General features: G+C 60.2%; 53 protein-coding genes and 2 pseudogenes (1 of these 55 only partly in view). 27 read left to right on the forward strand and 28 right to left on the reverse strand.

Features of this window, described 5'->3' with window-relative positions; translation table 11 throughout:
- The 5 genes from V5E99_RS26340 to V5E99_RS26360 all read left to right on the forward strand — a co-directional run.
- Positions 1-342 (forward strand): hypothetical protein (locus V5E99_RS26340; protein WP_499805224.1); only part of this gene is annotated, 342 nt, incomplete at its 5' end.
- Between the two features lie 48 nt (positions 343-390).
- Positions 391-813 (forward strand): hypothetical protein, encoded by a 423-nt coding sequence (locus tag V5E99_RS26345; RefSeq protein ID WP_499805225.1) that lies wholly within the window; start codon positions 391-393, stop codon positions 811-813.
- The gene (locus tag V5E99_RS26350; RefSeq protein WP_499805227.1) at positions 810-2,537 is read left to right on the forward strand and encodes a tetratricopeptide repeat protein; all 1,728 of its coding nucleotides are present in this window, start codon (positions 810-812) and stop codon (positions 2,535-2,537) included. The genes V5E99_RS26345 and V5E99_RS26350 overlap by 4 nt, the downstream gene beginning before the upstream one ends.
- Positions 2,534-3,133 carry a lysozyme inhibitor LprI family protein gene (locus tag V5E99_RS26355; protein WP_499805228.1) on the forward strand — a complete coding sequence of 200 codons (600 nt, stop codon included), beginning with the start codon at positions 2,534-2,536 and terminating at the stop codon, positions 3,131-3,133. The genes V5E99_RS26350 and V5E99_RS26355 overlap by 4 nt, the downstream gene beginning before the upstream one ends.
- A 162-nt stretch (positions 3,134-3,295) precedes the next feature.
- Entirely contained in the window at positions 3,296-3,679 is a 384-nt protein-coding gene (locus V5E99_RS26360; protein ID WP_499805230.1) for a helicase, read from the forward strand.
- Between the two features lie 166 nt (positions 3,680-3,845).
- Here V5E99_RS26360 and V5E99_RS26365 read toward each other — a convergent pair whose 3' ends face one another.
- From V5E99_RS26365 to exbB, 6 genes are all read right to left on the reverse strand, one after another.
- Positions 3,846-5,246 carry an aminoacyl-tRNA deacylase and HDOD domain-containing protein gene (locus V5E99_RS26365; protein ID WP_499805231.1) on the reverse strand — a complete coding sequence of 467 codons (1,401 nt, stop codon included), beginning with the start codon at positions 5,244-5,246 and terminating at the stop codon, positions 3,846-3,848.
- 78 nt (positions 5,247-5,324) lie between these two features.
- The gene (gene recG / locus V5E99_RS26370) at positions 5,325-7,400 is read right to left on the reverse strand and encodes an ATP-dependent DNA helicase RecG (RefSeq protein ID WP_499805232.1); all 2,076 of its coding nucleotides are present in this window, start codon (positions 7,398-7,400) and stop codon (positions 5,325-5,327) included.
- Positions 7,401-7,409: 9 nt separating this feature from the next.
- Entirely contained in the window at positions 7,410-8,339 is a 930-nt protein-coding gene (locus V5E99_RS26375) for a hydrogen peroxide-inducible genes activator (RefSeq protein WP_499805234.1), read from the reverse strand.
- Positions 8,340-8,573: 234 nt separating this feature from the next.
- Positions 8,574-9,323 carry an energy transducer TonB family protein gene (locus V5E99_RS26380; protein WP_499805236.1) on the reverse strand — a complete coding sequence of 250 codons (750 nt, stop codon included), beginning with the start codon at positions 9,321-9,323 and terminating at the stop codon, positions 8,574-8,576.
- Positions 9,320-9,745 carry a TonB system transport protein ExbD gene (gene exbD / locus V5E99_RS26385; RefSeq protein ID WP_475265151.1) on the reverse strand — a complete coding sequence of 142 codons (426 nt, stop codon included), beginning with the start codon at positions 9,743-9,745 and terminating at the stop codon, positions 9,320-9,322. The genes V5E99_RS26380 and exbD overlap by 4 nt, the downstream gene beginning before the upstream one ends.
- 6 nt (positions 9,746-9,751) lie before the next feature.
- Positions 9,752-10,723, reverse strand: a complete 972-nt coding sequence (exbB, locus tag V5E99_RS26390; RefSeq protein WP_499805237.1) for a tonB-system energizer ExbB — start codon at positions 10,721-10,723, stop codon at positions 9,752-9,754.
- A 189-nt stretch (positions 10,724-10,912) separates the two neighbouring features.
- Between exbB and V5E99_RS26395 the strand changes: the two genes are divergently transcribed.
- Positions 10,913-11,770, forward strand: a complete 858-nt coding sequence (locus V5E99_RS26395) for an SDR family oxidoreductase (RefSeq protein WP_499805239.1) — start codon at positions 10,913-10,915, stop codon at positions 11,768-11,770.
- 87 nt (positions 11,771-11,857) lie between these two features.
- Here V5E99_RS26395 and V5E99_RS26400 read toward each other — a convergent pair whose 3' ends face one another.
- From V5E99_RS26400 to V5E99_RS26425, 6 genes and pseudogenes are all read right to left on the reverse strand, one after another.
- Positions 11,858-12,598, reverse strand: coding sequence for a hypothetical protein (locus tag V5E99_RS26400; RefSeq protein WP_499805240.1), 741 nt, complete (start codon positions 12,596-12,598; stop codon positions 11,858-11,860).
- Positions 12,599-12,653: 55 nt separating this feature from the next.
- The gene (locus tag V5E99_RS26405) at positions 12,654-13,034 is read right to left on the reverse strand and encodes a RidA family protein (protein ID WP_003229509.1); all 381 of its coding nucleotides are present in this window, start codon (positions 13,032-13,034) and stop codon (positions 12,654-12,656) included.
- 24 nt (positions 13,035-13,058) lie between these two features.
- On the reverse strand, positions 13,059-15,164 hold the full coding sequence (spoT, locus tag V5E99_RS26410) for a bifunctional GTP diphosphokinase/guanosine-3',5'-bis pyrophosphate 3'-pyrophosphohydrolase (protein WP_499805243.1): 2,106 nt from the start codon (positions 15,162-15,164) through the stop codon (positions 13,059-13,061).
- Between the two features lie 129 nt (positions 15,165-15,293).
- A pseudogene (rpoZ, locus tag V5E99_RS26415) lies at positions 15,294-15,485 on the reverse strand (DNA-directed RNA polymerase subunit omega); the annotation flags it as partial.
- 167 nt (positions 15,486-15,652) lie between these two features.
- Positions 15,653-16,273 carry a guanylate kinase gene (gene gmk / locus V5E99_RS26420; RefSeq protein WP_499805244.1) on the reverse strand — a complete coding sequence of 207 codons (621 nt, stop codon included), beginning with the start codon at positions 16,271-16,273 and terminating at the stop codon, positions 15,653-15,655.
- A gap of 12 nt (positions 16,274-16,285) precedes the next feature.
- A complete protein-coding gene (locus tag V5E99_RS26425; protein WP_499805246.1) occupies positions 16,286-17,137 on the reverse strand; it encodes a YicC/YloC family endoribonuclease in 852 nt (283 codons plus the stop codon).
- Between the two features lie 281 nt (positions 17,138-17,418).
- Between V5E99_RS26425 and rph the strand changes: the two genes are divergently transcribed.
- On the forward strand, positions 17,419-18,141 hold the full coding sequence (gene rph / locus V5E99_RS26430) for a ribonuclease PH (protein WP_499805248.1): 723 nt from the start codon (positions 17,419-17,421) through the stop codon (positions 18,139-18,141).
- 28 nt (positions 18,142-18,169) lie between these two features.
- Positions 18,170-18,538 (forward strand): DUF4870 domain-containing protein, encoded by a 369-nt coding sequence (locus V5E99_RS26435; protein WP_499805249.1) that lies wholly within the window; start codon positions 18,170-18,172, stop codon positions 18,536-18,538.
- A gap of 200 nt (positions 18,539-18,738) precedes the next feature.
- Here V5E99_RS26435 and crc read toward each other — a convergent pair whose 3' ends face one another.
- The gene (crc, locus tag V5E99_RS26440; RefSeq protein ID WP_003176915.1) at positions 18,739-19,518 is read right to left on the reverse strand and encodes a catabolite repression control protein Crc; all 780 of its coding nucleotides are present in this window, start codon (positions 19,516-19,518) and stop codon (positions 18,739-18,741) included.
- 82 nt (positions 19,519-19,600) lie between these two features.
- Here crc and pyrE point away from each other — a divergent pair, with 82 nt between their 5' ends.
- A complete protein-coding gene (gene pyrE / locus V5E99_RS26445; protein WP_499805251.1) occupies positions 19,601-20,245 on the forward strand; it encodes an orotate phosphoribosyltransferase in 645 nt (214 codons plus the stop codon).
- A 156-nt stretch (positions 20,246-20,401) separates the two neighbouring features.
- Here the strand turns inward: pyrE and argB are convergent, their stop codons facing one another.
- The 4 genes from argB to coaBC form a co-directional block, all read right to left on the reverse strand.
- Positions 20,402-21,307 (reverse strand): acetylglutamate kinase, encoded by a 906-nt coding sequence (argB, locus tag V5E99_RS26450; RefSeq protein WP_499805253.1) that lies wholly within the window; start codon positions 21,305-21,307, stop codon positions 20,402-20,404.
- 25 nt (positions 21,308-21,332) lie between these two features.
- Positions 21,333-22,730: a phosphomannomutase/phosphoglucomutase gene (locus tag V5E99_RS26455; protein WP_499805254.1), complete on the reverse strand. Its 1,398-nt coding sequence runs from the start codon at positions 22,728-22,730 to the stop codon at positions 21,333-21,335.
- Positions 22,731-23,076: 346 nt separating this feature from the next.
- Positions 23,077-23,532 (reverse strand): dUTP diphosphatase, encoded by a 456-nt coding sequence (gene dut, locus V5E99_RS26460; protein ID WP_499805255.1) that lies wholly within the window; start codon positions 23,530-23,532, stop codon positions 23,077-23,079.
- Between the two features lie 5 nt (positions 23,533-23,537).
- Positions 23,538-24,761, reverse strand: coding sequence for a bifunctional phosphopantothenoylcysteine decarboxylase/phosphopantothenate--cysteine ligase CoaBC (gene coaBC, locus V5E99_RS26465; protein ID WP_499805256.1), 1,224 nt, complete (start codon positions 24,759-24,761; stop codon positions 23,538-23,540).
- Positions 24,762-24,881: 120 nt separating this feature from the next.
- Here coaBC and radC point away from each other — a divergent pair, with 120 nt between their 5' ends.
- A complete protein-coding gene (gene radC / locus V5E99_RS26470; protein ID WP_499805258.1) occupies positions 24,882-25,556 on the forward strand; it encodes a RadC family protein in 675 nt (224 codons plus the stop codon).
- A gap of 124 nt (positions 25,557-25,680) precedes the next feature.
- On the opposite strand, the gene V5E99_RS26475 is transcribed toward radC, so the two are convergent.
- The gene (locus tag V5E99_RS26475) at positions 25,681-27,267 is read right to left on the reverse strand and encodes an ABC transporter substrate-binding protein (protein WP_499805259.1); all 1,587 of its coding nucleotides are present in this window, start codon (positions 27,265-27,267) and stop codon (positions 25,681-25,683) included.
- A gap of 445 nt (positions 27,268-27,712) precedes the next feature.
- On the opposite strand from V5E99_RS26475, the gene rpmB reads away from it, so the two are divergent.
- A complete protein-coding gene (gene rpmB / locus V5E99_RS26480) occupies positions 27,713-27,946 on the forward strand; it encodes a 50S ribosomal protein L28 (protein WP_007894701.1) in 234 nt (77 codons plus the stop codon).
- A gap of 11 nt (positions 27,947-27,957) precedes the next feature.
- Positions 27,958-28,113 carry a 50S ribosomal protein L33 gene (gene rpmG / locus V5E99_RS26485; RefSeq protein WP_007894709.1) on the forward strand — a complete coding sequence of 52 codons (156 nt, stop codon included), beginning with the start codon at positions 27,958-27,960 and terminating at the stop codon, positions 28,111-28,113.
- Positions 28,114-28,291: 178 nt separating this feature from the next.
- Here the strand turns inward: rpmG and V5E99_RS26490 are convergent, their stop codons facing one another.
- Positions 28,292-28,654 carry a cupin domain-containing protein gene (locus V5E99_RS26490; RefSeq protein ID WP_499805260.1) on the reverse strand — a complete coding sequence of 121 codons (363 nt, stop codon included), beginning with the start codon at positions 28,652-28,654 and terminating at the stop codon, positions 28,292-28,294.
- A gap of 236 nt (positions 28,655-28,890) precedes the next feature.
- Between V5E99_RS26490 and V5E99_RS26495 the strand changes: the two genes are divergently transcribed.
- Both V5E99_RS26495 and V5E99_RS26500 read left to right on the forward strand, forming a co-directional pair.
- The gene (locus V5E99_RS26495) at positions 28,891-30,384 is read left to right on the forward strand and encodes an aldehyde dehydrogenase (protein ID WP_499805261.1); all 1,494 of its coding nucleotides are present in this window, start codon (positions 28,891-28,893) and stop codon (positions 30,382-30,384) included.
- A 181-nt stretch (positions 30,385-30,565) separates the two neighbouring features.
- Positions 30,566-31,711 (forward strand): MFS transporter, encoded by a 1,146-nt coding sequence (locus tag V5E99_RS26500; RefSeq protein WP_499805263.1) that lies wholly within the window; start codon positions 30,566-30,568, stop codon positions 31,709-31,711.
- A gap of 90 nt (positions 31,712-31,801) precedes the next feature.
- Here V5E99_RS26500 and V5E99_RS26505 read toward each other — a convergent pair whose 3' ends face one another.
- Complete coding sequence (locus tag V5E99_RS26505) at positions 31,802-33,373, reverse strand: phospholipase D family protein (protein ID WP_499805265.1); 1,572 nt, start codon at positions 33,371-33,373, stop codon at positions 31,802-31,804.
- Positions 33,374-33,433: 60 nt separating this feature from the next.
- Complete coding sequence (locus V5E99_RS26510) at positions 33,434-34,867, reverse strand: aminotransferase-like domain-containing protein (protein WP_499805266.1); 1,434 nt, start codon at positions 34,865-34,867, stop codon at positions 33,434-33,436.
- Positions 34,868-35,046: 179 nt separating this feature from the next.
- Here V5E99_RS26510 and V5E99_RS26515 point away from each other — a divergent pair, with 179 nt between their 5' ends.
- Positions 35,047-35,292 carry a DUF1127 domain-containing protein gene (locus V5E99_RS26515; RefSeq protein ID WP_499805268.1) on the forward strand — a complete coding sequence of 82 codons (246 nt, stop codon included), beginning with the start codon at positions 35,047-35,049 and terminating at the stop codon, positions 35,290-35,292.
- 120 nt (positions 35,293-35,412) lie between these two features.
- On the opposite strand, the gene V5E99_RS26520 is transcribed toward V5E99_RS26515, so the two are convergent.
- A complete protein-coding gene (locus V5E99_RS26520; RefSeq protein ID WP_499805270.1) occupies positions 35,413-36,705 on the reverse strand; it encodes an NAD(P)/FAD-dependent oxidoreductase in 1,293 nt (430 codons plus the stop codon).
- Between the two features lie 147 nt (positions 36,706-36,852).
- Between V5E99_RS26520 and V5E99_RS26525 the strand changes: the two genes are divergently transcribed.
- Positions 36,853-37,206 (forward strand): YkgJ family cysteine cluster protein, encoded by a 354-nt coding sequence (locus V5E99_RS26525; RefSeq protein ID WP_007947437.1) that lies wholly within the window; start codon positions 36,853-36,855, stop codon positions 37,204-37,206.
- A gap of 79 nt (positions 37,207-37,285) precedes the next feature.
- Here the strand turns inward: V5E99_RS26525 and V5E99_RS26530 are convergent, their stop codons facing one another.
- Positions 37,286-37,774, reverse strand: a complete 489-nt coding sequence (locus tag V5E99_RS26530; RefSeq protein ID WP_010465173.1) for an Lrp/AsnC ligand binding domain-containing protein — start codon at positions 37,772-37,774, stop codon at positions 37,286-37,288.
- Between the two features lie 156 nt (positions 37,775-37,930).
- On the opposite strand from V5E99_RS26530, the gene dadA reads away from it, so the two are divergent.
- From dadA to V5E99_RS26560, 6 genes are all read left to right on the forward strand, one after another.
- Positions 37,931-39,235, forward strand: a complete 1,305-nt coding sequence (dadA, locus tag V5E99_RS26535) for a D-amino acid dehydrogenase (protein WP_499805272.1) — start codon at positions 37,931-37,933, stop codon at positions 39,233-39,235.
- Positions 39,207-39,560, forward strand: coding sequence for a RidA family protein (locus V5E99_RS26540; RefSeq protein WP_475265126.1), 354 nt, complete (start codon positions 39,207-39,209; stop codon positions 39,558-39,560). The genes dadA and V5E99_RS26540 overlap by 29 nt, the downstream gene beginning before the upstream one ends.
- Positions 39,561-39,669: 109 nt before the next feature.
- Positions 39,670-40,743 (forward strand): alanine racemase, encoded by a 1,074-nt coding sequence (alr, locus tag V5E99_RS26545; RefSeq protein WP_499805273.1) that lies wholly within the window; start codon positions 39,670-39,672, stop codon positions 40,741-40,743.
- Positions 40,744-40,872: 129 nt separating this feature from the next.
- A complete protein-coding gene (locus tag V5E99_RS26550; protein ID WP_047226150.1) occupies positions 40,873-41,421 on the forward strand; it encodes a cupin domain-containing protein in 549 nt (182 codons plus the stop codon).
- A 316-nt stretch (positions 41,422-41,737) separates the two neighbouring features.
- On the forward strand, positions 41,738-42,019 hold the full coding sequence (locus V5E99_RS26555; protein ID WP_499805274.1) for a c-type cytochrome: 282 nt from the start codon (positions 41,738-41,740) through the stop codon (positions 42,017-42,019).
- A 241-nt stretch (positions 42,020-42,260) separates the two neighbouring features.
- Positions 42,261-44,186: an acetyl-CoA hydrolase/transferase C-terminal domain-containing protein gene (locus tag V5E99_RS26560; protein ID WP_499805275.1), complete on the forward strand. Its 1,926-nt coding sequence runs from the start codon at positions 42,261-42,263 to the stop codon at positions 44,184-44,186.
- 166 nt (positions 44,187-44,352) lie between these two features.
- On the opposite strand, the gene V5E99_RS26565 is transcribed toward V5E99_RS26560, so the two are convergent.
- Positions 44,353-44,925, reverse strand: a complete 573-nt coding sequence (locus V5E99_RS26565; protein ID WP_130211024.1) for a xanthine phosphoribosyltransferase — start codon at positions 44,923-44,925, stop codon at positions 44,353-44,355.
- A 56-nt stretch (positions 44,926-44,981) separates the two neighbouring features.
- Positions 44,982-46,991, reverse strand: a complete 2,010-nt coding sequence (gene rep, locus V5E99_RS26570) for a DNA helicase Rep (protein WP_499805276.1) — start codon at positions 46,989-46,991, stop codon at positions 44,982-44,984.
- Positions 46,992-47,254: 263 nt separating this feature from the next.
- Here rep and V5E99_RS26575 point away from each other — a divergent pair, with 263 nt between their 5' ends.
- Entirely contained in the window at positions 47,255-48,925 is a 1,671-nt protein-coding gene (locus tag V5E99_RS26575) for a putative bifunctional diguanylate cyclase/phosphodiesterase (RefSeq protein WP_499805277.1), read from the forward strand.
- 78 nt (positions 48,926-49,003) lie between these two features.
- Here V5E99_RS26575 and V5E99_RS26580 read toward each other — a convergent pair whose 3' ends face one another.
- Positions 49,004-50,401, reverse strand: a complete 1,398-nt coding sequence (locus tag V5E99_RS26580) for a NorM family multidrug efflux MATE transporter (RefSeq protein ID WP_499805278.1) — start codon at positions 50,399-50,401, stop codon at positions 49,004-49,006.
- A 157-nt stretch (positions 50,402-50,558) separates the two neighbouring features.
- Between V5E99_RS26580 and V5E99_RS26585 the strand changes: the two genes are divergently transcribed.
- From V5E99_RS26585 to V5E99_RS26600, 4 genes and pseudogenes are all read left to right on the forward strand, one after another.
- A complete protein-coding gene (locus tag V5E99_RS26585; RefSeq protein ID WP_499805279.1) occupies positions 50,559-51,479 on the forward strand; it encodes a LysR substrate-binding domain-containing protein in 921 nt (306 codons plus the stop codon).
- Between the two features lie 174 nt (positions 51,480-51,653).
- Positions 51,654-52,774, forward strand: a pseudogene (locus V5E99_RS26590) (Cache 3/Cache 2 fusion domain-containing protein); the annotation flags it as partial.
- 132 nt (positions 52,775-52,906) lie between these two features.
- Positions 52,907-53,629, forward strand: coding sequence for a methyl-accepting chemotaxis protein (locus tag V5E99_RS26595; RefSeq protein ID WP_499805292.1), 723 nt, complete (start codon positions 52,907-52,909; stop codon positions 53,627-53,629).
- A gap of 201 nt (positions 53,630-53,830) precedes the next feature.
- Complete coding sequence (locus tag V5E99_RS26600; protein ID WP_499805280.1) at positions 53,831-55,045, forward strand: aldose 1-epimerase family protein; 1,215 nt, start codon at positions 53,831-53,833, stop codon at positions 55,043-55,045.
- Between the two features lie 6 nt (positions 55,046-55,051).
- On the opposite strand, the gene V5E99_RS26605 is transcribed toward V5E99_RS26600, so the two are convergent.
- Together V5E99_RS26605 and copD are read right to left on the reverse strand one after the other, a co-directional pair.
- Positions 55,052-55,663 (reverse strand): ATP-binding protein, encoded by a 612-nt coding sequence (locus V5E99_RS26605; protein ID WP_499805282.1) that lies wholly within the window; start codon positions 55,661-55,663, stop codon positions 55,052-55,054.
- A 118-nt stretch (positions 55,664-55,781) separates the two neighbouring features.
- Positions 55,782-56,280, reverse strand: partial view of a copper homeostasis membrane protein CopD gene (gene copD, locus V5E99_RS26610; RefSeq protein WP_499805283.1) — the 3' portion only. It continues 440 nt past the right edge of the window; the window shows 499 of its 939 coding nt (coding positions 441-939); its start codon lies off the right edge, out of view — the gene reads right to left on this strand; the stop codon is at positions 55,782-55,784.

Here is a 56,280-nt window from a genome sequence, read left to right on the forward strand (position 1 = left end):
CTAAAGCGCGAACTTAAGCGGGTTTCCCAATTGACCATGGACGGCGCAAGCACACCGATGGTGGTCACTCTTGTAAGTGCGATGGGTTGCCTCAAAGGGACAAAGGGCAGTCTGGTCGCCATTGGTGGCCATTCTGGTTGTGACGTTTGCAAGCAATGGTTTGGCTATTACTCAACGGCCGGCGAATTGGAGATGTTTACCTATGGCGATTCTTACCAGTCGTTTGGCGCGAAGGGCTCTAAAGGCTCATCTGAAGCGTTGATCAAAGCCTACGGCGTGACCGCGAAAGATCTTCGCGGGGAAAGCCCGGAGATAAAAAAGATTACTTATGGGCCGCCTTGATCTGGCTGGGCGCTAGGGTATGGGTTAGTCAAAACAAGGGAGTTGTCTTTGAAAAAGTTATTGATGCTGATGTTGCTGGCCCTCCCCGCATTCGCTCACAGCGAAGTGGAAACGGAAATTGACTGTTTTCAATCTCTGGAGGGTAAAAACATAAAGCTTGAGTTCAGGATCTACCGTGATGAAGCCGCGAAGTGGAGCGGGGCGGGGGCCAAGTATGGGGCGTCCAAAGAGTCGATCCCGCTGGTGTTCAAAAGTACCGAGCAAGAAGAAATGGCCGAGGGCCGGCCTTTTCAATTCACCACCACCTGGGTCGAAGTCGTGGGCGGCGCCGTCACCGGTGAATACGTCATGGTGCGCCAGGGTGCGTTGATTTACGGCATGTCCTACACCAATGCCAAAACCAAGAAACGGTTTGAGTTTGATCATCACCCGTTGACTGAGTCTTCTGCCGAGAAGGGGTGTCAGTGGTGAAGCTGTTTACCTTGAAGATTTCAATGTTCTTGATGGCGCTATTGAGCTTTGGCGCGAGTGCTGCTGAGTCGGTTTTCCCCCACGCAACGATCTGTGGGTATTACGGCAAGGCGACCGGCAGTTGTTCAGTGGCCCTGGATGAAGAGGGCTATGTTTTAGATGCCAGCTCAGGAAAGCGACTGTTCGACGACGCGGAATATACCGGCGCGATGTTTACCAACGCGCTGTATCGATCCGGCAATCAGTACATTCTGGACAGTGAGAATTACTCTTCCGCTAAATCTCGCCGTTGGGTGGTCTTCAGTTATGACGGCAAAGAAGTCGTCCTGAACCATCTCTATATTTTTTCCCAGAATATCTCGATGCAAGTGGGCCCTTACTGGCATGGCTATGACTGCCGTCCGGTCAGTGCGAAGTTGGGCGCGCATACGGGGAAGTCACTCTTGGAGTCGGCAGCCGATACCCTTTGCAAGGACGCTGAAGCAAACGTGGTAACGGTTGTTGAACCAGCTCCGGCCTCTTCGGCCGCCGCTTCGCTGGCGGTCAGTGTGCCGGTGTACAGCGACGGGCAACGCAATGGCGCGGCAACTTATGTGTTCGAGGGGACGGACGCGCCTGAGCTTTTGAAGTTGGCGTGTGATTCCGGCTGCGCGCTGCCCTTGAAAGAAACGGCTTCGCAAAGTACGGGCAAGGTCGCGCAACCAAGTTCCGGTGCCAATCCGCCAACGGTGATCAAACAGCAACAGGCCAGTTTATTGGGTGACGCATCCCGTCAAAACGTGTCTGTGCTGTCCGGTGACGCCGGCGCAGACTACCGCCGCCTGCAGATCACACCTGAACACGGCACCGGCAACGACATCTTGCTGGATACGGCCAAGGCATTGCCGTTGATCAAGAGCCAATACTCGTCGGCCATGAGCGATATCTTCAGCGTCCACATCATCAGCAACCCGGCAGGCGTGCTGAAGGTCATCGATCCGCAAAGTGACACCGTGTCGGTCAAGCAGCCTTCTGCCGAAGCCGGGAGCGCCCTTGTACTGGCCAGTAGCGAAGAAGATAACGCCGTTTATAACTTCAACCTGGTGTTTCGCTACAACAAAAGCTCCAGGCAGTTCGAGCTGAAACATGTATTGCAAGTGGTCAACAACGAATCCTGCGATCACTCGCTTGTCAGTGTTCAAGAAGTACCCAAAAGCCTGATCGGTGAAATGTCCTTGGCGTCTTTCGATGGTCGCAAGATGTTTGAGCAGTTGTCTGACTTGCGCATTAAAGCTGCCGGCGATTACAAAAAATTGATGATGACGGACGTCGCGGAACAGCTCGACAAGGCGTTGGCGCTATATCGAAAAGGGCAGACCGAGGCCGTCGCGGAGTTGATGGGAAGCTTCCTGATGTACAACAGCGCAGGCCAATGCGATCCACACGGCTACATCGCTTCAAAGTACGACTTCCCTCAGTTAGCCGGCTGGTCTAACGACTTGGGTTTTCTATTCGGTGAGACTGGTTATTACGAAGAATCTGTCGAATTGCTGGACGCGGTAATTGCCCGAAATCCCACCCGCACCGTGGCCTATCTGAACCTCGCCGACAGTTACTGGGGCCTGAAGAATAAAGCGTTGGCGGCGCAGGCTTACAAACAGTACGCCTCGTTGATGACCGACGCGGGCAAGGCGTCGAAGATTCCTGCGCGAGTGGCTGAGCGTAGCAGTGGAGTGGTGGAATGAACGGATGCAAGAGGGTGTTTCTGAATTTCGCAGGCGTGGTCCTGGCGGCGTCCATGTCTCCGGTTTTCGCCCAGTCCAACTGCAATCGTGACAGTTTCGAAACACCTGATTGGCTGGTGTGCAGCCAGCAAACCTTCGATTCTCTCGACGCGGCATTGAACGATCAATACAAAAAAGCGCTGGCCAGCTTGACCCCTGGCAACAGGAAGTTGTTGGTTGATGTGCAGCGCAGTTGGGTGAAGTTCAAGGAAGAATACTGCGAGACGCTTTATCAAAAGGCTGAGGCTGGTGAGGAGGCGGCACTCAAAAAGTGGTCCTGTCTGCTGCACACCACTAATGGCCGGCTGAGCGAATTGATGTATTTGCAGACAGGTATGACCAATGATGGTTTCTACAACGCGACGCTGGCGATGGTGGGTAAAGACAACGCCATGACGAGGGAGGCGGCGGCGCAGCGGTTGGGAGGCGAGGCGTTGGTTGACCCGGTTTGGCAGCACTACGTGGCTGGCCATTGTGAGATGGCTTTCGGCCTGTTCCGAGAAGACCTGGATCTCTGCGGGCAGCGGATGCGTTTTCAGTTGCCTATCAATCGTTGATCTTGGGCGGTGGAGGCGTTTGTATCGTCAGTTGAAACGTGACTTGGCAGTCATTGGCGCCAAAAACTGCACCATCTTCTGTAAACACAAGCCAATAGTGTCGTTATCGTCTGAAGCCGCTACACTCCGCCAGCCGTTCATTTTCCTTTTGAGGCTGTGCGCATGAAATTTCGTTTTCTTCTGTGGATGCTGGGTTTGTTGATGGGTAAGGCCAGTCGGACTAATCCTGCGTTTCAACAGCAGTTGGGTGACAAGGAATTGGTGTTTCAACTACAGACCCTGGACGGGAAAGTGGCGCGGCATTTCTTTGTGAAGAACCAGCGCATCACCAGTAAGTCCGGTGTGTACGCCGAGCCGGCGTTTGCGATTGCTTTTAAAGATGCGGCGTATGGCTTTGCCACGATGCAGGCGAAGAACAAGCAGTTGGCGTTTATGACGGGGATTCAGGACAAGTCGATTCAGATCAAGGGCAACCCGGCGCTGGTGATCTGGTTTCAGGGGTTGACCAAGTATTTGAAGCCGAGGAAGGCCAAGCCTAAGGCTTGAGTTCGGTGTTGGGGCTGTGACGCGGAGCGTCACGGGATGCGTTACCACGCGGAGCGTGGGAACGATCGGGGTCTGTCAGGTAGACACCGTTGTATTCATCGCGGGCAAGCCTTGCTCCTACAGGGACCGCATAATCCCGTAGGAGCGAGGCTTGCCCGCGAAGCTTTCAGGCCTGGCTAAACTGCGAAGCCAGTTCGCGCAGCAGCACTTCGGCTTCAAGCACTTTGCTGACCACATCATTGGCTTTGTCACGAGTCAGCCCCACCCGCTCCAGCAACGCATCCGGGATGTCTTCATCCGGCCCGGAGCCAATTCCGCGGCTTCGCAGCAAACGCACCGCCAGGCACACAAGATTCGGGTACTCGGCATACGCGCCGTCATAGCTCGGATCGTGCTGGAAGCGCAGCGCCGTGGCGAGTTCGTCCGGCATGTCCCAATAACGCATCAGCCATGAGCCGATCTGTTCGCGGCTGATGCCGAGCAGGTGTTGCTCGACGTAGCTGTGGCACAGGTGCGGGTTGACCTCCAGGTGGCGGCAGATCAGCGAGAAGTGCGGCGGGAAGACGTGGGCCAGCAGCAGATAGCCGAAGTTGTGCAGCAGGCCGGCCAGGTAGGTCAGGCCGGCTTCCGGGCGCTGGGCGCGGGGCATGGCGCGGGTCAGGCCTTCGATGACGGCGGCGGTGTAGATCGATTGCTGCCAGTACGGCGTGGTGTGTTGCGGGTGGTCTTTGGGCAGGCTCAGGGTCTTGCCGAGGGCCAGGCCCAGGGCCAGGTTGATCACCAGATCAAAGCCCAGCACCCGGACGATCGCGTCTTCCACCGAACGAATCTTGCCCGGCGAGGCGTAGTACGGCGACGCCGCCCAGCTCACCACTTGGGCGGCCAGGGCCGGGTCGGTTTCGACGACGCCGGTGATGTCGTCGATGGTGGCGTTCGGGTCCACGCGCAGTTTGATGATTTTCTGCGCGGTTTCGGCCAGCGGCGGAATCTCAATGGTCGCTTCCAGGCGTTGCTGGATGCGCCGCGCGGTGAACGCCTGGACGGCCTGGGTGATTTCCTCGCGGTCATCGTCCGGGCGGTCGAGGTTCGGGCGGATGCTGGTCAGGGCTTCGCCGAAGTTGGCGGCGCTGGCCTTGGTCAGCATGGTCTTGAAGTCTTCGCTGGTGATTTCCAGCAGCACATTCGGCTCGCCCGAGTTGATCAGCAACTTCGGTTCGCGCAGCAGGCTTTCTTCGTACAGGCACGGCGAGCTGGTCAGCGCCGGCAGGCCGGGCAACAGGCTCAGGTTGTGTTTGCCGAGCATTTTCACCAGGCGCTCGGTCGACACGGCCGTCAGTCGGCGGCCGGTGAGTTCGGCGAGGCGATTGAGGTCCAGCAACTGGCTCTGCGGGAACAGCACCATCAGCGCACCCACGGCGTCATCCAGCAAAACGGCCTGCACTTTGCGCGCGGCGTTCAGGCCGTGATGGTCGAGGACTTCTTCGTAGGCGATGCCCAGTTTGGCGAGCAGCAGCCGAATAACAGACGGAGCGTGCGGGGTTTCGGGGACGAGGGCAGCTTCAGTCATGGTCTGTATCCGTATTCAAACAATTGCAGGAGTATAACCAGCTTGTTTAAAGGCAGGGTCCGGAAACTGCGACGGTGCTCACACTTGGCCGTATTGCTGCCCGTGACGCAGCCAGCGGTCGAGCAACGGGCTGACGTGATCCGGCCAGCGCTCCAGCAAGGCTTGGGCGGCGTCGCGCACGGCGGGCAACAGGTCGGCGTCGCGCATCAGGTCGGCAACCTTGAATTGCAGCAGACCGGTCTGGCGGGTGCCGAGCATTTCGCCGGGGCCGCGCAGTTCGAGGTCTTTTTCGGCGATGACAAAACCGTCGTTGGTTTCGCGCATGATGCCCAGGCGCTGACGGCCGATCTGTGACAGCGGCGGATGGTAGAGCAGCACGCAGTGACTGGCGGCGCTGCCTCGACCAACGCGACCGCGCAACTGGTGCAGTTGCGCGAGGCCGAGGCGTTCGGGGTTTTCGATGATCATCAGGCTGGCGTTGGGCACGTCCACGCCGACTTCGATCACCGTGGTGGCGACCAGCAGTTGCAGGTTGCCAGCCTTGAACTCGGCCATGACCGCAGCTTTCTCGGCAGGCTTCATGCGCCCGTGGATCAGCCCGACCTTCAACTCGCCGAGGGCGGCGGTGAGGTCTTCATAGGTGGTTTCGGCGGCCTGACAGGTCAGCTCTTCCGACTCTTCGATCAGCGTGCACACCCAATACGCCTGCCGCCCTTCGGCACAGGCACCGCGCACCCGTTCGATCACTTCAACGCGGCGTGTATCGGTGACCAATACAGTGTTGACCGGGGTTCGGCCGGGGGGCAGTTCGTCGAGGATCGAGGTGTCGAGGTCGGCGTAGGCGCTCATGGCCAGCGTCCGTGGAATCGGCGTGGCGGTCATGATCAGTTGATGCGGGCACATCCGTCCGCCAACGCCTTTCTGCCGCAGGGCCAGACGCTGCTGGACGCCGAAGCGGTGCTGTTCGTCGATGATCGCCAGCGCCAGGTTCTTGAACTTCACTTCTTCCTGGAACAGCGCGTGGGTGCCGACCACCATCGGTGCACCGTTGGCGATCTGCTCCAGGGCGGCCACGCGGTTCTTGCCCTTGAGCTTGCCGGCCAGCCACGCGACTTCGATGCCCAGTGGTTCGAGCCAGCGCTTGAAGGTGATGAAGTGCTGTTCGGCAAGGATCTCGGTGGGCGCCATCAGCGCGACTTGATAGCCGGCCTCCAACGCCTGCAACGCGGCGAGGGCGGCGACCACGGTTTTACCGGCGCCAACGTCGCCCTGGATCAGCCGCAGCATCGGTTCGTGCTGACTGAGGTCGTAGGCGATTTCGTTGCCGACCCGTTGCTGGGCGCCGGTCGGCGTGAAGCCGAGGTTAGCCAGGTACTTGGCCGGCAGCTTGGTGGCTTTGGGCATCGCCGGCGCGCGCAGGGAACGCATGCTTTCGCGCAGGCGCTGCTGGGACAGTTGATGGGTCAGCAGTTCTTCAAACGCCAAGCGGTGTTGGGCCCAGTGGTGACCGAGGGCGAGTTCATCGACGTCGGCATCAGCGGGCGGGTGATGCAGGTAGCGGATCGCATCGGCCAGCGGCGCCAGTTGATAGTCCCGGGCCAGTTCGGTGGGGAGCCAGTCGGGCAGGCTGCTGGGGCCGAGCAAGGTCAGGGTTTGCATGCACAGTTGGCGCAGACGCTGTTGGGTCAGGCCTTCGGTGAGCGGGTAAACCGGCGTCAGGGTTTCATCCACGGGCGGCGGTTCGTCGCCGGTGATGGCGCGGTATTCCGGGTGGTAGATCTCCAGCCCCGACGCGCCGGGCCGCGCTTCGCCGTAGCAGCGAATCCGAGTGCCACGCTTGAGGCCTTCTTTCTGCGCATTGCTGAAATGGTAAAAGCGCAGGCTCAGGCCGCCGGTACCGTCCTGGATTCGCACCACGAGGCTGCGGCGACGGCCCATGACCACATCGGCGCCGCTGACGGTGCCTTCGATCACGGCGTCTTGCCCGGGTCGCAAATGGCCGATCGGGACCACGCGGGTGCGGTCCTGATAACGCAACGGCAGGTGAAACAGCACGTCCTGGAGATTCTCCAGGCCGACCTTGGCCAATTTCTCGGCCATGGCTTCACCGACACCTTTGAGTGCCGTCACCGACACTTGCGACAACTCGGTCATGGCAGCGACTTAACCCGCAACCACCGGCGCAGCGGGCTTGGCCACCGAGCACAGGCGAATGGAGTCGGCGAGGATTTCAATCGCCTTCGGCCGTGGGAAGCTTGCGCGCCAGGCGATGGCCACGGTGCGGAACGGCACGGGCGGCGTCAGTGGGCGCACGGCGATCACGCCGGGGGCGTAGTGATGGCTATCGACCGCCGAGAGCGGCAGGATCGAGATGCCCAGGCCGGAAGCAACCATGTGACGGATGGTTTCCAGGGAGCTGGATTCCACGGTGGTGTGTTTGGCGCCGTCGTTGCCTTTGGCCAGGGTCGGGCAGGCTTCCAGGACTTGATCGCGGAAGCAGTGGCCTTCGCCGAGCAGCAGCAGGCTCTTGTCGTTGAGCAGGCTGGCGTCGATGGTTTCTTTCTGGGTCCACGGGTGCTGGGCCGGCATCAGGACGTAGAACGGCTCGTCGTAGAGTTGCAGGGTCAGCACGTCGGCTTCGTTGAACGGCAGGGCGATGATGATCGCGTCGAGCTCGCCGTTGCGCAGTTTGTCGCGCAGCACGTGGGTGAAGTTTTCTTCGATGTACAACGGCATCTGCGGGGCGACCCGGTGCAGTTGCGGAATCAGGTGCGGAAACAGATACGGGCCGACGGTGTAGATCGCGCCGACTTTCAGCGGGGCGGTCAGCTGGTTCTTGCCGGCCTGGGCCAGTTCGCGGATGCCTTGGGCCTGTTCCAGGACTTTTTGCGCCTGGGCCACGATGCCTTCGCCGACCGGGGTCAGGCGCACGGCGCTCTTGCTGCGCTCGAAAATCAGCACACCGAGTTCGTCTTCAAGCTTTTTCACGCCTACCGACAGGGTCGGCTGGCTGACGTGGCAACGCTCGGCCGCGTGGCCGAAGTGCTGCTCTTGGGCGAGGGTAACGATGTAGCGTAATTCTGTAAGAGTCATAGCGAGCGTCCATGAAGTTGCGGGCCAAGCATACCGGCTGCAATCGATAGACGCACGTTATCAGACTGAGTGTGCTGAGTGACACAGGGCAATGTAGGTTTGCCGCTGGTGGATAGGTAAAAGGCACCTTTCGGGTAGCTTTGCAAAAAAGATCGCAGCCTTCGGCAGCTCCTACATGGGATTGTGTACACCCTGTAGGAGCTGCCGAAGGCTGCGATCTTTTGATTTGCTGGTTTAGCGTCGGCGTTTTTCCAGCGAGTAAACAAACGGAGCCACAATTTCGATGGAGCCGTTGTTCAGCATGTCGGCCGGTGGCTTGGGCAGTGGTTGGGCGCGTTTGATCATTTCCAGGGTGGCCCGGTCCAGATCAGCGTTACCAGAGCCGCTCACCAGTTCAAACGACAACACATTACCTTCGGCATCGACCACGAAACGCAGGCGGTTCAGCCCTTCCTTGTTCCGCGCCTGGGCGCTGGCCGGGTACTTTTTATACTTGGCCAAGTGCGCCAGCAACGTACCTTGCCAACTGGCCTTGGCGGCCTGCTGGGCGGGCGACGGGCCTGGCGCCGGTTGGGCGGATTTCTCGGTCGGTGCCTGAGTCGGTTGTGCGTCGCTCGGTTTTTCCTCGGACGGTTTCTCCTTCGGCGGCTCCGGCTTTTTCTCCACAGGCTTGGGCGGTTGCGGCTTGGGCTTGGGTTTCACCTGCTTGGGCACGGTAATCTCGGCCTTCGGCACTTCAGCCAGCTTCGGAATCGGCAGCTCTTCCACCGGGGCCGGTGGTTGCGGCGGCGTGATGACCTTAGGCGGCGCGGGTGGTGGCGGAGCCGGAACCGGCGCCAATTCGACCATCATCGCCTGCGGCGGCAGCTCGATCGGCGGGTGTGCCGTCCAGTTCACCGCCAACGCAATGGCCAGCGCATGGACGCCCAGCACCACGGCCAGGCTCCCGCTGTAACGCGTCAGCTTATGGCGCGTCGTGATCATTTCTTGACGGTCTCGAGTCCGACCAGGCCCACCTTCAGGTAACCGGCGGAGCGCAGGTTGTCCATCACGCTCATCAGGTCGCCATAGTCCACGCCTTTATCGGCCTGGAAGAAGATCGTTGTGTCTTTCTTGCCCTTGGTCCTGGCGTCGAGTGTGGCGCCGAGTGCTTCGGCTTTCACTTCGTCTTCGCCGAGGAACAGGCGTTGGTCAGCTTTTACGCTGAGGAACACCGGTTTCTCCGGCCGTGGCGCCGGTTTGGCGCTGGAGGCGGGCAGGTCGACCTTGATGTCCACGGTAGCCAGCGGCGCGGCCACCATGAAGATGATCAACAGCACCAGCATCACGTCGATAAACGGCGTGACGTTGATTTCGTGGTTCTCGGCCAGATCGTCGTCTGCGCCTTCTTTCAAATGCAAGCCCATGGCTGATTACCCTACTTTGACCACGTGGGGTTGCGCAGAGCGCTCGGCGGTCGGCAGGTGATCGAGGTCACGGCTGACCAGCAGCAGGACTTCAGCCGAAGCATCGGACACTTGTGCCTTGTAACCGGCGATGGAGCGGGCGAAGACGTTGTAGATCACAACGGCTGGAATCGCCGCCACCAGACCCAGCGCGGTAGCCAGCAAGGCTTCGGCGATGCCGGGTGCCACGACGGCGAGGTTGGTGGTCTGGGTTTTGGCGATGCCGATGAAGCTGTTCATGATGCCCCACACGGTGCCGAACAGACCCACGAACGGCGCGGTGGAGCCGATGGTAGCGAGTACGCCGGTGCCGCTGCTCATGTTGCGACCGCAGGCCGCAACCAGGCGCTCCAGACGGAAGGCAACACGTTCCTTGATGCCTTCTTTCTCGCGGCTGTTGGCCGACAGGCGCATTTCTTCCAGGGCGTCGTGGACCAGCAGATGGGCAAGGGTGCCTTGCTTGGTCGCGGTGGCGCTGGCTTCTTTAAGAGTGGTGGCTTTCTTGAGGTGGACGATTTCGGTCCGCAGACGACGCTTGGCGCCAATCAGCTCGAAGCCCTTGGCGATCCAGATGGTCCAGGTGATGATCGAGGCGATGGCCAGGCCGATCATGACGATTTTCACGATAATATCGGCGTTCTGGTACATGCCCCATGGCGACAGGTCATGGGCCATGCCTAGGGTGTTGTCGGGCTCGAGGACTTCAGGTGCGTCTTCGGCGCTGGCGTCCACGGCCTGCGCCGGGTCGGTTGCGGCCGGTGCAACTACCGGAGCAGCGTGATCAGTAGCCGGAGCCGTCGCGGCGGCCGGAGTGGCTGGCGCTTGTGCATCAGCGAACGCGGCGGTTGGCGCCAGCATCAAACTGAGCAGCAGGGCGGCCACAGCGCTCCAGGCGCGAGGTCGTTTGGTTGGCGAAGCGGGGAATTGATTGCGTGTCATGCTGGCCGGACCTGAGAGAAAAATGCGGTAAATGTTCTTCCAGGCCTCGTAGGGCCGAGAACAAAAGTGGCGTGCATTATTGCAATTAATTCTTGTTAACAAAAGGAATGGCTTCTATTTTTTTCTCCCATTGCTAGCCGCTCGTCCTTTGTCGGCGCTAGTCTGTACCTTTCCCGAGGGAGTTTTCTGATGTCCGCGCCTTCTGTTTTGATTGCCGGTTGTGGTGATGTCGGCAGTCGTCTGGCCACGCAATTGTTGGATTTTGGGTGGGAGGTTCACGGCTTGCGGCGTGACATCTCGCGCCTGCCAAAAGGGGTGATTGGCGTTGCCGGTGACTTGTTCAATAAAGAGTGTCCAGAGACTTGGCCAATCGGCGCGGTGGATTACCTGGTGTATTGCGCGGCGGCGACCGATCACGATGAGGCCGGGTACCGTGCCGCTTATGTTCAGGGCTTGCAGTACGTGCTTGAGTGGCTGAACGACTACGGCCAGGTACCTAAACGTCTATTGTTCGTTTCCAGCAGCAGTGTGTACGGCCAACAAGAAGGTGAGTGGGTCGATGAGACGTCGCCGACCATCGCCGGTAGCGGGTATTCCGGTCGATTGATGCTAGAGGCCGAGCAAGTCGCGCTGAATAGCGGCATCCCGGCGAGTATCGTGCGCTTGACCGGCATTTACGGTCCGGGCCGCGAATGGCTGCTGACTCAAGTTCGTCGTGGTTATCGCGTGGCTGTCGATCCGCCGCTGTATGGCAACCGCATTCATGCCGATGATGCCGCCGGGTTGATGGCGTATCTGCTCGACGCGGATCACCGAGACGTGGCGCTGGATGACATCTACATCGGCGTCGACGATGCGCCAGCGCCGCTGGCCGAAGTGGTGGGCTGGTTGCGTGAGTACTTGGGCGTGACCGAATGGGCCGATGACGCGAGCGTGCGTCGGGCGGGCAGCAAGCGTTGCAGCAATGCCCGGGCGAAGGCGTTGGGCTGGGTGCCGAAGTATCCGAGTTATCGCGAAGGGTATGCGGCGATTCTTGAAGGCCGCTGAAAATCAAAAGATCGCAGCCTTCGGCAGCGCCTACGGGTTTACACATAACCTGTAGGCGCTGCCGATGGCTGCGATCTTTTCAAACGGTTACTGCTTTTCGAGCAACCACTGCCGCTGGCCCGGCGTAAACGAAGGCATCTCGTCTGCCTGTGCCGTGTTCACAGCCTGGAAGATTTCCAGCTCTTTACCCTTGCGCGCAAAGATCCAGGTATTGCCCTGGCCGTTCTGTTGCAACCACATGTTGTCGTTGCCGCCGCTCATCGACGCGCAATCGCCCGCCAGGCACAGGGCATAACGATCCGCACCCGGCAGGCCGGCCACTTGGCCATCCGCCTGGAATTGCACGGTGCTGCCTTCGCCCTGACCGTTGACGATTGTCCAGCTGCCGCCCATGTAGGCGGAATACAACGCCCGCTCGAAACTGGCACCAATCGGCGCGCCTTCCGGCACCGGGATCAGCGCGCGGTCGAAGACTTGTGCCGGTTCGTTGTCGTTCGCGACCTGGCTCAATTGCTTGCCGTCACGTCGCAACTCGCTGGCGGAGCTGCCATAGAAGTCGACTTTCCAGGCGCCGGACTCATCAGCCAGCAGCTTGCCTTCGACGTTCTCAAAGCCGTTGGTGTAGCGGGCCTGGCCGGCCTTGGTGTTGACGTCCCATTCCAGGTTCGGACCGTAAGCCTGGAGCGCTTCACGCAGGGGGCCGCCCTTGGAGGCAGCATCGATGGCCACCTGGTTGATCCAGGTGCCGCTGATGTCGCGGTCGGCAGGATTGCTGGCGCAGCCGCCGAGGAAAACGGCGAGCAAGGAGAGGGCAAGCGCTTGGCGCATGGTGGAATCCTTTCAAAGCGAAGTCGGCGCAACCCGAAAGGCTGCGCCGGGTGTATTACTCGATGACCAGAATGGCGTCCATTTCTACCTGCGAACCCTTTGGCAGGGCGGCTACGCCGATGGCGGCGCGGGCAGGGTAGGGTTGGTCAAAGTACTTGCCCATGATCTCGTTGACCTTGGCGAAGTGGCTCAGGTCGGTGAGGAAGATGTTCAGTTTGACGATGTCCTTGAACGAACCGCCGGCAGCTTCGGCCACGGCTTTCAGATTTTCGAACACCTGGACGGTCTGGGCTTCGAAGCCTTCGACCAGTTCCATGGTTTTTGGGTCCAGAGGAATTTGACCCGACATGTAAACGGTGTTGCCAGCCTTGATCGCCTGGGAATAAGTGCCGATGGCGGCCGGGGCTTTGTCGCTGGTGATAACAGTCTTGGTCATGAATGACTCCTGGTAATGGGTGGGCTACGCGCGCATGCGGGTGATGCGGATCACCCCGGTCAAGGCACGCAGTTTCTTGATCACGCGGGCCAGGTGCACGCGGTCGTGCACGCTGACCACCAGTTGGACCACGCTGATGCGACCATCGCGCTCGTCCATGCTGATTTTTTCGATATTGCCGTCGGCCGCGTTGACGCTGCTGGCCAGCAGGGCGATCAAGCCGCGCTGATGTTCCAGTTCGACGCGCAGCTCGACGTTGAATTCGCCGGTGACATCCTTGGCCCACGAGAGCTGGATGCATTTTTCCGGGTTGTGGCGGATTTCACTGATGTTGCGGCAGTTATCCAGGTGCACGACCATGCCTTTACCGGCAGACAGGTGCCCGACAATCGGGTCGCCCGGGATCGGCGTGCAGCATTTGGCGTAGCTCAGCACTAAACCTTCGGTGCCGCGAATTGCCAGCGGGCCTTCCGCGCTCGGCAGTTGTTCGCCTTCGCCCAGCAGGCGGCGGGCGACCACGTAGGCCATGCGGTTGCCCAAGCCGATGTCTTCGAGCAGGTCTTCGATCAGTTCCAGGCGATATTCGGTAAGCATCGCCTTGATGCGCTCGGCCGGGACTTTTTCCAGGGTGCTGTCGAAACCGTTTAGCACCTTGTTCAGCAGGCGTTCGCCAAGGCTGATGGATTCGGAACGGCGTTGCAGTTTCAGTGCATGGCGGATGTGGGTCCGCGCCTTGCCGGTGACCACGAAGTTGAGCCACGCCGGGTTCGGCCGTGCGCCCGGAGCGCTGACGATCTCGACCGTGGAGCCGCTTTGCAGCGGTTCGGACAGCGGCGCGAGACGACGATTGATCCGGCAGGCAATGCAGCTGTTGCCGACGTCGGTGTGCACCGCATAGGCAAAGTCGACCGCCGTGGAGCCTTTGGGCAGCTCCATGATCCGGCCTTTGGGCGTGAACACGTAGACCTCGTCCGGGAACAGGTCGATCTTCACGCTTTCGATGAATTCCAGCGAGTTGCCGGCCCGTTGCTGCATTTCCAGCACGCCTTTGACCCACTGGCGGGCGCGGGCATGAGTGCCTTTTGGCTGCTCGTCGCCGCTGGATTTGTACAGCCAATGGGCGGCGATGCCGTTGTTGGCCATCTCTTCCATTTCACGGGTGCGGATCTGGATCTCGATCGGTACGCCGTGCATGCCGAACAACGTGGTGTGCAGCGACTGATAGCCGTTGGCTTTGGGGATCGCGATGTAATCCTTGAAGCGCCCCGGCAACGGTTTGTACAAATTATGTACAGCACCCAGCGCGCGGTAGCAGGTATCGACCTTGTCGACGATGATCCGGAACGCGTAGACGTCCATGATCTCGTTGAAGGCCCGACGCTTGCCGCGCATCTTTTTGTAGATGCCGTAGAGGTGTTTCTGGCGGCCGCTGACTTCGCCCTGGATTTCATCAATCGCCAGGCAGTGGCTCAGGGACTCTTCGATCTTGTTGACGATTTCCTTGCGGTTGCCCCTGGCGCGCTTGACCGCCTGGTTGATACGCGCGGAACGCATCGGGTGCATGGCCTTGAAGCCGAGGTCTTCGAACTCTATGCGGATGGCGTGCATGCCCAGCCGGTTGGCGATGGGCGCATAGATTTCCAGGGTTTCCTTGGCGATGCGCCGGCGTTTTTCACCGGACAGCACTTCCAGCGTGCGCATGTTGTGCAGGCGGTCGGCGAGCTTGACCAGGATCACGCGAATGTCGCGCGCCATGGCCATGGCCATTTTCTGGAAGTTTTCGGCTTGGGCTTCGGCTTTGGTTTCGAAGTTCATCTGGGTCAGTTTGCTGACCCCGTCGACCAGTTCGGCCACGGTTTCGCCGAACTGCGCTTGCAGCGCTTCCTTGGCAATCCCGGTGTCTTCGATCACGTCATGCAGCATGGCCGCCATCAGGCTCTGATGGTCCATATGCATGTCGGCAAGAATATTCGCCACCGCAAGAGGATGGGTGACGTACGCCTCGCCACTGCGGCGGCGCTGGCCGTCGTGGGCTTGTTCGGCGTAGAAATACGCTCGGCGGACCAGGTTGACCTGGTCATTGCCGAGGTAGGTCGATAAGCGATCGGCGAGGGCGTCTATGCTCGGCATGATGACTCCTGCCGTTCGCTGTGATCCCGCGCCGTGCTACGTCGACCAGGCATAGGCTTAGACGGCCTCGTTGGACTCGTCCTCGAACGCTGCGAACAGCGGTTCGTCTTCAACGATTTCAGCATTGGCGATGAACTCATAGCTCATCAGGCCTTCAGCGATTTCACGCAGCGCTACAACGGTAGGCTTGTCGTTTTCCCACTGAACCAGTGGCTCTTTGCCGCCGGTGGCCAGTTGACGGGCACGTTTGGTGGACAGCATGACCAGCTCAAAACGGTTTTCCACGTGGTTCAGGCAGTCTTCAACGGTTACGCGGGCCATGGTATTCCTCGGAGCGAATGCAATATGCGCGCTGCCCGGTTGGGCGAGCGGACTCAACAGTTTAAAAAATCACCAGCGATTAGGGAAGCGCTGATTTTTTGACCAAGCCCTTCAACGCGCTGCAAGTGCCAATGTAAAGCCCTTGCAGCGGTTTTGGGAAGAGCTGTTTAGCCGAGCAATTCGGCCAAAAGTTTTCCGTTACGTTGCTGCTGGCGCTTCTGATGCAACTGATTGGCACGGAAAATCGCCTTCAGATCGTGCAGTGCGTGGGAGAAATCGTCGTTGATGATCAGGTAGTCGTAGTCGACGTAGTGGCTCATCTCGCTGACCGCCTCACGCATCCGGCCATCGATGATTTCGTCGCTGTCCTGGCCGCGATTGGTCAGGCGCTGGTGCAACGCTTCCAGGGACGGCGGCAGAATAAAGATCGAGCGGGCTTGCGGCATCAACTTGCGCACTTGTTCGGCGCCTTGCCAGTCGATTTCCAGGATCAGGTCGTGGCCCGCGTCCAGGGTCTGCTGCAGGTGGCTTTGCGAGGTGCCATAGAGATTGCCGAACACTTCGGCGCGCTCCAGGAAATCCCCATGCTCGCCCATCTTCACAAACGCTTCGCGGGAGACGAAGTGATAGTTCACGCCGTCCACCTCGCCGGGGCGCATGGCGCGGGTGGTGTGGGAGACCGAGACGCGAATCTCCGAGTCGGAGTCGGTCAGGGCCTTGACCAGGCTGCTCTTGCCCGCGCCGGATGGGGCGGAAATGATGTAAAGGGTGCCGGTGCTGTGGGTCATGTCGGGGTTGCCTTACTCAATATTCTGCACTTGTTCGCGCATTTGCTCGATCAACACCTTGAGGTTGACCGCCGCTGTGGTGCTGCGCGGGTCGAAGGCTTTGGAGCCCAGTGTGTTGGCTTCGCGGTTGAGCTCCTGCATCAGGAAGTCGAGGCGCCGCCCGGCCGCGCCGCCGGATTTGAGGACCCGGCGTACTTCGATGATGTGAGTGCTCAGGCGATCCAGTTCTTCGGCGACGTCGCTCTTTTGAGCGAGCATGACCATTTCCTGTTCCAGGCGTTGCGGGTCCATCTCGGCTTTCATGTCGGCAAAGCGGTCGAGGACTTTCTGGCGCTGGGTGGCGAGCATCTGCGGGACCAGTTCACGCAGGGTCACGACGTCTTCTTCAATGGACGTCAGACGCTCGTTGATCAGGCGTGCCAGCTCCGCGCCTTCGCGCTCGCGGCCGGCCTTCAGTTCTTTCAAGCCTTGGTTGAACAGCGCCAGTGCCTCGGCGTTCAAGGCTTGCGGGTCAGTCGCGTCGCCTACCAGCACGCCGGGCCAGGCCAGGACTTCCAATGGGTTCAGGGCGGCGGGGTTCTTGATCAGGCCAGCAATCGTTTCAGCGGCGGCGACCAGTTGCGCGGCGCGCTCGCGGTCGACTTGCAGCGGTTTGCCGGTACTTTCTTCGGTGAAGCGCAGGGTGCATTCCAGTTTGCCCCGGGACAAACCCTGGCGCAGGGCTTCGCGGACCGCGCCTTCGAGGTCGCGAAACGATTCCGGCAGGCGCAGGTGCGGCTCCAGGTAGCGGCTGTTGACCGAGCGCAGTTCCCAGCTCAGGGTGCCTTGGACGCCGGCTTTTTCGACGCGGGCGAAGGCGGTCATGCTGTGCACCATGGAGGTACCTCACAATGCAGGCCGGCGCGAAACCCTTGGGTTTCACGGACCCGATATCAATGAATTTAAGCCGACTGGCAGCAAGGCGCAGGATTGTAGCGCAGTGGGGCGGATGCGCCCAAACACACGGTGTGACAAAGGGCTGCAAGCCGTCGGGTAAAGGCTTTTCGCGCCCTTCAACCGTCGGCCGGATTTTTTAGACGTGCCCAGGCGCGGTCGGCGGCTCTATAATGCTCGGCAGTTTTCCGTCCTCCGTACAGGTATCCCCTATGAAACGTCCAAGTGGTCGCGCTGCCGATCAGCTCCGCTCGATCCGCATTACCCGCAACTACACCAAACACGCCGAGGGATCTGTACTGGTCGAGTTCGGTGACACCAAAGTCATCTGCACCGTCAGCGTCGAGAACGGTGTGCCACGTTTCCTCAAAGGTCAGGGTCAAGGCTGGTTGACTGCCGAATACGGCATGCTGCCGCGCGCCACTGGCGAGCGTAACCAGCGTGAAGCGAGTCGCGGCAAGCAAGGCGGCCGTACTCTGGAAATCCAGCGTCTGATCGGTCGTTCCCTGCGTGCTTCGCTGGACATGTCCAAGCTGGGCGACGTGACCCTGTACGTTGATTGCGACGTGATCCAGGCTGACGGCGGCACCCGCACCGCATCCATCACCGGCGCCATGGTTGCACTGGTCGATGCCTTGAAAGTGATCAAGAAGCGCGGCGGCCTGAAAGGCGGCGACCCGCTCAAGCAAATGATCGCGGCCGTTTCGGTCGGCATGTACCAGGGCGAGCCTGTACTTGACCTCGACTACCCGGAAGACTCGGCTGCCGAGACCGACCTGAATGTCGTCATGACCAGCACTGGCGGTTTCATCGAAGTCCAGGGTACCGCTGAAGGCGCACCGTTCCAGCCGGAAGAGCTGAACGCCATGCTGGAACTGGCCAAGAAAGGCATGAACGAGATTTTCGAACTGCAAAAAGCCGCACTGGCTGACTGATCGGACCGTTCCACACAAGGAGGACGCCATGAGTGATGAGCAACTGCCACTGCCCACGCCGAGCCAGGAGGTTCGTCAGTGGGCGATGTTTTGTCACTTGTCCGCCTTGTTGGGGATCTGGATTCCGTTCGGTACGTTGATCGGCCCGCTGATTCTCTGGCAGATGAAGCGCGAGAATGACCCGTTCATCGATGCGCAGGGTAAAGAGGCGCTGAATTTTCAGATCACCGTCGCCATTGCCGCGACCCTCTCATTCTTTTTGATGTTGGTGGTTATCGGGTTCTTCCTGCTTGGCCTGATCGCCATCGGTGGGTTGGTGCTGACGATCATCGCGGGTGTAAAAGCCAACGAAGGGGTGCCTTATCGGTATCCGTTCACCTGGCGGTTGATCAAATAAACCACGTCCCGTGGCTTGGCGGCGGATCAATAACCACCGCAGCCCTTGTAGGAGCGAGGCTTGCCCGCGAAGGCGATCTAACAGCCAGCATATGTGCTGGATGTGCCGACCTCTTCGCGAGCAAGCTTTGCTCCTGCAGGAATGAGGTGCACAAAAAAACCGACAGCGATGTCGGTTTTTTTGTATCTGCGAAACGACGCTTAGATGGTCAGCGTCCAGTCGTAGTCCACGATCAGTGGTGCGTGCTGCGAGAACCGTGGCTGACGTGGCAGGCGTGCGCTGCGGACAAAGCGGCGCAGGCCCGGTGTCAGCAACTGGTAGTCGAAACGCCAGCCCAGGTTGAGCATCTCAGCCTGTTCGTTGTCCGGCCACCAGCTGTACTGGTCGCCTTCACGGCTGACTTCGCGCAGGGCATCGACATAACCCATGTTGCCGACAATCTCGTCCATCCAGGCACGTTCAGGCGCCAGGAAACCCGGGGATTGCTGGCTGTCGCGCCAGTTCTTGATATCCAGCTTCTGTTGCGCCACGTACAGCGAGCCACAATAAATGTACTCGCGACGTTTGCGTCGCTGTTTATCCAGATAACGGGCGAAATCGTCCATTAGCTTGAACTTCTGGTTCAAGTCTTCATCGCCATTCTGCCCCGAGGGGAGCAGCAAGGTCGCGATGCTGACCTTATCGAAATCGGCTTGCAGGTAGCGCCCGTAGCGGTCGGCCGTCTCGAAGCCGAGACCGCTGATGACTGCCTTCGGTTGCAACCGCGAATACAAAGCCACGCCACCTTGGGCGGGTACTTCGGCATCGCAGGCATAAAGGAAGTAGCCATCCAGTTGGAAAGCTGGATCGTCCAGTTCAAAGGCGGAGGCGCGGGTGTCCTGCAGGCAGATGACGTCGGCATTCTGTGCTTGCAGCCAACTGAGCAAACCACGCTCGACTGCAGCCTGAATACCATTGACGTTCACACTGATGATCCGCATAAATGGCCCCAAAAATCGCGTGCGTGTATGATACACGGCGTCAACCTAATTAGCTAAATCCGTGGTATTTGGGGTTTTTTTCATGCAAGCGTATCAGCGCGATTTCATTCGTTTTGCCATCGATCGCGGCGTTTTGCGCTTCGGTGAGTTCACCCTGAAGTCCGGGCGCACCAGTCCTTACTTCTTTAATGCTGGCCTGTTCAACACCGGTTCGGCCCTTGCGCAACTGGGTCGTTTCTACGCGGCAGCCATCGTTGAGAGCGGCATTCCTTTCGACGTTCTGTTTGGCCCGGCGTACAAAGGCATCCCGTTGGCGGCGACCACTGCGGTGGCATTGGCCGAGCACCATGGCCGTGACCTGCCATGGTGCTTCAACCGCAAGGAAGCCAAGGCCCATGGCGAAGGCGGCAGCCTGGTTGGCGCACCGCTGACCGGCGACGTGCTGATCATCGACGACGTGATCACTGCGGGCACAGCCATCCGTGAGGTCATGCAGATCATCGCTTCCCAGGACGGCGCCAAGGCGGCCGGCGTGCTGATCGCCCTGAACCGTCAGGAGCGCGGCAACGGCGAGTTGTCGGCGATCCAGGAAGTGGAACGCGACTTCGGCATCCCGGTGATCAGCATTGTTTCGCTGACGCAGGTGCTGCAATTCCTGGCCGATGATCCGCAGCTCAAGCAGCATTTGCCTGCCGTTGAAGCCTACCGCGCCCAATTTGGCGTCTGACGCAATCCACGTGTAGGAGCTGCCGAAGGCTGCGATCTTTTGAAAGATTAAGATCAAAAGATCGCAGCCTTCGGCAGCTCCTACAGGAGGCGGATCGCAGGCAAAAAAAAAGACCCCGCTCAGCCAGGCTGAGCGGGGTCTTTTTGTGTGGGTTGCTTAGTGACGCTTGCGATTGCTGATCAACGTACCCACACCCGTATCGGTGAAGATCTCCAGCAGAATTGCATTCGGCACCCGACCATCAATGATCAGCGAGCTGCCCACGCCGCCCTGTACCGCTTCCAGCGCGCAACGGATCTTCGGCAACATGCCGCCGTAGATCGTGCCATCGGCAATCAGTTCGTCGACTTGCTGGGTGCTCAGGCCAGTCAGGACCTTGCCCGACTTGTCCATCAGGCCGGCGATGTTGGTCAGCAGCATCAGTTTTTCAGCTTTCAGCGCTTCGGCCACTTTACCGGCCACCAAGTCAGCGTTGATGTTGTACGACTCGCCGTTGGCGCCGACACCGATTGGCGCGATCACCGGGATGAAATCGCCTTTGACCAGCAGGTTCAGCAGGTCGGTGTTGATCCCGACCACTTCGCCCACCTGGCCGATGTCGATGATTTCCGGTTGGGTCATCTCCGGCGTCTGGCGGGTCACGGTGAGTTTTTTCGCCCGAATCAGCTCGGCGTCTTTACCGGTCAGGCCGATGGCGCTGCCGCCATGACGGTTGATCAGGTTGACGATGTCCTTGTTCACCTGGCCGCCGAGGACCATTTCCACCACGTCCATGGTCTGCGCGTCAGTCACACGCATGCCATCGATGAAGTGGCTCTCGATCGACAGACGCTTGAGCAGGTCGCCGATTTGCGGGCCGCCGCCGTGAACCACCACCGGGTTGATGCCCACGGCTTTCATCAGCACGATGTCGCGGGCGAAGCCGGTTTTCAGCTCCTCGCTTTCCATCGCGTTGCCGCCGTATTTGATCACCAGCGTCTTGCCGACATAGCGGCGGATGTAAGGCAGCGCTTCGGACAGGACCTTGGCGGTGTTGGCGGCGGCTTCGCGTTCGAGGGTCATTCAGGGCTCCGGGTGAATCAGAAGATCAAAACGGTAATTGGAGATCAGGTGCAACACGCTTCAACTGGACTTTGAAAACGTCCTTGATGCGCTGCAGTTCAGCCTCGTCATCAGCCTCGAAACGCAGGACCAGCACCGGTGTGGTGTTGGACGCGCGCACCAGGCCCCAGCCTTTGGCGTAGTCGACTCGCACGCCGTCAATAGTGGTCAGATTGGCGCCTTCGCCCCACTTCGCGTCGTGCAATGCATCAATGATGCTGAATTTGCTCTCTTCGGTCACATGGATATTGATTTCCGGCGTAGAAATATCGTTCGGGAAGGTCGCAAACAGCTCTTCCGCGGTGGATTTTTCCTTGCTGAGGATCTCCAGCAGCCGCGCGGCGCTGTAAATGCCGTCGTCGAAACCGAACCAGCGCTCTTTGAAGAAGATATGCCCGCTCATTTCGCCGGCCAACAGGGCGCCGGTTTGTTTCATTTTCTTTTTGATCAACGAGTGACCGGTCTTCCACATTAGCGGACGGCCGCCGTATTCCTTGATCAGCGGTGTCAGGCGCCGGGTGCATTTGACGTCGAAGATGATCTCCGCGTCGGGGTTGCGTGCCAGTACGTCGCGGGCGAACAGCATCAGCAAGCGGTCCGGGAAGACGATGCTGCCGGTGTTGGTCACCACGCCGACGCGGTCGCCGTCGCCGTCGAAGGCCAGGCCCAGGTCCGCATTGGTTTCCTTGACCTTGGCGATCAGGTCCACGAGGTTTTCCGGCTTGCCCGGGTCCGGGTGGTGGTTCGGGAAGTTGCCGTCCACCTCGCAGAACAACGGGATGACTTCGCAGTTCAGCGCTTCGATCAGTTGCGGGGCGATCACGCCAGCCGCGCCGTTACCGCAATCGACCACGACTTTCAGGCGACGAGCCAGTTTGATGTCCTGGACGATTTCGGTGTTGTAGCGATCGAGGATTTCGACCTGAGTGATGCTGCCCTTGCCGCTGCTCAAATTGTTGGTCTTGAGGCGTTCGTGCAGGGCCTGGATCTGTTCGTTGGCCAGGGTATCGCCAGCGATGACGATCTTGAAGCCGTTGTAATTCGACGGGTTGTGGCTGCCGGTCAGCATGACACCGGATTTGCCGGCCAGGACGTTGGCGGCGTAGTACAGCGCAGGCGTTGGCACCAGGCCGACGTCGCTGACGTGGCAACCGGCGTCGGCCAAGCCCTTGATCAGTTGCTCGACCAGTTCCGGGCCGGACAGTCGGCCGTCACGACCAACGGAAACATTCGGTTCATCCTGGGCCAGACTCTGGGCGCCGATGGCGCGGCCGAGCCAGTAAGCGGTTTCAGCGTTCAGGAATTCCGGGACAGTGCCGCGAATGTCGTAGGCGCGGAAGATGCTGTCGGGGAATTTCGGTGCAACTTGGGCTGGACTGCTCATCTGGGGGAATGCTCCATTTCGAAAGTGACTGGACCTGCCTGCAAGGAATTTGTCGACAGGCGCAAACTGAAGGGTATGACGGCGTTTTCCACAGAGAGTTCGTGGTGCGAAAAGGCCATGACCCCGGTTTCAGCGAGCACTTGGCCGGTCAATGCCTTGATTTCCAGCGCTAAACCTTGCAGATGACAATTTGAAATTTGTGGCGAAGGCGCTTGCTCCCGCCTCCCCCTGTAGGAGCTGTCGAGTGAAACGAGGCTGCGATCTTTTGATCTTGATCTTGAAAAGCAAAATCAAAAGATCGCAGCCTCGTTTCACTCGACAGCTCCTACGGGAGGATTTCAGCGGATCAATTGGTGCCAGAGTGGCCGAAACCGCCGGTACCGCGCTGAGTTTCGACGAATTCTTCGACCATTTCGAAGTGCGCTTGCACGACGGGTACCAAAACCAGTTGCGCCAGACGCTCGCCGACAACGATGTTGAAATCGGTCTGGCCACGGTTCCAGCACGAAACCATCAGCGGGCCCTGGTAATCGGAGTCGATCAACCCGACCAGGTTGCCCAGCACGATGCCGTGCTTATGGCCCAGGCCGGAGCGCGGCAGGATCAGCGCCGCCAGGCCCGGATCGCCGATGTAGACCGACAGGCCGGTAGGGATCAGCAGGGTTTCGCCTGGCTTGATCACGGTGTCTTTTTCCAGCATGGCGCGCAGGTCGAGGCCGGCGGAGCCTGGGGTAGCGTACTGCGGCAACGGGAATTCGGTGCCGATGCGGGGGTCGAGGATCTTGGCTTGCAAAGCGTGCATGTAAATTAAACCTGGTTCAGACGGTCGGCGATAAAAGTGATCAGCTGGCGAGCAATCTTGCTCTTGCTGGTCTGGGCGAAAAGTGTGGCGTGGAGCTCACGGTCGATCACGCTGCAGGCGTTTTCTTCGCTGTTGAAGCCAATACTCGGGTTGGCGACGTCGTTGGCGACGATCAAATCGAGGTTCTTGTCTTTCAACTTGCGGGCAGCGTAATCGAGCAGGTGTTCGGTTTCGGCGGCAAAACCGACACTGAACGGACGGTCGGGACGGGTGGCGATGGTGGCCAGGATGTCTGGGTTACGCACCATCTGTAGCAACAAACCGTCGCCGTTCGTAGGATCTTTCTTGAGTTTTTGTGGGGCGACGACTTCCGGGCGGTAGTCCGCGACCGCTGCCGAGGCGATGAACAGGTCGCAGGGGATCGCGGCTTCACAGGCGGCGAGCATGTCGCGGGCACTGACCACGTCGATGCGGGTCACGCGATCCGGGGTCGGCAGGTGCACCGGGCCGGTGATCAGCGTGACGCGGGCGCCGGCTTCTACCGCAGCTTCGGCCAGGGCAAAGCCCATTTTTCCGGAACTGTGGTTGGTGATGTAGCGCACCGGGTCGATGTTTTCCTGGGTCGGGCCAGCGGTAATCAACACGTGTTTGCCGGTCAGGGCCTGACGCTGGAAGCAGTCCGCCGCGCACTGGGCGAGGTCGGTGGCTTCGAGCATACGGCCCATGCCGACGTCGCCGCAGGCCTGGCTGCCGGACGCCGGGCCGAAGGCTTTGATGCCACGGCTTTCGAGGGTTTGCAGGTTGGCTTGGGTTGCCGGGTCGCGCCACATGGCCTGGTTCATCGCCGGGGCCACGGCGACCACGGCGTCGGTGGCCAGCACCAGGGTGGTCAGCAGGTCATCGGCAATGCCTTGGGCCAGGCGGGCGATCAGGTCCGCGGTGGCGGGGGCGATCAGCACCAGATCGGCCCATTTGGCCAGCTCGATGTGGCCCATGGCAGCTTCGGCCGCCGGGTCCAGCAGGTCGAGATGGACCGGGTGCCCGGACAAGGCCTGCATGGTCAGCGGGGTGATGAACTCGCTGCCGCCACGGGTCATGACCACGCGCACTTCGGCACCCTGGTCGATCAGGCGGCGAACCAGGTCGGCGCTCTTGTAGGCAGCAATGCCGCCGCCGACGCCCAGAACGATGCGTTTCCGATACAGCCGCTGCATAGGTCTGCCTTTCATTTCGTTGATGACTGCAGGGCGAAACCCCCTCCCCAGGGATGAATTCGCTCGCAAAAAAGATGGGCTACGATATCACAGCGACCGCTACGGAACAGCGGCGCCCACAGACATGGAGGTGCTATGAGCATTCGCGATTGGCCGGCGGCGGAGCGGCCGCGGGAGAGGTTACTGGAGTTGGGCCCGGCGAGTCTTTCGGACGCCGAACTGCTGGCGATTTTTTTACGGACCGGTGTCTCCGGCAAAAGCGCGGTAGACCTGGCGCGACACTTGTTGAGTCAATTTGGCAGCCTGCGTTCGTTGCTGGAGGCTGATCAAAAAACATTCAGCAAGGAATTAGGGCTTGGGCCGGCGAAGTTCGCTCAACTGCAGGCGGCCCAGGAAATGGGCCGGCGGCATTTGGCTGAACGTTCACGCCAGAAGTCGGCGCTGGAAAACCCGCAGGCGGTGCGTGATTACCTGAAATCAATGCTGCGCCACGAGCCTCATGAGGTGTTCGGCTGTCTGTTTCTGGATTCCAAGCACCGGGTGCTGGCGTTTGAAGCGCTGTTTCGCGGTTCCATCGACAGCGCCAGCGTTTATCCAAGGCAGGTGGTCAAGCGCGCCCTGGCACACAACGCCGCAGCGCTGATCCTGTGCCACAACCACCCGTCGGGTAACACCGACCCCAGCCAGGCTGACCGAATGCTGACCAAGCGCCTTCAGGAGGCCTTGGAGTTGGTTGATGTGCGGATACTCGACCATTTCATCATTGGCGACGGGGAGCCGCTGTCGATGGCCGAGTACGGCTGGATGTAAGCCATATTTGGCATTCCCCCCCCTGTAGGAGCTGCCGAGTGAAACGAGGCTGCGATCTTTTGATTTTGTTTTTTAAGATCAAAAGATCGCAGCCTCGTTTCACTCGGCAGCTCCTACAGGGAAGTTACTTGAGGCTGACTTTGGAGTAGTCCTGGCGACCAAACGGGCTGACTTGGTAACCCTGTACATCTTTGCGCGTCAGCGCGAACGCAGTCGGATGCGCCAGCGGCAACCACAACGCCTGTTGCTGGATCTGCGCCTGAGCCTGTTCATAAAGCTTGGTGCGCACGCCTTGCTCGCTGGTGGTCTTGCCGGCGCTGATCAGCTTGTCCAGGTCCTGGTTGCAGTAACGGGCGAAGTTGGTGCCGGATTTGACCGCCGCGCAGGAAAACTGCGGCGTGAGGAAGTTGTCCGGGTCGCCGTTGTCGCCGGCCCAGCCCATGAACAACAAGTCATGCTCGCCAGCCTTGGCGCGGCGGATCAACTCGCCCCATTCGATCACCCGGATTTCGGCCTGGATGCCGATTTCCGCCAGATCGGATTGCAGCAATTGCGCGCCGAGGCTTGGGTTCGGATTCAGCAAGCTGCCGGAAGGACGCGTCCAGATGGTGGTCTGGAATCCGTCTTTCAGCCCGGCCTTGGCCATCAATGCCTTGGCTTTTTCGACGTCATGGGGATAGCCCGGCAAGCCTTTGGCGTAGCTCCAGGTGTTCGGCGGATAAGGGCCGTTCGCCGCTTCGGCGGTGTCTTCGAACACGGCTTTGATGTAATTGGCCTTGTCGAACGCGAGGTTGATCGCCTGGCGCACTTCGGGTTTATCCAGTGGTGGATGCTGACTGTTGATGCCGACGAATGCGGTCATGAAGGCGTCAGTTTTTTCCACTTTCAGCGTCGGCTCTTGCTTGGCGGCCACCACATCCAGCGGCTTGGGTGACAGGGCGATCTGGCACTCGTTGCGGCGCAGTTTCTGCAAGCGCACGTTGGCGTCCGGGGTAATGGCGAAGATCAGCGGGTCCACCGATGGCTTGCCGCCGAAATAGTCCGGGTTGGCCTTGTAGCGGATCGAGGCGTCTTTCTGGAAGCGTGTGAACACAAACGGGCCGCTGCCGATCGGCTGGCTGTTGAGCTTCTCGGGCGTGCCGGCCTTCATCAGGGTGTCGGCGTATTCGGCCGAGTAGATCGAGGCGAAACCCATGCTCAGGGTCGCGAGGAAGGTCGAGTCCGGGTGATCGAGGGTGAATCGCACGGTCAGCGGGTCGAGGGCGTCGATCTTTTTGATCAGCGCCGGCAGTTGCATCGACTGGGCGTGGGGGAAGCCGCTTTGGGCGATTTTGTGCCACGGGTTGGCCGGGTCGAGCATGCGGTCGAAGCTGAACTTCACGTCCTCGGCGCTCAGGTCGCGGGTCGGGTTGAAGTAGTCGGTTTTGTGGAATTTCACTTGCGGGTGCAGCTTGAACACGTAGCTCAGGCCGTCGGGCGTGACTTCCCAGCTGTCCGCGAGGCTGGCGACCACTTTGCCGCTGGCGGTATCGAAATTCACCAAGGTGTTCATCAGCACATCGGCCGAGGCGTTGGTGGTGGTCAGCGAGTTGTACTGCACCACGTCGAACCCTTCGGGGCTGGCCTCGGTGCAGACGGTCAGGGCGGCGGCATGGGCCAATGGGCTCAGCAGCAGTGGGGCAAGCAGCAGCGGTAGGGCAGCGAGGCGCATGGTCGGATTCCTTTACAGATCGAAGGCCCATCTGCAAGTGCAGTCTGGAAAAGGCTTACCCTAGTGGGCTCTTTTGCAAATGACTATCCCCTTTTTCATTTTGGGGGGACTATAGGCGCCAGTTTTGGTGGTGCGGCGGTTGAAAAACTCCAGGACTGGCCCGTTGGCCGATGCTCTGCGACGAGCGGTCGTCATCGACGATAGCCTTTGTCCAAGGCGCTCGTAGCCCGGAAAATGGGCTTTTTGTGAATTCATCGCACACTGAATGTTGTTGCTCTGTGGTCTTTCTGGTATAAAGCAGCGCTCTTTTCTAGGGGCCCGGTTCCTTCACTGTAGGTGTAGCCGGTAAGACCTCTAAAGAAACGCGGCGCCTGGCGCCAAATGACTGAGAGATTAAGCGGCCAACCCATGCCGGGTTGGGCATGTGGTTTTAGAGGGCTGAGGCATGTCGAGAGTATGTCAAGTTACCGGTAAGGGTCCGGTGACTGGGAATAACATTTCCCACGCAAACAACAAAACCCGTCGTCGTTTCCTGCCGAACCTGCAGCATCACCGCTTCTGGGTTGAAGAAGAGAAACGTTTCGTGCGTCTGCGCGTATCTGCCAAAGGCATGCGTATCATCGACAAGCGTGGCATCACTGTCGTGCTGGCCGAAATCCGCAAAGCTGGCAAGATCTAAGGGAGCTAATCATGCGTGAATTGATTCGTTTGATTTCGAGCGCCGGTACTGGTCACTTCTACACTACCGACAAGAACAAGCGCACTACTCCGGACAAAATCGAGATCAAGAAATTTGATCCGGTTGTTCGTAAGCACGTGATCTACAAAGAAGGCAAAATCAAGTAATTGATTTTTCCGACTTATGAAAAAGGCCCGTATCGCGAGATACGGGCCTTTTTTATTGCGTGCGGATTGGGCGTTGCCTGTCAGGACGCCTTCGCGGGCAAGCCTCGCTCCTACAGATCACACCGATTGTAGGAGCGAGGCTTGCCCGCGAAGAGGCCGGTCCAGTTAACACAAGACCTCAAGCCTTCTGTTCAAACACCACATAGATCTTGCGGCACGCTTCCAGCACTTCCCAAGTCCCACGGAACCCTGCCGGAATCACAAAGCGATCCCCCACCCGCAACGTCTTGCTGTTGCCGTCGTTATCGCGCAGCACCGACACGCCCTGAACGATTTCGCAATATTCATGCTCGGTGTAATTCACCAGCCACTGCCCGATTTCGCCTTCCCATACGCCAGCGCTCATCTGCCCGCACGGGCTGTTGTAGTGGTTGTACACCGCTTGCTCAGGGTCGCCCTTGAGCACCTTCGCCGGGTCTGGACGATAGCGTTCGGGCTGGGTGGTGGCTTGGCTGAAATCGACGACATCCTGGATATTCATTGTTGTAATTCCCCCTGATTGCGGCGCGATGGCTGAAAAGAGCCAAAGTCTATGTTTATTAAAATGAACACCGCAAGGCTGTTTATCGACCTTGTGTCAAATATATTGAAACAACCCCGGCCACTGGTTTAGGGTGGCAGGTGCCTTGGGCCGATAGCAGGCTGGCCGGGCAGAATTCCTGACAGCGCCCGCGAAAAACGTGGGGCACTCGTATTCAACAAGAGGAGGACACTCGTATGACCACCCTGACTCGTGCCGACTGGGAACAACGTGCTCGCGATCTGAAGATCGAAGGCCGCGCCTACATCAATGGCGAATACACCGATGCCGTCTCCAGCGAGACCTTCGAGTGCATCAGCCCGGTCGATGGCCGTCTGCTGGGCAAGATTGCCAGCTGTGACGCCGCCGACGCCCAGCGCGCCGTAGAAAATGCGCGCGCCACCTTCAATTCCGGCGTGTGGTCGCGCCTGGCGCCGACCAAACGCAAAGCCACCATGATTCGTTTCGCCGGCCTGCTGAAACAGCACGCCGAAGAGCTGGCGCTGCTTGAAACCCTGGACATGGGCAAGCCGATCAGCGATTCCCTGTACATCGACGTTCCCGGCGCGGCGCAAGCTCTGAGCTGGAGCGGCGAAGCCATCGACAAGATCTACGACGAAGTCGCTGCCACCCCGCAAGATCAACTGGGCTTGGTCACTCGCGAGCCGGTCGGCGTCGTTGGCGCGATCGTGCCGTGGAACTTCCCGTTGATGATGGCCTGCTGGAAACTCGGTCCGGCGCTGTCCACTGGTAACTCGGTGGTCCTCAAACCGTCGGAAAAATCCCCGCTGACCGCCATCCGCATCGCGGCGCTGGCCGTTGAAGCCGGTATCCCGAAAGGCGTGCTGAACGTCCTGCCAGGCTACGGCCACACCGTCGGCAAGGCCCTGGCCCTGCACAACGATGTGGACACACTGGTGTTCACCGGTTCGACCAAGATCGCCAAGCAATTGCTGATCTATTCTGGCGAATCGAACATGAAGCGCGTCTGGCTCGAAGCCGGCGGCAAGAGCCCGAACATCGTGTTCGCCGATGCCCCGGACCTGCAAGCCGCTGCCGAAGCGGCGGCCGGCGCCATCGCCTTCAACCAGGGCGAAGTCTGTACCGCTGGTTCGCGTCTGCTGGTCGAGCGTTCGATCAAGGACACCTTCCTGCCGCTGGTGATCGAAGCGCTGAAAACCTGGAAGCCGGGCAACCCGCTGGACCCCGCGACCAACGTCGGCGCCCTGGTGGACACTCAGCAGATGAACACCGTGCTGTCCTACATCGAATCCGGCCACACCGACGGCGCCAAACTGGTGGCGGGCGGCAAGCGCATTCTTCAGGAAACCGGTGGCACCTACGTTGAGCCGACGATTTTCGACGGCGTGAGCAACGCGATGAAAATCGCCCAGGAAGAAATCTTTGGCCCGGTGTTGTCGGTCATTGCTTTCGACACTGCCGAAGAAGCCATCGCGATTGCCAACGACACGCCGTATGGCCTGGCCGCTGCGGTATGGACCAAGGACATCTCCAAGGCCCACCTGACCGCCAAGGCCCTGCGTGCCGGCAGCGTGTGGGTCAACCAGTACGACGGCGGCGACATGACCGCACCGTTCGGTGGTTTCAAACAGTCGGGTAATGGTCGCGACAAGTCGCTGCATGCGTTCGACAAATACACCGAACTGAAGGCGACCTGGATCAAGTTGTAAGTCGTTAAGGGGGCTGTTGTAAGAACAGCTCCCGAACGACGCAGATCCCCTGTGGGAGCGAGCTTGTTCGCGATAGCGGTGTGACAGTCGACATCAGTGTTGAATGTTCTACCGCTATCGCGAGCAAGCTCGCTCCCACAGTGTTTTGTGTCGTACATAAAAATCCACAGGAGCGTGGAACATGCGTTGGGCGACCTATTTCGCCGTGTTGGCATCTGTCTTGAGTGTTGGCCTGGCCTTGGGCGTCAGCATGCCGCTGGTGTCTTTTCGCCTGGAGAGCTGGGGCTACGGCTCGTTTGCCATCGGCGTGATGGCGGCGATGCCGGCCATCGGCGTGCTGCTGGGGGCGAAGATGTCCAGCCATTTGGCCGCGCAATTTGGCACGGCCAACCTGATGCGCCTGTGCTTGTGGGCCGGGGCGTTGTCGATCGGGTTGCTGGCGCTGTTGCCGAGCTATCCGATCTGGCTGGTGTTGCGGCTGATGATCGGGGTGATCCTGACCCTGGTCTTCATCCTCGGCGAAAGCTGGATCAACCAATTGGTGGTCGAAGAATGGCGCGGGCGGTTGGTGGCGCTGTACGGCAGCAGTTATGCGTTGAGTCAGCTCGGCGGACCGTTGCTGCTGGGGGCCTTGGGCACTGAACACGATTACGGTTTCTGGGTCGGCGTCGGTCTGCTGATGACGGCGCCGTTGCTGTTGCTGGGCCGCAGCGGCGCGCCGAGCAGCGAAGCCAGCAGTGTCACTTTCAGCGATTTATGGACCTTCTGCCGAGGCCTGCCGGCGATTGCCTGGGCGGTGTCGCTGTTCGCCGCGTTTGAGGCGATGATCCTGACCTTGTTGCCGGTGTATTGCCTGCGCCAGGGCTTCAGCGCAGAAATCGCACTGGCAATGGTCAGTACCGTGGTGGTCGGCGATGCCTTGCTGCAATTGCCCATCGGTGCGCTGGCGGATCGACTGTCCCGGCGCACGTTGTTCACTGGCTGCGCGGTGATCCTGCTGCTGTCGAGCCTGGCGATTCCGCTGTTGATCGATACATTGCTGATCTGGCCGCTGTGGGTGCTGTTCGGCGCCAGTGCCGGCGGGTTATTTACCTTGTCGCTGATCCTGATCGGTGAGCGCTATCGCGACGATGCGTTGGTGCGGGCCAATGCTCACATCGCGCAGTTGTGGGGGATTGGTTGCCTGGTCGGGCCCTTGGCGGCCGGGGCGGGCAGCCAGTGGATCAGCGGGCACGCATTGCCGCTGTTGATGGCGGTTGGGGCGTTGGGTTTGGTGGTTTTGTTGATGCGCCAAGGGGCGTTTGGCGCGGTGGCTGAGCCGGCATAGATCAAAAGATCGCAGCCGTCGGCAGCTCCTACAGATGTACACCATCCCAATGTAGGAGCTGCCGAAGGCTGCGATCTTGGCGGTTTAAAGCTACAACATCCGCTCAAGGCCCACGGTGGTGCTCATCCACGCATTGAACCGTCGCCACCAGCTCCCCGGTTCCTTGGGCAATGTGTGCAGTTGGCCGTTGTCCTCGGTCACCCAGACCACCTGCCCGTTTTCCAGTTTCGCCTCGTAACTCAGGGGCGGCGCCATGCCTTGCAGGGCCAGTTCACGCACGTGCGCGGCCAGCTCCGGGCTGTCCACCAGCACGCCGACTTCGGTGTTCCACAACACGGAACGCGGGTCGAAATTGAATGAGCCGATGAAGGATTTCTGCTGGTCAAAGATCATCGCCTTGCTGTGCAAACTCGAATCCGAGCCTTGGTAGGCCGAGCGCCGGAACAGGTGCGGACCGCTACCACTGCCGCTGCCCGCGCCGGGTTGGCGACGCAATTCGAACAACTTCACGCCATGTTCCAGCAAGGCCTTGCGATACGGCGCATAACCGCCGTGCACCGCCGGTACGTCGGTGGCTTCCAGCGAGTTGGTCAGCAAACTCACCGAGACCCCGGCGTCGGCGCGCCCGGTCAGGTACACCAGCCCCGGTTGTCCCGGGACGAAATACGCTGAAATCATGATCAGCTCTTTGCTGACCCCGTTCAGTTCCGGCGCCAGTTGTGTGGTCAGCAGCAATTGCGGGTCGGGCTCGCCCTTGGACAGCACCTTGCTCGGCGCGTCCCACAAGGCCTGATTCCAGGCCCAGATCAGCTCCCGGCGCCAGATGTCCAGGCGTGGATGCTTGTTGTAGGTCATCAATTGTTGATACAGCGCGTGGTTCTGTTTGCGGGTTTCTTCCAGTGACTCTTCCAGGCGCGTGCGGGTGTTTTGCAGGTCCTTGGCGGTTGGTTTGCTGGAGAGGAATTCGTCGATCGGCTTGCTCAGGGCGCTGTTCCAGTACTGGTCGAAACTGTGCCCGAGCTGCTCGGCCACCGGCCCGACGCTGAGCATGTCGATGTCGGTGAAATTCAGGTTGGGCTCGGCATCGAAATACTCGTCGCCCAGGTTGCGCCCGCCGACGATGGCCGCGCTGTTGTCCGCCAGCCAGAGCTTGTTGTGCATGCGCCGGTGTTGCAGCGACAGGTTGAACAAGCGGCCCATGGTCCGCGTCACGCCCGTGCTGCGGCCCAGGTGCAACGGGTTGAACAGGCGAATCTGAATCTGCGGATGCGCCGCCAGGGTCGCGATGATCTGGTCCAGGCCATCGCTGGTGGTGTCATCGAGCAGAATTCGCACCCGCACCCCGCGATCGGCGGCTTTGAGCAATTCCTCCACCAGCATGCGCGTGCTGATGCCGTCGTGGACGATGTAGTACTGCAAGTCGAGGCTGGTCTGGGCGTTGCGGATCAGCTCGGCGCGGGCCATGAAGGCTTCGGTGCTGTTGGACAGCAGGCGAAAGCCCGATTGCCCTTGATGGGGGGCGGCCTGGGCCTGGATCGAGCGGCCGAAGCTGGAGTCCGCCGCTGGCAGGGCCTGGCTCGGCGAGCGTGGCACGTCGAGGCTGACGCAACCACCCAGCGAGGCGAGCAGCAGAAGCGCGAGCAGGGGCTGACTGACTCTCACGTGGGATCGATCCGATTGGCGGCAGTTGTCGGCATATGGACGCAGGTTTGCCCAGAAAGGTCAGTCGGTGATGCAATCAATTTCCGCCAGCAGCTTTATGGCCGCTGTGCCCACCTTGCGCACAGCGTCTTCGATCTGCGGTGTTGGCTTGGCAGCGTAGTTCATCCGCAGGCAATTGCGGTATTTGCCCGAGGCCGAAAAGATGCTGCCAACGGCAATCTGTACGCCCTGGTCGTGCAGCGCACGATTCAGTTTCAGGGTGTCGAAGCCGTCCGGCAATTCGACCCACAACATAAAACTGCCCTGGGGGCGACTGGCCCGGGTGCCGGCGGGGAAGTAGCGCGTGACCCAATCGATCATCGCATCGCGATTGCGCTGGTACTGGGTGCGCATCCGCCGCAGGTGCGGTTCGAAGTGCCCGCCCTTGAGGAAGTCGGCGATGGCGATCTGTGCTTGCGGGGCCGTGGAGCCGGTGCTGATGTATTTCATGTGCAGCACCCGTTCCAGATAGCGGCCCGGCGCCACCCAGCCAATGCGCAGCCCTGGCGCCAGGGTTTTGGAAAAGGAGCTGCAGAGCAGCACGCGGCCGTCTTCGTCGAAGGATTTGATCGTGCGCGGGCGTGGGTAGGTGTAGGCCAATTCGCCATACACATCGTCCTCGATGATCGCCACATCGAAGCGCTGTGCCAGGTTCAGCAATGCCCTTTTGCGTGCCTCCGGCATGATGTAGCCCAACGGGTTGTTGCAGTTGGGGGTCAACTGTATGGCCTTGATCGGCCACTGTTCCAGGGCCAGTTCCAGGGCATCGAGGCTGATGCCGGTGATCGGGTCGGTGGGGATTTCCAGGGCTTTCATGCCCAGGCCCTTGAGGGTTTGCATGGCGCCGTGAAAGCTTGGCGAATCCACTGCGACGATGTCGCCGGGTTCGCAGATGGAGCGGATGCTGGTGGACAGCGCTTCGTGACAACCGGTGGTGACCACCAGGTCGGCGGCGTTCAACTGGCAGCCTGAGTCGAGCATCAGCCGGGCGATTTGTTCGCGCAGTTCGAGGTTGCCGTGAATGTTGTCGTAATACAGACCGGGCATGTCTTGGCGCCGACTGATCTGCGCCAGCCCGCGCAGCAATGGCTTCATGGTCGGCGTGGTGATGTCCGGCATGCCGCGCCCCAGTTGCACCACGTCTTTGCGTGGTACCGCGCGGATCAATTCCAACACTTGATCCCACTGGGAAATGTCCACCGGACGCTGGGCCGGGCGGCCAATGGCGGGCAGTTCCGGCAGCTCGCGGCTGACCGGCACGAAATAGCCGGACTTGGGTTTCGGCGTCGCCAGCCCGTTGTCTTCCAGCACGCGATAAGCCTGCTGCACCGTGCTCAGGCTGACCCCATGCTCGACACTCAACGCCCGCACCGAGGGCAGCCGATCGCCAGGGCGATAGAAACCTTGTTCGATACGCGTGCCGAGCAAATCGGCGAGATTGACGTAAAGGGTCATGGCGCTGCCTCGATACAGGTGATTCGGTTAACCAATACAGATGGGGCAAAAATACAGGATTCAGAGCGTCGAGCCGCAAATCTGTATGGAAATAATAGATTTGTTTTGAATCTGTAATGCTTTTCGGCGTCCGCGCATGATGAAACCTCTGGCTACCCAAGTAAACAGGAGCGATCAAAATGAACGGCTTGAGCGATGTGCGGCTGACGTTACACAGTCAGGAACTGGCAGCAGGGCAAATCAACGGCACCCGTGAGGCGCGCGCGCGCAACGCGCCGTCCTGCCTCGGTCGCTGGGGTCTGTTCTGGCATCGTCTGCACACGCGCAAGGCGTTGTTGAACCTGACGCCGGAGCAACTCAGGGATGTCGGGTTAAGTCAGGAGCAGGCATTGGAGGAGGGGCTTAAACCTTTCTGGCACCTGTGAAATAAACCACGGTCCCCCGTAGGAGCTGCCGCAGGCTGCGATCTTTTGATCTTGTTTTTAAGAGCAAGATCATAAGATCGCAGCCTGCGGCAGCTCCTACGGGGATAGGGTTGAGTGGCGTCAAACCAGTTCTTTAAGCCGATGCCACAACATCCCCAACGCCAGCAATGGCGAGCGCAAATGTTTGCCGCCGGGGAAGGTGATGTGCGGCACCTGCGCAAATAGATCGAACCCGCCGCTGTGCTGCCCGCTGATGGCCTCGGCCAGCAACTTGCCCGCCAAATGCGTGGCATTCACTCCATGCCCGGAATAGGCCTGGGCGTAATACACGTTCGGCTGATCCTTGAGCCGGCCGATCTGCGGCAGGCGGTTGGCGCCGATGCCGATCATCCCGCCCCATTGATAGTCGATCTTCACCCCGGCCAGTTGCGGGAACACCTCGAGCATCTTCGGCCGCATGTACGCGGCGATGTTTTTCGGGTCGCGCCCTGAGTAATGGCAGGCGCCCCCGAACAACAAACGCCGATCCGCCGAGAGCCGGTAGTAATCAAGCGCCACCCGCTGATCACAGACCGCCATGTTCTGCGGCAACAACGCGTGAGCCTGTGCTTCGCTCAACGGTTCGGTGGCGATGATGTAACTGCCGGCGGGCAGCACTTTGCCGCTGAGTTCAGGGTTGAGGTCGTTGAGGTAGGCGTTGCAACCCAGCACCAGGGTCTTGGCGCGGACCGAGCCCCGGGCGGTGTGAACCTTAACTTCGGCGCCGTAATCGATACGGGTGACCGCCGACTGTTCGAACAGCTTCACGCCCAATTGCTGCGCGGCGGCCGCTTCGCCCAGCGCCAGGTTCAGCGGATGCAAATGCCCGGAACCCATGTCGATCAGGCCTCCAACGTAGCGGTCGGAGCCGACCACCGAATGCATCTCGTTGGCTTGCAGCAACCGGGTTTCATAGCGATAACCGAGGCCGCGCAGTTCTTCGGCGTCTTCGGCAAACCCTTCGAGGTCCCGGGGTTTGTTGGCGAGGTCGCAATAGCCCCAGGTCAGGTCGCAAGGGATCTGAAAACGCTCGACCCGCTGTCGGACGATTTCCACCGCCTCCAGACCCATGAGTTTCATCTGACGCACGCCGTCGGTACCGATGACATTGGCGAACTGATCGAGCCCATGGCCGACGCCGCGAATCAATTGCCCGCCATTGCGACCGCTGGCACCCCAGCCGATTTTGTGCGCTTCCAGCAGCACCACGCTGAGGCCGCGTTCGGCCAGTTCGAGCGCGGTGTTCAACCCGGAAAACCCGCCGCCGACCACGCACACGTCCACGCTGAACTCGCCCTGGAGCACCGGATGATCAGGCTGCGGCAGGCTGCTGGCGGCGTAATAAGAGTCGGTGTGCCGGGCAGGGGCATTCATGCGTGGGTTCCTGATTCGTGTGTTTGAAAAAGTTGACGGAGCATAAGCCGGACCTTCCGGCACGGGCAACACTGGTCGGTTGCCGCTGTCTGGATCGGGGCTTTTGCGTCAGAATCCCGGTCTATTCCGCTTTTGGTCACCGCTTCGATGAGCTGCAACAGTCAGAAAATTCGCACCCTGCGCCAGCAAATCCCCTCGTTCGAGTGCGTGCCCGGCTGCCATGACTGCTGCGGCCCGGTGACCACTTCGCCGGAAGAAATGTCCCGCCTGCCGCGCAAGACCCGGGCCGAGCAGGATGCGGCGATGGATGAGCTGAACTGCGTGCACTTGGGGCCCAATGGCTGCACGGTGTATGACGAGCGGCCGCTGATCTGCCGGTTGTTTGGTACCACCAAAACCCTGCCATGCCCCAATGGGCGCGGGCCGGTGGAGCTGATTCATCCGCGGGTGGAGAAGCAGATTCATGAGTACATGGCCAGCACCCGGCAGGTGCTGGTTTAAAAAATCGCAGCCTCCGGCAGCTCCTACAGAAGCGCGCGAACACCTGTAGGAGCTGCCGAAGGCTGCGATCTTTTGATCTTCAATCCGGAATCGGCAGACACAAACTCTCTTTCACCTCTTCCATCACGATATAGCTCTTGGATTCGCGCACATGGGGCAGTTTCAGCAGGATGTCGCCAAGCAATTTGCGATACGAAGCCATCTCGGAAATCCGCGCCTTCACCAGATAGTCGAAATCCCCTGACACCAAATGGCACTCCAGCACGTGGGGCAGTTTCAGCACCGCGCGTCGGAACTCTTCGAAAGTATCGCCGGATTTGTAGTCGAGGCTGATCTCGACGAACACCAGCAGACTACCCTTCAGGTGCTGCGGGTTAAGCCGGGCGTTGTAGCCCATGATGATCCCTTCACGCTCCAGGCGCCGGACCCGCTCGGTGCAGGGTGTGGTCGACAGGCCGACCTTTTCCCCGAGCTCGGTGAAGGAGATACGTCCGTCCGCTTGCAGTATCCGCAGGATGTTGCGGTCGATCTTGTCCAGCTCACGTTTGGTCTGAGTGTTGGTACGCATAGGGGATGCGCCTCCGTGAAAAGGGTTTTTGCCGAGAATTGTCGCCAAATATAGGCACTTATATAGTGAAAAGCACTGGCTAATCTTTTTTAAACTGCCCACATCTTCGGTCTGAACATCAAACGTCAGCGGTACGCCGCGATGAGGGACATAAAAATGCGCGTCATGGTCTTGGGTAGCGGCGTTATCGGTACCGCCAGTGCTTACTATCTGGCGCGTGCCGGGTTTGAAGTGGTGGTCGTGGACCGTCAGCCGGCCGCTGCCATGGAGACCAGTTTCGCCAACGCCGGGCAGGTCTCCCCGGGCTACGCCTCGCCGTGGGCCGCGCCGGGCGTGCCGCTCAAGGCCATCAAATGGCTGTTGCAGCGCCACGCGCCGCTGGCGATCAAGGCCACCGCCGACATCGACCAATACCTGTGGATGGCGCAGATGCTGCGCAACTGCACCGCCAGCCGTTATGCGGTGAACAAGGAGCGCATGGTCCGCTTGTCCGAGTACAGCCGTGACTGCCTCGATGAGCTGCGCGCCGAAACCGGCATTGCCTACGAAGGCCGCAGCCTCGGTACCACCCAATTGTTCCGCACCCAGGCTCAGCTCGATGGCGCCGCGAAAGACATCGCCGTGCTGAAAGAGTCCGGCGTGCCGTTCGAACTGCTCGACCGCGCCGGCATTGCCCGGGTTGAACCGGCATTGGCCAGCGTTACCGACATCCTCGCCGGTGCCCTGCGCCTGCCGAACGATCAGACCGGCGACTGCCAGATCTTCACCACCCGCCTGGCCGAAATGGCTGTGAAGCTGGGTGTGGAATTCCGCTTCGACCAGGACATTCAGCGCCTCGACTACGCCGGTGATCGCGTCAACGGTGTATGGATCGACGGCAAGCTCGAAACCGCTGACCGCTATGTCCTCGCACTCGGCAGCTACTCGCCGCAGTTGCTCAAGCCGCTGGGCATCAAGGCGCCGGTGTATCCGCTCAAGGGTTATTCCCTGACCGTGCCGATCACCAACCCGGCGATGGCCCCGACCTCGACCATTCTCGACGAGACCTACAAGGTCGCGATCACCCGTTTCGACAACCGCATCCGCGTCGGCGGCATGGCGGAGATTGCCGGTTTTGACCTGTCGCTGAACCCGCGTCGGCGCGAAACCCTGGAGATGATCGTCAACGACCTTTATCCTCAGGGCGGCGATCTGGCCCAGGCGAGTTTCTGGACCGGTTTGCGTCCGACTACCCCGGACGGCACGCCGATTGTGGGCGCCACGCCATTCAGCAACCTGTTCCTGAACACCGGCCACGGTACGCTCGGTTGGACCATGGCCTGTGGTTCCGGTCGCTTGCTGGCTGACCTGATGGCGAAGAAAACCCCGCAAATCAGCGCCGAAGGCCTCGATATTTCCCGTTATGGCAGCAAAATCCAGGAGTCCGCAAAACATGGCAATCCAGCGCCAGCTCACCAATGAGCGCATGAGTCAGATCGTCGCCCACAACGGTACGGTGTACCTGGCGGGGCAGGTCGGCGATGACATGAGCGCCGGGATTGAACAGCAGACCCGTGAAACACTGGCCAACATCGAGCGTTTGCTTGATCTGGCGGGCACCGACAAGAGCCACATCCTGTCGGTGACGATTTACCTGAAAGACATCGACGCGCATTTCGCCGGTATGAATTCGGTGTGGGACAAGTGGCTGCCAAAAGGCGTCGCCCCGGCCCGTGCCACCGTCGAGTCGAAGTTGTGTGAACCGGAAATTCTGGTTGAGCTGTCGGTTGTAGCCGCGCTGCCGTAACGCGCCGCAACGACCTGTTAAAAACGATCCCTCTCCCGGCGCTGTTGGCGGTTCACGCCGTCAGCCAGCGCCGGTTTTTATTCCCATGACCGCCTAGAAGTCTGCCGCCATGCGTCCTGCCCGTGCCCTGATCGACCTCCAAGCCCTGCGTCACAACTACCAGATCGCCCGTGAACTCACCGGGGCCAAGGCCCTCGCGGTGATCAAGGCCGATGCCTACGGCCATGGTGCGGTGCGTTGCGCCCAGGCGCTGGAAGCCGAGGCGGACGGTTTCGCGGTGGCGTGCATTGAAGAGGCGTTGGAGCTGCGCGCTGCGGGCATTCGTGCGCCGGTGTTGTTGCTGGAAGGTTTTTTCGAAGCTGATGAGCTGTCGCTGATCGTCGAGCATGATTTCTGGTGTGTGGTGCATTCGCTGTGGCAGCTCGAAGCGATCGAGAAGGCTGCATTGAGCAAGCCGATCACGGTCTGGCTCAAGCTCGATTCGGGCATGCACCGTGTGGGTCTGCATCCCAAGGATTATCAGTCGGGCTATCAGCGGCTGCTGGCCAGCGGCAAAGTGGCGAAAATCGTCTTGATGAGCCACTTCGCCCGGGCTGACGAATTGCACGAGCAAAGCAGCGCCGAGCAAGTGGCGGTGTTCGAAGCGGCGCGTCAGGGTTTGGCCGCCGAAATCAGCTTGCGCAACTCGCCGGCGGTGCTCGGTTGGCCGCAGATTCCAAGTGACTGGGTGCGTCCGGGCATCATGCTCTACGGCGCCACGCCCTTCGAAGAAGCCAACGCAGTGGCCTCGCGCCTGCAACCGGTGATGACCCTCGAATCGAAAGTGATTTGCGTGCGCGAATTGCCCGCCGGCGAGCCGATCGGCTACGGCGCCAAATTCATCACGCCCAAGCCAATGCGCGTCGGCGTGGTGGCCATGGGGTATGCCGATGGCTATCCGCGCCAGGCCCCGACCGGTACGCCTGTGATGGTCGCCGGGCAACGCAGCCAGTTGATCGGTCGAGTGTCGATGGACATGCTCTGTATCGACCTGACCGATGTGCCGCAGGCTGGCCTCGGTTCGACCGTCGAGTTGTGGGGCAAAAACATCCTCGCCAGTGATGTGGCCGCTGCTGCCGACACCATTCCTTATCAGATCTTCTGCAACCTGCGTCGGGTGCCGCTGCTCTATTCCGGGGCTTGAGCCAACGTGCTGTAAACCGGAAGTCGTCTCGCTGAACCGGATTCAGGCCCAAGTGTTGTAAATACTGAACGCTGTCGCCATGATAACGCTCAATATTCCTACAACCCTGAATCCCTGGAGGCTCCAGCATTGGACGTCGGTGAACGACTGCAATCCATCCGTAAGCTCAAAGGTCTTTCGCAGCGTGAGCTCGCCAAGCGCGCGGGTGTCACCAACAGCACGATTTCGATGATCGAGAAGAACAGCGTCAGCCCCTCGATCAGTTCGCTGCGCAAGGTTCTGGGCGGGATTCCCATGTCCATGGTCGAGTTCTTTTCCGAAGAGATCCTGCAGGAAAAACCGACTCAGATCGTCTACAAGGCCAACGAGCTGATCGATATTTCCGATGGCGCCGTGACCATGAAACTGGTGGGCCGGGCTCACCCGAGCCGGGCCATCGCCTTCCTCAATGAAATCTACCCGCCAGGCGCCGACACCGGTGACGAGATGCTCACCCATGAGGGCGAGGAAACCGGGATTTTGGTGGAAGGTCGGCTGGAACTGGTGGTCGGGGCTGAAACTTTTGTGCTCGAAGCCGGCGACAGCTACTACTTTGAAAGTACCAAGCCGCACCGTTTCCGGAATCCGTTCGATGCGCCGGCGCGACTAATCAGCGCAGCCACACCAGCGAATTTCTAAGAGAAGAGGCGTCCTGCCAGCATTGCGAAGGCGCCCGAGCTGTTTTACGCCGCACAACAAGACCCCTTCGACTTTGGGGTTGTTTCAGTGTGGCGGGCTTGCCGTTATACTTGCGCCCGCCTGCGAACCGTGGCCGCGGGCGTGAATAGCCACCATTGAGGGTGAACGCGTGAACCTAATTATGAAAATGCTGGCTGCACCAGCAACCGTATTGGCCCTTTGGGCTGTGAGCGCACAAGCTGCGACTACCGATGACATCGCCAAACGTCTTGCGCCTGTTGGCCAGGTGTGTGTAACGGGTCAAGAGTGCAAAGGGATGGAAGTCGCTGCTTCGGCAGGCGGCGGTGGCGGTGCCAAGACCCCTGACGAAGTGATTGCAAAACATTGCAACGCTTGCCACGGTACTGGCCTGTTGGGTTCGCCGAAAATCGGCGACGCGGCGGACTGGGGCAAACGTGCCAAGGAACAAGGCGGGCTTGACGGTCTGTTGGCCAAAGCGATCACCGGCATCAACTCCATGCCGCCAAAAGGCACCTGCGCCGACTGCTCCGATCCTGAGCTCAAGGGTGCAATCGAGAAGATGTCCGGCTTGAAATAAGCCCCGTCTTCAGCAAAAAGCCGCTTGCGAGCGGCTTTTTTGTGCCTGCGATTCCCCCGTAGGAGCTGCCGCAGGCTGCGATCTTTTGATCTTGTTTTAACAATCCACGTCAAAAGATCGCAGCCTGCGGCAGCTCCTACGGAGGGTTTTGTGTTGCTCGGTCAGCTTTTTGGTGGTCAATGCAGCAAAGACCCGGCAAGCTCGGTCCAACCCCAATTCACGGAACGTGCGGGAGGATCAGATGGTGCAGTTGTGTTCAATCGAACAAGCGGTCGATGACGTACTGGCAAGGTTGCCGGCGCATATTCACATGGGCCTGCCCCTGGGTTTGGGCAAGCCCAACCATTTCGTCAACGCGCTGTTCCGGCGGGTCGCGCAGTTACCCGAGCGGCGGCTGACCATCTACACCGCGCTGTGCCTCGGCCGTCCGGCCTTGGGGGACGGCTTGCAGAAACGCTTTCTCGAACCGTTCATTGAACGGGTGTTCGGCGATTACCCGGAACTGGATTTTCTCGCCGATTTACACAAAGACGACCTGCCGCCCAACATCCACGTCCAGCAATTCTTCATGCAACCGGGCAGCCTGCTGCACAGCGCCCAGGCCCAGCAGGATTACGTCAGCAGCAACTACAGCCACGCCGCCCGGGACATCAACGCCGCCGGCCTGAACCTGGTGGCGCAATTGGTGGCCAGCCATGCCGATCACCCGGATCGCCTTAGCCTGAGCTGCAACCCGGACATCACCCTCGACCTGTTCCCGATGATCGCCAAACGCCGGGCAGCGGGGGAGACGGTGCTGATTGTCGGCCAGGTGCACAACGATTTGCCCTACATGCCGGGGGACGCGGAACTCGGCATCGACACCTTCGACCTGCTGATCGACGAGAAGGACAACACCACGCTGTTCTCCACGCCGAACATGCCGGTGGGGTTCCAGGACCACTTCATCGGCCTGCACGCCAGTACGCTGGTGCGCGATGGCGGCACGTTGCAGATCGGCATCGGCGCCATGGGCGACGCATTGACGGCGGCATTGCTGGCGCGCCAGGCCGATAACGCGGGTTACAACGCGTTGCTGGCGGACCTGAATCTCAGCCAGTGGGCGCAACTGATTGACCGTGAGGGCGGCGTCGATCCCTTCGCCAAGGGCCTTTACGGTTGCAGCGAAATGTTCGTCAACGGTTTGCTGGTGCTGGCGGACGCCGGGATCGTGCGGCGCAAGGTCTACCCGGACGTACCCACCCAGCAACAGGCCAATGCCGGCACCCTCGACGAAGCGGCGCAAACCGACGGCATCTCGGTGCATGGCGGGTTCTTCCTCGGGCCACGCAGTTTCTATGAGCGGCTGCGCGAGTTGCCCCAGAGCAAGCGCCTCGAATTCAACATGACCCGCATCAGTTACATCAACGAGCTCTACGGTCAGGAAGAACTCAAACGCTTGCAGCGCATCGATGCCCGGTTTATCAACTCCGCGTTCACCATGACGTTGATGGGCGCCGGTGTGGCGGATCAGCTCGAAGACGGGCGGGTGCTCAGTGGTGTGGGCGGGCAGTACAACTTCGTGGCCCAGGGGCATGCGCTTGAAGGTGCGCGTTCGGTGTTGATCCTGCGCAGTTGGCGTGAGTCGGGTGGGGAGGTGAGCTCGAACATCGTCTGGGAGTACGGCCACTGCACCATCCCGCGACACCTGCGGGACATCGTGGTCACCGAATACGGTATCGCCGACCTGCGGGGCCAGAACGATGCGGCGGTGATCGAGGCGTTGTTGAACATTAGCGACTCACGCTTTCAGCCGGGGCTGATCGAACAGGCGCAAGCGGTGGGCAAGTTGCCGAAGAACTTCCGTCTCGATCCGCGTTTCGCCGATAACAGCCCGCAGCGTTTGCAGGCGATTCAGGCGCGGCACCCGAACCTGTTTCCGGAGTATCCGCTGGGCTGTGATTTCACCGAGGTGGAGCGGGATGTGTTGCGCGCGCTGAACTGGTTGAAGAGCAAATTCAAGCTGACGGAGATTCTGGAGTTGGGCAAGGCTGCGCTGGATGCGCCTGAGGCATCGCAATACCCGAAACATCTGGAGCGGATGCAACTGGAGAAGCCGGACGGGCTGAAAGAGGATTTGTTTCAGCGGCTGTTGCTCGCCGGGCTCAAGGCCACCGGGCAGCAGTGAGGACGCCTTCGCGGGCAAGCCTCGCTCCTACAGGTCAAATGTGAGGTCAACATAAACCCTGTAGGAGCGAGGCTTGCCCGCGAAGAACGATGACGCGGTCTATCACGAACCGCGTCGCCTGCATCGCGAGCAAGCTTTGCTCCTACAGGGGATTGGCGGTGTGGCGTTATTCGATGAAGGTCACGACGCCGCCAGCCAGCGACTGAACGCGAGCCAGCGATTCAACGCGATAACCCTGTGCATCCAGTTCCGCCCGTCCGCCCTGGAACGACTTCTCGATCACGATCCCCAAACCGGCGACGGTCGCGCCGGCCTGTTTGATGATCGAGATCAGCGCCTGGGACGCCTTACCGTTGGCCAGGAAGTCATCGATGATCAGCACGCGGTCGCTGCTGGTCAGGTGGCGCGGGGAGATCGCCACGGTGCTTTCGGTCTGCTTGGTGAACGAGTAAACAGTCGCCGACAGCAGGTTTTCGGTCAGGGTCAGGGACTGGTGCTTGCGGGCGAAGATCACCGGCACGCCGAGGTTCAGACCGGTCATGATCGCCGGGGCGATGCCCGAGGCTTCGATGGTGACGATCTTGGTGATGCCCGAATCCTTGAACAGCGTGGCGAATTCGTCGCCGATCAGCTTCATCAGGGCCGGGTCGATCTGGTGGTTCAAAAAGGCGTCGACCTTCAGGACCTGATCGGAAAGCACGATGCCTTGTTCGCGAATTTTCTGGTGCAGTGCTTCCATGAAGCTTTCCTCTACTGACGCCTGTGCGTCCAGGGCTGGTTAAAAAGTAGTCGATTCTAGCGCTTTAACATCGCGCGTATATCCGCCAATGCGGTATTGCCGCGAACGGCTTTGACTTCAACGGGGGTGTCGTCGGTGCCTTCCCAGGCCAGGTCGTCCGGCGGCAGCTCATCGAGGAAGCGACTCGGCGCGCAATCGATGATTTCGCCGTACTGCTTACGCTTGGCGGCGAAGGTGAACGCCAGCGTCTGACGCGCCCGGGTAATCCCGACGTAGGCCAAACGGCGTTCTTCTTCGATGGTGTCGGCTTCGATGCTGGAGCGGTGCGGGAGGATTTCCTCTTCCATGCCCATGATGAACACGTAGGGAAATTCCAGGCCCTTGGAGGCGTGCAAGGTCATCATCTGCACGCCTTCGGCGCCGTCTTCCTCTTCCTGCTGACGTTCCAGCATGTCGCGCAACACCAGTTTGCCGATGGCGTCTTCGACGGTCATCTCGCCTTCTTCGTCCTTCTCCAGGGTGTTTTTCAACGCCTCGATCAGGAACCAGACGTTCCCCATGCGGTAATCGGCGGCTTTGTCGCTGGAGCTGTTGGTGCGCAGCCAGTTCTCGTAGTCGATGTCCATGACCATGCTGCGCAGGGCCGAAATCGGGTCTTCCCCGGCGCACTGCTCGCGGACCTTGTCCATGAAACGCTTGAAGCGCGACAGGCGATCGGTGAAGCGCGTGTCCAGATGCTCGCCCAGGCCGATTTCGTCGGTGGCGGCGTACATGGAAATCTTGCGTTCGGTGGCGTAGTTGCCGAGTTTTTCCAGGGTCGTCGAACCGATTTCCCGGCGCGGCACGTTGATCACGCGAAGGAAGGCGTTGTCGTCGTCCGGGTTCACGATCAGGCGGAAGTAGGCCATCAGGTCTTTCACTTCCTGGCGGCCGAAGAAGCTATTGCCGCCGGACAGTCGATACGGAATCTGGTGGTGTTGCAGCTTCAGCTCGATCAGCTTGGCCTGGTAGTTCCCGCGATACAGGATCGCGAAATCGCTGTACGGCCGGTCCGTGCGCAGGTGCAGGGTCAGCAGCTCGACGGCCACGCGTTCGGCTTCGGCGTCTTCGTTGCGGCAGCGGATCACGCGGATCTCATCGCCGTGGCCCATCTCGCTCCACAGTTGTTTTTCAAACTCGTGGGGGTTGTTCGCGATCAGCACGTTGGCGCAGCGCAGGATGCGGCTGGTGGAGCGGTAGTTTTGCTCCAGCATCACGACTTTCAGGGACGGGTAATCGTCCTTGAGCAACATCAGGTTTTCCGGACGGGCGCCGCGCCAGGCGTAGATCGACTGGTCATCGTCGCCGACCACGGTGAACTGGTTACGCGTGCCGATCAGCAGCTTCACCAGCAAATACTGGCTGGCGTTGGTGTCCTGGTATTCATCCACCAACAGGTAGCGGACTTTGTTCTGCCACTTTTCGAGGATGTCGGCGTGTTCCTGGAAGAGTTTTACCGGCAGCAGGATCAGGTCGTCGAAGTCCACCGCGTTGAACGCCTTGAGCGTGCGCTGATAGTGGGTGTAGACGATGGCGGCGGTCTGTTCCTTGGGATTGCGCGCGTTTTCCAGGGCTTCGGGCGGCAGGATCAGGTCGTTTTTCCACGAGCCGATCATGTTCTTGATCTCGTCGACGCCGTCGTCGCCCGCGTATTCCTTTTGCATGATGTCGGTCATCAAGGCTTTGACGTCGGTCTCGTCAAAGATCGAGAAGCCCGGTTTGTAGCCCAGCCGCACGTGTTCCTTGCGGATGATGTTCAGCCCCAGGTTGTGGAAGGTGCACACCGTCAGGCCACGGCCTTCGCCGCCCTTGAGCAAGGTGCCGACCCGCTCCTTCATCTCCCGCGCAGCCTTGTTGGTAAAGGTCATGGCGACGATGTACTGGGCACGGATGCCGCAGTTCTGGATCAGGTGCGCGATCTTGCGCGTGATCACGCTGGTCTTGCCGGAGCCTGCACCGGCGAGCACCAATAGAGGGCCGCCGACGTAGTTCACGGCTTCTTGCTGCCGGGGATTGAGTCGGGACATACGGAATCAGGGAGTCATTTGTGAAATGGGCCGGCATTTTAACAGGCTCAGCGAATTGTGCTGCTCTCTCCGACTTGTGACGCAGCACGCGATCTCTATTTGCCGGTTTTGTTACTTTCACGCAGGATGCGCGGGGGTTTTGCGTCTAATGTTCGTATTCGAGATACAAAACCGCGTTTGGTCACCGAGGCCGGTTGGTCATTGGTTATCGGCGCGGCATAATGCCCGCCGCCTACATCATTAGCAGAGTCTAGGGAGCTAGCTTGTCTACGCCTGTCGAACCCTTGCGTTTGCTGCTACTGGCCGAAGAGCCAGCGTGGGCAGCGTTGTTGCGCGAGTGTCTGGCTCCAATGGGGAGCTCGGCAGTGCTGATCAGCGCGCCGAGCTGGGAGTCGGTCAGCAGTTTGTTCGAAGACAACCGCAGCGCGGTGTTGTTGACGATCCCGGCCCTTCAGCCGGCGCCCGGCCGTTGCAACCTGCCGACGGTGTTGCTGCTCGAACACGAGCCAGTGACCCCGCCCGACGGTGTGAGCGACTGGTTGGTGCGCGATGTGCTCGACCCTGGCATGTTGCGCCGCTGCCTGCGCCATGTGCGCGAGCGCGGTGTGCTGGAAAACACCCTGCAACGCCTGGCCGAGCAAGATCCGCTGACCGGCATCGCCAACCGTCAGGGTTTCCAGACCCTGCTGGCGGCGCGTCTGGCGGAAAACGACGGCCGTGGTTTGGCCCTCGGCCACCTCGACCTCGACAACTTCCGTTACGCCAACGATGCTCTCGGCCATCAGGCGGGCGACCGCTTGATCCTGCAAGTGGTCGCGCGGCTCAAAAGTCAGCTCGAGGCCGGCGATCAACTGGCGCGCCTGGGCAGCGATGAATTCGCCTTGCTGATCGACACCCGCCGCGCGCCGCAACGCGCCGAATGGATGGCCGAACGCATTACCGAAGCCTTGTCCGAGCCTTACTGGGTCGACGGCGAAAGCCTGTTGATCGGCTCCAGCCTCGGCATTGCCCACGCCCGGGCCCAGGCCGGCGCCGACCCGCTGATGTGGCACGCGCACATCGCCATGCAGCAGGCCAAAAGCACCCAGGGCTGCACCTTTCACATCTTCAACGAACGCATCAACCGCAATGCCCGCAGCATCGCCGACCTCGAAAGCGAACTGCGTCGGGCCTTGCGTCGCGATGAGCTGGAGCTGCATTACCAGCCGCGCTTGAACCTTGAGGACGGCCAGATCGTCGGCCTCGAAGCGCTGGTGCGCTGGCGTCACGCCGAGCGCGGCTTGTTGCCGCCGAGCGAGTTCGTGCCGTTGGCCGAGCAGAGCGGTTTGATTGTGCCGCTGGGTTACTGGGTGATCTCCCGGGCCCTGCGCGACATGCAGGCCTTGCGCGAGCGGGGTTTGCCGGCGCTGCACATGGCGATCAACCTGTCGTTCCGGCAGTTTCAGGACAGCCAGTTGCTCTCGACGCTGAGCCGCTTGATCGCCGAGCGCGGCGTCGAAGCGCAATGGCTGGAATTCGAACTGACGGAAACCGCCGTGATGCGCCGCAGCGATCTGGTCAAGCAGACCATGGACGCTCTCGGCCGACTCGGCGTGCGCTTCTCCCTCGACGATTTCGGCACCGGGTTTTCATCGTTCGTGCACCTCAACAGCCTGCCGATCACCTTGCTCAAGGTCGACAAGAGCTTCGTCGGCGGCATGGAAGAGCGCGAAGAGAACCGCAAACTGGTGCACGCGATGATCAACCTGGCGCACAACCTGAATCTGGAAGTGGTGGCCGAAGGCGTGGAAACCCCGGAGCAACTGGATTTGTTGCGCGGGTTTGGTTGCGATCAGGTGCAGGGGTATCTGATCAGCAAGCCGTTGCCGTTGGCGGAACTGGTTGAATACCTGACCTTCGGCAGCAGCCAGCAGGCAGTGGTGGAGGCCATTTAAAAGATCGCAGCCTTCGGCAGCTCCTACATGGGAATGTGTACACCCGTAGGAGCTGCCGAAGGCTGCGATCTTTTGATCTTAATCCGGCTGAATCACCCTGAAACTGGCCTGTACCGACGGCTCGCGCCGAATCATCCGCTTCATCTTCCACTCAAACGCCAGCGTCAGACTCACCGCCGCACACGCCAGCCCCAGCGCCAGACCCCACCACACGCCCGTCGGCCCCCAGTTCAGATTGAACGCCATCACCCACGCGGCCGGCGCACCGATCAGCCAATAGCAGCCGAGCCCGACCAGGAACGTCGTCTTGGCATCCTTGAGCCCGCGAATGCAGCCCATGGCGATGGTTTGCGTGCCGTCGAACAGCTCAAACCACGCCGCCACCGCCAACAGGCTCACAGCCAGGTCGATGACCGGGCGAAAGGCCGGGTCGTTGTGGTCGAGGAACAAGCCGATCAACTGATTGGGCAGCAGCCAGAAGACCATGGCAAACGCCAGCATCGACGCGCCGCCAAACGCGATCCCGACCCGACCGGCCAACCGTGCATCGAGCAATTGCCCGGCGCCGTAGTGCTGGCCGATGCGCATGGTGATCGCATACGACAACCCCGCCGGCACCATGAACGCCACCGAAACAATCTGCAGGGCAATCTGATGCGCCGCCAGTTGCGTGCTGCCCATGGTGCCCATGCACAGCGCCGCGAATGCGAACAAGCCGACTTCCACCGCGTAGGTGCCGCCAATCGGCAGGCCCAGGCGCCAGAGTTCTTTCAGGTACTGGCGGTTTGGCCGCGACAGGCCCTGGCGCAGTGGATACGCGTTATAAGCCGGATGCCGCCGAATATGCAGCGCCAGGGCCACGGCCATCAGGTTGGCGACAATCGCCGTCACTAAGCCAATCCCCACCAGGCCCATTTTCGGCAAGCCGAACATCCCGGTGATGAAGGCATAGTTGAGCGCGAAGTTGGCCACCGTGCCGCCGAGGCTGATGACCATCACCGGCGTCGCCCGGCCGATGGCGCTGGTGAAGCCGCGCAGGGCCATGAAGCTCAGGTAGCCGGGCAGGGCAAACGGCAGGAACGTCAGGAACAACCCGGCGGAGTGCACGTTGGTTTCGGTTTGGCCGAACAGCAACAGCACCGGTTTGAGGTTCCACAGCAACAGCCCGGCCACCAGCGCCATGATCCACGCCAGCCACAGCCCGGCCTGGGTCAACCGTGCAGCGCCGACGATATCCCCCGCGCCCTGACGGATCGCCACCAGGGTGCCGACCGCCGCAATCACGCCGATGCAGAAAATCGACACGAACGAGTAAGTCGCCGCGCCCAGCCCGCCACCGGCCAGCGCCTCGGGGCTCAGGCGCGCCATCATCAAGGTGTCAGTGAGGACCATCAGCATGTGCGCCAACTGCGAGGCAATCAACGGCCCCGCCAGCCGCAGGATGGCCCAGAGTTCGATACGTGCTGGATGCCGCATGGTCATCACGCTCCCTTATGAAATACGCTGCAAAGGCGTGATTCTCGGCGCTCTGCGGGGTTTGCACAAAGGGATAAAAAGGATGGGTGGCATGATTAAAACTCATCCTGGGCGGTTTCTGATAAGTTTGCCCGATCCCGCTACTGGAGCTTTCCCGATGTCACGTCGTCTTCCTCCGTTGTATGCCCTGCGCGCATTCGAAGCGGCGGCGCGGCATAGCTCGTTCACCCGGGCCGCCGAAGAGCTGTCGATCACCCAAAGTGCGGTCAGTCGGCATATTCGTACGCTCGAAGAGCACTTTGCCTGTCGGCTGTTTCACCGCAGCGGGCGCCACCTGCAACTGACCGAGTCGGCGCGGCTGATCCTGCCGGGCATCCGCGAAGGCTTCACCGCGCTGGAGCGCGCCTGCAACACCTTGCGCGCCGAGGACGACATCCTGCGCATGAAAGCCCCGTCGACCCTGACCATGCGCTGGTTGCTGGCGCGACTTAGCCGCTTCCGGCACTTGCAGCCAGGTAATGAGGTGCAACTGACCAGCGCCTGGATGGACATCGATTCCGTGGACTTCAACCATGAACCGTTCGACTGCGCGGTCATCCTCAGCAACGGGAATTTTCCGCCGGACTGGGAGGCGACTTTCCTATTCCCGGAAGAGCTGATTCCGGTGGGCGCGCCGAATCTTCTGAAGGATCAGCCGTGGGACGTGGCGCGCCTGGCCAGCGCCGAGCTGCTGCACCCCACGCCGGACCGTCGCGACTGGCGCAGTTGGCTGGAGCGCATGGGGCTGACCGATCAGGTGTCGCTCAAGGGCGGGCAGGTGTTCGACACGCTGGAGCTGGGCATGATTGCCGCCGCCCGAGGTTACGGCGTGTCGATGGGGGATCTGCTGATGGTGGCCGAGGACGTGGCTCAGGGGCGGCTGAGTTTGCCGTGGCCGACTGCCGTCGCCAGCGGTGAGCATTATTACCTGGTCTGGCCGAAAACCCGTCCCGGGGGCGAACGCTTACGGCGGCTCAGCGATTTCCTGCAAGGGGAAGTCCGGGCCATGGAATTGCCGGACGTCGAGCGCCTGAGCTGAATCGATAGAGCAGGCTTGAGCTATAACCGGGTTAATTACTCAAGTATTCAGTTTTGCCGCCGAAAATCTGCTTGTGGAACCTTCGTGCCGGTTTCGCGTTATCCCCTTATTCGAAATTTTGCTGAGCGTCGCGCCTGATCAAGGAGGATCGGGACCGCCCGGCCAGGAGCTGTCATGTCTCAACCCCGTGCCCGGATCGCCTCACAGCTTGGTCTTGCGCTTGCCGTGATACTGGCGATTGTTATCAGTGGCAGCACTGTGTTCGCCTTGCGCTCGCTGGACACCGCCAACCTCGCCACCCGTGAAGAGCACCTGGCCAGCGAGGCCCGGTTGTTGGCCGATCAGTTGAGTACATTCCACGGCACGTTGCGCGAGAACACCCAGCGTCTGAGCGGTCTGTTCGAAAAGCGCTTCAGCAGCGGTTTGAGCGTGCACCCCGACGAACCGGTGACGGTCGCGGGTGTGCAGACCCCGGGCCTGCACCTGGGCGGCGAAGTGCTGAACAACAACTTCAAGGAAGTCGACGAGTTCAAGCAAATGACCGCCGGTGTGGCGACGTTGTTCGTGCGCAGCGGCGAAGACTTCGTTCGGGTCAGCACTTCCTTGAGCAAACAGGACGGCAGCCGGGCCATCGGCACGTTGCTGGACCACGCTCACCCGGCCTACGCACGTTTGATCGCGGGGCAAAGCTATGTCGGTCGCGCCTTGTTGTTCGAACGCTCCTACATGACCCAGTACACCCCCGTGCGTGACAGCAGCGGTAAGGTGATTGCCGTGCTGTTCGTAGGATTTGATTACACCGACGCCCAGAATGCGCAGTTCGACAACCTCAGCGTTTCCGCATCGGGCAGACGGGTTCCCTGGCGCTGCTCGATGAACAGAACAAATGGCTGGTGCCGATTGCCGGTGTTCAAGCGCTGGACCAAGCGGTGCCGGCCATCGTTGCGCTGGCGAAGAAGCCTGGCAAAGGCGAGTTCTGGAGTGACAAATCCGAAGACTTCTACAGCGTCGCCGTGCCGTTCGAGGGCGGCCCGTGGTCGGTCGTGGCGAGCATGCCGCAAGACGAAATCAGCGCCGTGACCTGGAGCGTCGGCATTCAACTGGCCATCGGCAGTTTGCTGGCGATGTTGATCGCGGTGGGTTCGGCGGTCTGGTTGCTGCGCAGCAAACTGGCGCCACTGGGTGATCTGGTGCGTCAGGCCGAAGCCCTGGGCGCGGGTGATTTGAGCGTGCGCCTGGACGTGTCGAGCAACGATGAAATCGGTCAATTGGCCCGCGCCTTCAACCAGATGAGCCAGGCCCTGTCGACCATGGTCGAGCACATCCGCAAGGCCTCGGAAGAGGTCAACAGTCGTGCCCAGGCCTTGTCCGGTTTGTCCGGCGGTGCGTATGAGGAGATGGAGCAGCAGTCCGGCGAAATCACCAGCATGGCCGGCGCTGTGGAAGAATTCAGCGCCACCTCCCTGAACATCGCCGACAACATGGGCAACACCCAGCGCATGGCGCAGGAAAACGCACAGCAAACTCAGATCGGTCGTACATCCATGGAGGAAGCGTCCTCCTCGCTGGAACAAATCGCCGGAGCCCTGAACAGCACCGCCACGGTGATCAACACCCTCGGCCAACGTTCCCAGGAAATCGGCGGCATCGTCGGGGTGATCACCTCGATCGCCGATCAGACCAACCTGCTGGCCCTCAACGCCGCCATCGAAGCCGCCCGTGCCGGCGAGCAGGGTCGGGGTTTTGCGGTGGTGGCGGATGAGGTGCGCAACCTGGCGTCGCGCACCCGTGAAGCGACCGACGAAATCTCCGCCATGATCCAGAGCATCCAGCAGGAAACCGGCAACGCCATCAGCACCATGGAGCAGGGCAACGTACTGATGCAGGAAGGCCTGTCGCGCAACGCCAATGTTGCGTCGGCCCTGGCGCGGATTGATGAGCAGAGCCGTTCGGCGGGTCAGCAGTTTGCGGCGATCACCACGGCGACCCAGGAGCAGAGCAGCACCGCGACCTTGCTCAGCAGCAACCTGCAAAGCATTGCTTTGGCCAACAGTGAGCAGCGGGAGGTTGTTTCCAACCTGGCGATTACCGCCAAAGAGCTGGAATCGCTGGCGGCAGGCTTGCGCCAAGAGGTTGACCGGTTTCGTTGAGATTGAAGGACAGCCTTGCCCCTGTAGGAGCAAGGCTTGCCCGCGATGGCATCACCACTATTTCCCCGTTTTCTCCTGATCCCCCATTAACGTCGTTTGGTCTTTTTTTGGGCCGTTGCCGTTGCGGTTGTTGTTTTTAAGCTTGATGAAACGTTTCCGCAAGACTATAAAAATGCCACAACTCCAAGAAAGGCTTCTCCCATGTCCCCGCTCAAACTTATCGTTGCCCTTAGCACACTGTCCGCTGCCTCCCACGCCATGGCTTGGGATTACGTCTTGCTCGACACCGACAAAGCCGCCCAGAACTGGCAGATCACCAGCCAACAACTGGGCGTGAAAACCGACCAACCCTTCTCCGTGACCCTGCGCACCTTGCACGGCGGTCGGCAGGAGGGCGCCAGCATCGTCGACATCGATAACGGCAAGCTGAAACTCTCGGTGGTGCCAACCCGTGGGATGAACGTCCTACAGGCGTCTGTAGGCAATGTGCGCATGGGCTGGGATTCGCCGGTCAAGGATGTGGTCAATCCGTCCTTCATCGAACTCAACGGTCGCGGCGGCCTGGGGTGGCTCGAAGGCTTCAACGAACTCGTGGCCCGCTGCGGTTACGAATGGGTTGGCCATCCCGGCATGGACAACGGCGAACTGCTGACCCTGCACGGCCGCGCCGCCAATATCCCGGCCAGCAAAGTCACCCTGCACATCGATGAAAAGCCGCCGTACGCCATCAGCCTGCGCGGCGAGCTGAAGGAGCAGGCGTTCAAGAAAGTCGACTTCTCGGTGCAGACCGAACTGGTCACCGAGCCCGGTAGCGTCGCGTTCGCCCTCAACGACACATTGACCAACAACGGCGACTACCCGAAGGAATACCAGGCGCTGTACCACAGCAACTTCAGCACCCCGTTCCTGGAACAGGGCGCCCGGTTTGCCGCGCCGGTGAAACAGGTTTCTCCGTTTAACGACAAGGCCAAGGGCGATTTGCCGGACTGGCAGACCTATCGCGCGCCGACCAAGGATTACGACGAAACTGTTTACAACGTCGTGCCCTATGGCGATGCCAAGGGCGACACCCTGACCGTGCTGCATAACAAGGCGGGCAGCCTCGGCGTATCCGTCGGTTTCAATACCCAGCAATTACCGGTGTTCTCCCTGTGGAAAAACACCGATACCCAAGGGCAGGGCTACGTCACCGGGCTGGAGCCTGGGACGAGTTTTTCCTACAACCGCCGGTATCAACGGCCACTCGGCCTGGTGCCGACAATTGGGGTGAAAGAACAGAAGCAGTTCCAGATTCACTACAGCCTGTTGGCGGATAAAGGGGCTGTGGATAAGGCGTTGAAGCGCGTGAGTGATATTCAGGGTGGTCGTGAAACCGAAGTGCGGCAGGCGCCGTTGGTGGATCTGACCAAGGAGTGATTCCGCTTAGCTCGATGTGGGCCGGTATTGCAGCGCTTCGGCCAGATGCTCGCGGGTAATGCCATCGACTTGCTCAAGGTCCGCCAAGGTACGGGCTACTTTGAGCAGTCGATGCGCTGCACGCAGCGACAACGTCAGTCGTTCGCAAGCGGATTCCAGCCAGTTTTCATCGGCTGTGGATAACTTGCAGTACTTGCGCAGGCCCGGCAAGTCGAGGAAGGCATTGGCGCAACCTTGGCGCTTGTGTTGGCGTTCTCTTGCGTCGGCGACCAATGCGGCGGCGGTGGCCGTGTCATCGCCGGGTTTGGGCAAAGGATTCAACGCCGTGGCTTCCCGAGCGACGGTCAGGTGCAGGTCGATGCGATCCAGTAGCGGGCCTGACAGTTTGTTGCGGTAGCGCTGGACCATGTCTGGTGTGCAACTGCATTTGCCGCTGGGCTCGCCAAGATATCCACAGGGGCAGGGGTTCATCGCGGCCACCAGTTGGAAGCGCGCCGGGAAGCGCACGCGGTCCTTGGCGCGGGAGATCACGATGTGACCGGATTCCAGTGGCTCTCTTAGAACCTCCAATACCTTGCGATCAAATTCCGGCATTTTGCTGTTTGAGACGTTAATCACAAAAAGTTGTCAAAAATACGCTGATCAGCCCTCCGCTGTGATTAGTCGAGTTTGGCGTTCGGGTCAGGTGAGATGCAGGTTTCCAAGAAGCTCGTCACCTCTCCGAAGTCAGGTACATCTATTCCGCGCTCATTTCCATTTCCGGACTTAAAGTGCCTAACCATGCGACAAGACAAATTATGACGACTGCCATTAAAAACTCGAGTGTCATGCTGCGGCGCAAGGCATTGACCGCGGCAGAGTACTCTCCATTTCGAACTGACCGCTCCAATACCGGACTTAGGTGAAAGCGGTTCAGCGTGGCTAACACGATCATCCCGGCAAAGAGCAGGACCTTCAAAAACAGCAGTACACCGTACGTACTGAGCATCACTTCATCGAGATTTGGACCGATGACAAACAGGTAATTCACTACGCCTGTGATGCTTATGATCACTACGATTACAGCGCCGGCCGATTCAAAACCAGTCAGCACCCGTGCAAGAATTCGAGCTTCTTGTTCGCCCTTTAGCGATTTCAACCGCAACAGTAGAGCGAATGCTAATAAAGCACCCAACCAGCCACCTGCGGCTAAAAGATGGAATATATCGGTAATGAAATGCCAGTAGCGTCGGCTG

It is taken from the genome of Janthinobacterium sp. LPB2021202312-11-4, assembly GCF_037049705.1.
In the GTDB taxonomy this organism is placed as follows: domain Bacteria; phylum Pseudomonadota; class Gammaproteobacteria; order Pseudomonadales; family Pseudomonadaceae; genus Aquipseudomonas.

Coding starts and splice junctions, on each gene's coding strand:
- V5E99_RS26355 (WP_499805228.1), top strand. CDS start 2,534: ATGAACGGATGCAAGAGGGTGTTTCTGAATTTCGCAGGCGTGGTCCTG.
- V5E99_RS26360 (WP_499805230.1), top strand. CDS start 3,296: ATGAAATTTCGTTTTCTTCTGTGGATGCTGGGTTTGTTGATGGGTAAG.
- V5E99_RS26365 (WP_499805231.1), bottom strand. CDS start 5,246: ATGACTGAAGCTGCCCTCGTCCCCGAAACCCCGCACGCTCCGTCTGTT.
- recG (WP_499805232.1), bottom strand. CDS start 7,400: ATGACCGAGTTGTCGCAAGTGTCGGTGACGGCACTCAAAGGTGTCGGT.
- V5E99_RS26375 (WP_499805234.1), bottom strand. CDS start 8,339: ATGACTCTTACAGAATTACGCTACATCGTTACCCTCGCCCAAGAGCAG.
- V5E99_RS26380 (WP_499805236.1), bottom strand. CDS start 9,323: ATGATCACGACGCGCCATAAGCTGACGCGTTACAGCGGGAGCCTGGCC.
- exbD (WP_475265151.1), bottom strand. CDS start 9,745: ATGGGCTTGCATTTGAAAGAAGGCGCAGACGACGATCTGGCCGAGAAC.
- exbB (WP_499805237.1), bottom strand. CDS start 10,723: ATGACACGCAATCAATTCCCCGCTTCGCCAACCAAACGACCTCGCGCC.
- V5E99_RS26395 (WP_499805239.1), top strand. CDS start 10,913: ATGTCCGCGCCTTCTGTTTTGATTGCCGGTTGTGGTGATGTCGGCAGT.
- V5E99_RS26400 (WP_499805240.1), bottom strand. CDS start 12,598: ATGCGCCAAGCGCTTGCCCTCTCCTTGCTCGCCGTTTTCCTCGGCGGC.
- V5E99_RS26405 (WP_003229509.1), bottom strand. CDS start 13,034: ATGACCAAGACTGTTATCACCAGCGACAAAGCCCCGGCCGCCATCGGC.
- spoT (WP_499805243.1), bottom strand. CDS start 15,164: ATGCCGAGCATAGACGCCCTCGCCGATCGCTTATCGACCTACCTCGGC.
- gmk (WP_499805244.1), bottom strand. CDS start 16,273: ATGACCCACAGCACCGGCACCCTTTACATCATTTCCGCCCCATCCGGC.
- V5E99_RS26425 (WP_499805246.1), bottom strand. CDS start 17,137: ATGACCGCCTTCGCCCGCGTCGAAAAAGCCGGCGTCCAAGGCACCCTG.
- rph (WP_499805248.1), top strand. CDS start 17,419: ATGAAACGTCCAAGTGGTCGCGCTGCCGATCAGCTCCGCTCGATCCGC.
- V5E99_RS26435 (WP_499805249.1), top strand. CDS start 18,170: ATGAGTGATGAGCAACTGCCACTGCCCACGCCGAGCCAGGAGGTTCGT.
- crc (WP_003176915.1), bottom strand. CDS start 19,518: ATGCGGATCATCAGTGTGAACGTCAATGGTATTCAGGCTGCAGTCGAG.
- pyrE (WP_499805251.1), top strand. CDS start 19,601: ATGCAAGCGTATCAGCGCGATTTCATTCGTTTTGCCATCGATCGCGGC.
- argB (WP_499805253.1), bottom strand. CDS start 21,307: ATGACCCTCGAACGCGAAGCCGCCGCCAACACCGCCAAGGTCCTGTCC.
- V5E99_RS26455 (WP_499805254.1), bottom strand. CDS start 22,730: ATGAGCAGTCCAGCCCAAGTTGCACCGAAATTCCCCGACAGCATCTTC.
- dut (WP_499805255.1), bottom strand. CDS start 23,532: ATGCACGCTTTGCAAGCCAAGATCCTCGACCCCCGCATCGGCACCGAA.
- coaBC (WP_499805256.1), bottom strand. CDS start 24,761: ATGAAAGGCAGACCTATGCAGCGGCTGTATCGGAAACGCATCGTTCTG.
- radC (WP_499805258.1), top strand. CDS start 24,882: ATGAGCATTCGCGATTGGCCGGCGGCGGAGCGGCCGCGGGAGAGGTTA.
- V5E99_RS26475 (WP_499805259.1), bottom strand. CDS start 27,267: ATGCGCCTCGCTGCCCTACCGCTGCTGCTTGCCCCACTGCTGCTGAGC.
- rpmB (WP_007894701.1), top strand. CDS start 27,713: ATGTCGAGAGTATGTCAAGTTACCGGTAAGGGTCCGGTGACTGGGAAT.
- rpmG (WP_007894709.1), top strand. CDS start 27,958: ATGCGTGAATTGATTCGTTTGATTTCGAGCGCCGGTACTGGTCACTTC.
- V5E99_RS26490 (WP_499805260.1), bottom strand. CDS start 28,654: ATGAATATCCAGGATGTCGTCGATTTCAGCCAAGCCACCACCCAGCCC.
- V5E99_RS26495 (WP_499805261.1), top strand. CDS start 28,891: ATGACCACCCTGACTCGTGCCGACTGGGAACAACGTGCTCGCGATCTG.
- V5E99_RS26500 (WP_499805263.1), top strand. CDS start 30,566: ATGCGTTGGGCGACCTATTTCGCCGTGTTGGCATCTGTCTTGAGTGTT.
- V5E99_RS26510 (WP_499805266.1), bottom strand. CDS start 34,867: ATGACCCTTTACGTCAATCTCGCCGATTTGCTCGGCACGCGTATCGAA.
- V5E99_RS26515 (WP_499805268.1), top strand. CDS start 35,047: ATGAACGGCTTGAGCGATGTGCGGCTGACGTTACACAGTCAGGAACTG.
- V5E99_RS26520 (WP_499805270.1), bottom strand. CDS start 36,705: ATGAATGCCCCTGCCCGGCACACCGACTCTTATTACGCCGCCAGCAGC.
- V5E99_RS26525 (WP_007947437.1), top strand. CDS start 36,853: ATGAGCTGCAACAGTCAGAAAATTCGCACCCTGCGCCAGCAAATCCCC.
- V5E99_RS26530 (WP_010465173.1), bottom strand. CDS start 37,774: ATGCGTACCAACACTCAGACCAAACGTGAGCTGGACAAGATCGACCGC.
- dadA (WP_499805272.1), top strand. CDS start 37,931: ATGCGCGTCATGGTCTTGGGTAGCGGCGTTATCGGTACCGCCAGTGCT.
- V5E99_RS26540 (WP_475265126.1), top strand. CDS start 39,207: ATGGCAATCCAGCGCCAGCTCACCAATGAGCGCATGAGTCAGATCGTC.
- alr (WP_499805273.1), top strand. CDS start 39,670: ATGCGTCCTGCCCGTGCCCTGATCGACCTCCAAGCCCTGCGTCACAAC.
- V5E99_RS26555 (WP_499805274.1), top strand. CDS start 41,738: ATGGAAGTCGCTGCTTCGGCAGGCGGCGGTGGCGGTGCCAAGACCCCT.
- V5E99_RS26560 (WP_499805275.1), top strand. CDS start 42,261: ATGGTGCAGTTGTGTTCAATCGAACAAGCGGTCGATGACGTACTGGCA.
- V5E99_RS26565 (WP_130211024.1), bottom strand. CDS start 44,925: ATGGAAGCACTGCACCAGAAAATTCGCGAACAAGGCATCGTGCTTTCC.
- rep (WP_499805276.1), bottom strand. CDS start 46,991: ATGTCCCGACTCAATCCCCGGCAGCAAGAAGCCGTGAACTACGTCGGC.
- V5E99_RS26580 (WP_499805278.1), bottom strand. CDS start 50,401: ATGCGGCATCCAGCACGTATCGAACTCTGGGCCATCCTGCGGCTGGCG.
- V5E99_RS26585 (WP_499805279.1), top strand. CDS start 50,559: ATGTCACGTCGTCTTCCTCCGTTGTATGCCCTGCGCGCATTCGAAGCG.
- V5E99_RS26595 (WP_499805292.1), top strand. CDS start 52,907: ATGGCCGGCGCTGTGGAAGAATTCAGCGCCACCTCCCTGAACATCGCC.
- V5E99_RS26600 (WP_499805280.1), top strand. CDS start 53,831: ATGTCCCCGCTCAAACTTATCGTTGCCCTTAGCACACTGTCCGCTGCC.